Consider the following 57,671-nt stretch of genomic DNA (forward strand, 5'->3'; position numbering starts at 1 on the left):
ACAGTAAATGGTTTTGGCCATGATTCCGAATTAAATGGTCACATAACACGAGAGCCACCATGGCCTCTACCATGGGCACAGCCCGAGGCAACACACAGGGGTCGTGGCGACCTTTTCCCGCCAGTTCCGTTTCACCCCCATCGCGAGTAACCGTTTGTTGGGATTTGCGAATCGTAGCCGTAGGCTTAAAGGCAATTCGTAGCAGAATGTTTTCTCCATTGGAAATGCCACCTTGCACACCGCCGGAACGGTTGGTTACGGTGCGCACATTGCCTTGTGCATCTTTGTAAAAAGCATCATTGTGTTCACTGCCGCTCATGAGCGTACCAGCAAAGCCCGAGCCAATCTCAAAGCCCTTGGTAGCAGGCAGCGACATCACCGCCTTCGCTAAATCTGCTTCCAGCTTATCGAACACTGGCTCGCCCAGGCCCTTCGGCACGTTGCGCGCTACGCACTCCACCACGCCGCCCAAAGAGTCGCCTTGGTCACGATATTGCTCAATTAAGTCCACCATGCGCTCAGCAGCTTCGGCATCGGGGCAACGCACAATGTTGCTTTCGACCTGCTCCAGCGTTACCGTATCGGCCTCCACAACGCTATCCAAGTCTTTAATTCGCTTTACATAGGCAACAATTTCGACCCCGGCGAGCTGCTTGAGAATCTTTTTGGCGATCGCCCCTGCAGCAACACGACCAATGGTTTCCCGCGCCGAGGAGCGTCCACCGCCCTGCCAATTACGAATGCCATATTTGGCATCGTAGGTGGCATCCGCATGAGAGGGACGATATTTCACCGCCATTTCGTCATAGTCTTGCGATCGCGCATCGGTATTGCGTACCAAAATGGCGATCGGGGTGCCCAACGTTTTTCCTTCAAACACACCCGATAAAATTTCGCAGCGATCGGCCTCTTTGCGCGGCGTGGTGATCTTGCTTTGACCGGGACGACGACGATCCAGCTCCACCTGAATTTCTTCAGCCGAAATGTCGAGTTGGGGCGGGCATCCATCGATCACAACCCCAACACCGCCACCATGCGATTCGCCAAATGTTGAAATTCGGAATGCGTGACCAAATGAACTGCCCATAGCCGCCTAAAAACTCACATTATGGAAGCTTAGCTTAAAACTGGCGGCCAAAGTTTTCTCGAGCGGGATGCATTTGAGCGGTATAGCCATCGGCATGGCCCACCAGCTCTGGCAATGGTTCGCTACCACCTGTCAATACTTTCGACTCAGTTGTCGTAATAAAGCCGACATAAAAGGCCCCCGCTTCCATATTTAAGGCACTCGCGGTTACATCTCCTTCCAATCGAGCGGTACGCGTTAGCGTTAGCTGACCAGCGGCATAAATTTTTGCTTTAACCACCCCGTGAATGGTGATGTTGTTGCCCCTTAGGTCTGGCCCTTCAATCAAGCCGCTTTGGGAAATGACAACATTGCCACTTGCCTGAATTCCACCATGTACAATTCCGTCTACCTGCAGGTCACCATCCACATGCATGGTGCCTTGCAATTCGGTCGTGGAGCTAATATATGTGGCGGCAGATTTTGCAGGAGTGGGTTGCTGTGGCATATAAGAAGGCTGATTTTTTTGCTTACGCCTAAAAAAATTAAACATCGGGTGAGATTCCTCCAAGAAAACAGACGATACCCCGTTTAAGCCTATAGCCCTGCCAGTGATGCACAAAGCATCGTTATAAATGGCAGATGAAAGCGCAGGTCGCAAGCGGGTTAACTGTATAAAACTGCATTCAAACCTGAACAATCCTCAGTCGGCTTAATGCCTGAATGAGAGTCTGCGAAATTGCCTATCGGGCGATCGCACTGTCCCCAACACTCGATACCTCAAATAGTGCCATTAATTTGTTTTCTTTTGTAGCGGTAAATTTATTGATTTCACGCTCCCTGTCGGTTTATCACAAAATCTATATCAACCATACTGACTCATTCAGCCTTTGACTGTATCACCAAAACCAACCCCGCCGATCAGGCAAGATTTAGGCATCGAATAGGACTGACGCACTTTATCCGAAAAACCAGGGGTTGAATGATGGTTGGAGCGTTAACGCTTCAACCATCATTCAACTGCGTAAGTTCCTGTCGAATACAAAAAAAGCACCCTCCAAGAGGGTGCTAAAGCCTAGCTAAATTAAGGGATTAACCGTTAATTTCAGGAGCTTGCAGAGCTACCGGAACGGCATCACCAGATGCCAAATCCAAGGGGAAGTTGTGAGCATTACGCTCGTGCATCACTTCCATACCCAGGTTGGCACGGTTGAGCACATCCGCCCAGGTATTGATGACTCGGCCCTGACTATCCAGCACCGACTGGTTGAAGTTGAAACCGTTCAGGTTGAACGCCATGGTGCTGATGCCCAGTGCGGTGAACCAGATACCCACAACAGGCCATGCACCCAAGAAGAAGTGCAGTGCACGAGAGTTGTTGAAGCTGGCATATTGGAAGATCAACCGACCAAAGTAACCGTGAGCAGCCACGATGTTGTAGGTCTCTTCTTCTTGACCAAACTTATAACCGTAGTTCTGAGATTCGGTCTCGGTCGTCTCACGCACCAAGCTCGAGGTCACCAACGAACCGTGCATGGCGGAGAACAGCGAACCACCGAACACACCGGCCACACCCAACATGTGGAAGGGGTGCATCAGAATGTTGTGCTCGGCTTGGAACACGAACATAAAGTTGAACGTACCGGAGATACCCAAGGGCATCCCGTCAGAGAAGGAACCCTGACCGATGGGGTAGATCAAGAACACCGAGGTAGCAGCGGCCAAAGGTGCGCTGTAAGCAACGCAGATCCAAGGACGCATGCCCAGGCGGTAACTCAGCTCCCACTGGCGACCCATGTAAGCAAAGATGCCAATGAGGAAGTGGAAGCAGATCAGCTGGTAGGGACCGCCGTTGTACAACCACTCATCCAGAGAAGCAGCTTCCCAGATGGGGTAGAGGTGCAGACCGATGGCGTTGCTAGAAGGCACAACTGCACCGGAGATGATGTTGTTGCCGTACATCAGAGAACCCGCAACAGGCTCACGGATGCCATCGATGTCCACGGGAGGAGCAGCGACGAAGGCAATGATGAAACAGATGGTTGCAGTGAGCAAGCAAGGGATCATCAACACGCCGAACCAGCCCACATACAGGCGGTTGTCAGTGCTGGTTACCCAGTTGCAAAACTGCTCCCATGCGCTGGCGCGATCGCGCCGTTGAAGGGTAGTTGTCATGGTGATAATTGCTATCTACGAAATGAATGAGAATAATACGAGCCGTCTATAAATAAGCCCGCACTTGCATAGTAGTTACATCACCAGATGTTTCACAATCATCTGTTACTAAAGTTTTGTAACCAACAACAAGCAAAAAGCGCAATCATGTATCTCTGAAAAAAACGACCCTAGTTTCTATCAGGATCACGCGCTTCAATTAAATTTACAATTCGTCCTTACTTCAAGTGCAAGAAGTGACAGAATCGCAAGTGGCTTTATGAAGAAATGTGTTCGCTTATCTGGAATTGCAAACGGCAGCTTATAACTCTCAGATTGGTTGAGTGCTATACGCAACTGGTAATGCTCAGTACGTCAGTTTCAGTTAAAGGCTTTTTGGGGGAGCGCGACGCGCACGCAAAAATGGGCACTTTCGCTTATCCAAAACTCACGTTAAGTATAGCGATAGCCAATTTGATTAGGACATTTTTGGGGGATGGCGAAGCCATCCCCCAAAAATGTCCTTGTCTCAACTAAGCTGGCGACAGCTATAACTCTGGCAACCAGGAGTTGCTTAACGGCTGTGTCAGTTAAGGTTTTTTCTGATAGATGTACGGTACGTAACCCTTAGAAAAGACGATGTTTGTGTGCGAAACGCGCTCGCAAGCATGGGTGATTTACCTTATCCAGAACCGACATTCAAGCAATACTAAAAGTCGAAATAGATGTATGGGGCGCTCTCATTGGGCGCAAGCAGCCACGCTGCAAACAGACAGGTTGGAATGAGCAATAGCTTGAAGGTCAGGCTAAGTTGCAGCTTAAGGCCCCGATGCAAGAGATAAGCAATGCCCATACCCACAAACACGGCCAAAACTTGAAGCGAAACCGTTGAGCGATCGCTCCCCAAGGCTTCCACATAAACAAGCTGAGCAAACTGCACATCCGCCACATGACCCCACAGCCGCTGCATCACCAGCCAGGATTGGTTGAGATCGGGCAAGCGGAAGAACACCCACGCCAAAAATACCGCCAGTTGGGTGACTAGCCACGACATCACCACCCCAGGCACCGTTTGCCACAGACGGGCGATCGCCTCATTGCGTTTTGATGCAGTATCCACCAGGCGATGCACCACCAGAAACCAGCCATGCAGTGCCCCCCACACCACAAAGCCCCACGCCGCTCCATGCCAAATTCCGGCAATCACCATAATGATCATCAAATTCAGGCAGGTGCGATCGAGCCCTTTGCGAGAGCCCCCAAGGGGAAAGTAGAGATAGTTGCGCAGCCAGTCGCCCAGGGTCATGTGCCAGCGTCGCCAAAAGTCGGCAATGTTGGTACATAGATAGGGAAAGTTGAAGTTTTGCGGCAGTTCCAGGCCCATGAGCAAGGCAGAACCCCGCGCCACATCGACATAGCCGCTAAAATCCAGGTAGAGCTGTAACCCGTAGGCGGCGATCGCCAGCCATAGATCACCACTTCCCGCCCGCTCCACATTGCCAAAGGTCAAGTTCACCACCGTTGCCAGGTGGTCGGCCAGCAACAGCTTCTTCACCGCACCGCAGGCAATCAGCCAAACTCCTTCCACAATTTGGCTTTGGGGCGGGAACTTGAGCGTTTGCACCTGGGTTGCCAGGGGATGAAATCGGGTGATGGGGCCAGAAATCAACTTTGGGAAAAACAGCTTGTACGAGCTGAACATCAACAAATCGGACGTGGCAGGCGCACCGCGATACACATCCACCAAGTAGGCAATACACTCGAAACAGAAGAAGCTAATGCCCAATGGCGCAACAATGCTGTCATTAAGCGCAACGGCAGTTGTCTGCAAGGGTGGGAGGTTGAACGCCGTCCCCAACGAGTTCAGCAAGAACGGCACATACTTAAAGCCCAGCAGCAACACTACATTGATGATGATGCCTAACACCAGCGTTCGCAGTCGACGCTGGTTCCAATCCTGCTGAGCAAATAGCCAGCCTTCCTCTTCTTCGGAGGGCACATCGTTGGAGGAATGCAGCGCCATCCCCAGCCAGTAGGTCACAAGCAGCATAGCCACCAACAGCGGCACATACTGAATTTGCAGCGAACTATAGAACACTACGCTGGCAATCAGCAACACGCCCAGCTTGAGCGATCGCCCCTGGACAGACCAGTACAACCCCAACACGCTGAGGAGAAACAACCCGTAGGTGATCGACAAAAAGTTCATAGCGGCTAAGACGGCGCGACACATCTCGTCGAATCACTGTATCGCAGCCTGGGAAAAGTGGGCGAATTTTTTGGGGAAGTTATTCCCCGGCACGAGAGGTTTGATGCTTTTGCCCAATCTTAGGCTCCTGACCTGCGGCGAGGCGCTGAATATTAGCCCGATGGGTGACCAGCACGTAGCCTCCAGCCAGCAGTCCCAACAGCACAAAGGGCAACGGTTGACCCAAGGCCAGCATGGCCAACGGAGCAGAGATGGCCGCCAAAATGGAACCAAGCGACACAATCCTCGAAAGGCCCAGCGTGGTTAAAAAGACCAGCGACACAATTAGCCCGACTTGCCAGTTCAGCGCAAACAACACGCCCAACCCCGTTGCCGCGGACTTGCCACCCGTAAACCCAATCCAGATCGATTTGCTATGGCCAATGACAGCTAGTAGACCCGCGATCGCCATCATCCACGGTTGCCAACTGCCCAGGGAAAAATCAGCCGCAAAGACCGCCGGATCAAATAGCCAACGAGCTAACAACACCGCCGCCACGCCTTTGAATACATCAACCAAGAGAACGGCGATCGCCGGCCCTTTCCCCAACGTTCGCAGTACATTGGTCGCACCCGTAGATTTAGAACCATGCTCGCGAATATCAATCCCTTTCAGCAGTTTGCCAATCCAATAACCCGTGGGAATCGACCCCAACAAATAGCTCCCCATCACCGTAGGAATCAACAACATCCACAGGTTCATACCCATCCCCCAAACCGCATCTGCTCTCAACGATACCGTGAATTGGAGTCCGAAATACTGTCGGGTCCGAGTGCTTAATCTGCCGGGATTTCAGCAGGTTGAGCCGACGACGCGATCGCACCGACTGCTTCACTCCCGACAACAACAGCACCCGAATCAAGGTCGCCTGCGTCTCAAGGCAATGACATAAATTTTGTGACTATGACATGAATGTCCCAGTTTTTTACCCAAACCCCGTGGCGATCGCCACAAAAAATAGCCAAGAGCGATCGCCCTTGACTATTGAGTGAGTTGGACTTTTTAGGATTGCAGTTTGCAACAAAAAGTCGTTTGGAGTTTTAGTACACCATGGGTGGGTTCATGGGATCGGCAGCAAAGGCGAGCCACAGCGGAAACTGCAGCAGCGACAGGTTAATCACGTCTTCGGATTCATCGATGATGATGAGGGGCATTTGCTTTTGCTTCAGCAGGCGATCGGCCCGTTGAACCAGAGGCTCTGGCGCATCGAATAAGATCACGCCTTGATCAGAGCCAAAGTCCAACCGAGCCAGCCCCAGGCAATCCTGCAAACCGCGCCGCCACTCGCCCAAGCGCTCCGGCGAATTGGACAATACCAAGGTTCGCACGCGATCGCCATACATCCGGTGCAGCACCGAAATCGCCGCCGATGCAATCAAGATGTTCTGCAAGCGGGAGCCCATGGTGCGAATGGCCCCTCGCCCACCCTGGGTAAAGAACCAGTTAGAGACCCGCTCCGCATGAATGGGTTCAAACGTGCGGCGCAGTTGCCACGGTGGGCCGTAGTAGTCTGGAGAATTTCGGTACTGATCCAGCAATTTGCGAATGGCACGAGCCTGTTGCTCAAAGCCTTGTTCGGCAAACTGTGGCCTGGGAGCCGTATCTTCGGGACTGCGGGCAGGCGATCGCCGCTGAGTCGGTTCGGGTGGGGGCGGCTCAGGCACCGACAGCTTCAGGTCTTCGGCAGCCGTCACCAAGTCTTGCAGGCTCCCTACCAAGTAATCTTTGAAACCCTGAACCCGAATCGCTAAATCTTGCGAAGCTCCTGCAAAGGTTGTGCGCATTTCGTTGCGAATTCGCTCTTGCCGCCGTTCTAGCTGTTCCACGGCAATTTCTAGCACTTGTTTACGCTTTTCGAGTTCGCTCAAACCTTCCTGCATGAACTGCTCTAGGAGCCCTTTTGCATCGGTCAGTTGGGCCTGTACCTGCTGGTTGTAGCTGGCTTGCAGGTCAGCAATACGGCGCTGGAGCCGCTGTTCTTCTTGCTGCAGGGCTGCAACGCGCTGAGCCAGATCCGCATCCGTAGCCGACGCACCCACCAAGGGCTCTGCGAGGCTGCTGCTCGACAGATCAGGTGCCCCATCTGCGGAGCTATCTAGGGTAATGGGCTGGCGATCGCCCTCCGACGTCACAGGTGCGATCGCATCTAGGGCTTCAGCATCCGTCTCATCCACCTCAAAGGGTTCCAGAGTGTTAGGCACTGGTCCCTCAGGCTTAGAAACCGCTGCTTCATCCAAGTACAGATCGAGCGCATCGGTACCGCTCTCTGCGGCAATAAAGGGAGCATCCGAGAAGGGCGTGTTGCTGCCGCCAGAGCCAATGGTTTCTAGATCCGGCAAAGGTTCGCCTTCGGCCTGGGTATCAGGGGCGATCGCCTCTTCCTCGCCCCAGCCATTGGTGTCTTCTACCGTTGGCGCAGCAGGGGATGAGTAAGCCGATGGCCCATCCAGCACAGCATTGCCGGGCTCAACATCCCTATCAATGTCTATCGACGTATCAACCGTATCGACATCTAAATCAGATGTGACATCGGTGCCGTTCGCCCGAGAAGTCATACCCGGTGACACATCCATCTCGGCATCGTCGTCATCAATGCTGTCAATAAACAGCTCCACCTCATCGGTGCGGCGAGTAGTCCGGTTGCGATCATAGGCTGGAGGCTCTACCGGCGTTGGCTCCAGATCGACATCGTCATATTCGTCGTAGGTGTCGGGATTCGCCTCCAGAGACAGCTCAATCAAAGGCTCTGATTCTAAATCTTGTTCATCAGCCCGGTTGGACGCAGCAGGCGTGCTGCTATACACGTCAATTTCTTGGTAATCCACACTTTCGACAAAGAGCGGACGATCGTCGTCAAACAGGGCGTCATTATCTTCTTCGTCGCTATCGTCGAATAACGCCGCGTTATCCACTTCGTCGTCATCACCCCATAGGTTTTCCATCATGCTGCTCATTACCTCATCAGAAAGCTCAGGTTCACGCGCAGAACCAGACCAGGCGTCTTTGTTTCGATCTTGGGGTGTAGGGTTCACGGGTTCGTCGGAATACATGAATAGTGGACAGCTTAGCGGGAAATTGGGCACCGTTGCTCAAGGCATGCCCTCAGCATTTTAGGATCAAACAAAATTGGGACGAAGTGAATACTCTTGACTTCTTTGAAATAAAACAAAATTGGCACCGTAGACCAAAAGATTTCCCAATGGAGCCAATCTACATAGGGAAACTGACGAATTAATGTGGTCCCTCGGTAAATGTCGAGGGCAGTGTCGGTAAACCACAGCCGCAGTGTGGCCGCTTGCACCACCAAAAAAAGACCGAAGAGGGCGATCGCTCCACCCACCCATGGCACCACCTGAATGGGCAGCAGCACAAGCACAAGCCCCAAAACAACAATGGCGATCGGCAGCCGATAGCTTGGAGACAGAATGATGGTTTCAGTAGCGGCAGGAACTGGAGTCGTGGTCATACGCGGGCTTCACCTCAACACAAAGTAGAAGAACCAAAAGCAAAATCGCCCAGAGCCAAAATCTTTCCCTATTTTAACGTCAGTGTCGGTTAAGTCTTTTCTGAGTATTGCGCGGCGGGCAACACCCAAATAGGGGAACTTTGGCCTATTCAAAACAGCTTTGGCCTCTCCCAAATGGACGCTATTTTAGACTGCGGTGGCGATTAGGCAAGTAGACAGGCCGTCAAGCCAACCCAGTCCCCCTGCAAAAGCCAGATTGGACAGCCCTATGGCCTAAAACACGCCGCTGGCCGTGCCTTGCCCCTGAAACATAATCCACGATAAGAAAAAGTTGGATACAAAAATTGTCAGCAGCGCCGTAACAACCGCCGTGGTCGTGGATTGTCCAACGCCTTTGGCTCCGCCTGTTGTGGTCAGTCCCCAACTCGAACCAATCACCGCAATCAGCGCACCAAACACCATCGCCTTAATGGCCGCGCTAGCCAAATCCCACACATCCAAAAAGTTTTGCGCCGAGTCCAAAAACACGTGGGGCGAGATGTCGTACATCGTTCGGGCAACCAGAATTCCTCCGGTCATGCCAGTTGCAAACGAGAGAATAGTGAGGACAGGCAGCATAAGGCAACAGGCAATCACCCGAGGCACAACGAGGTAATCAATCGGATCGGTTCGCAGCATATACAGCGCGTCGATTTGCTCAGTCACCTGCATGGTGCCAATTTCGGCGGCAAAGGCAGACCCCACCCGCCCGGTAACAATTACTGCAGTGAGCACAGGAGCCAACTCGCGCGCCAAGGCCACGCCCAGCACGCCCCCAACCGCCGAGCCAGCCCCTAGGCCAATAAACTCGCGTGCTACCTGAATTGTAAAGACCATGCCTACCGTGGCTGCTGTGAGCAGAGCAATGAGCAGTGAGCCAGGCCCCACCAGGGCCATTTGTTCCAAAACATTGCGGCGGTTAATTTTTTTTGTTGCGAGATGAACCAGTACTTGACCACCCAAGAGTGATGCGGCAAGCAGCCGCTGGCTCCATCGCTTTAAGCTGGATTGTTCTGTAAAGTCCGTCAAAGTGGTTACCTACATTGCCATAAGGAAGGAGAGAAGGAAGCCGATCGCACCGATTTAGCCACAATTTCATCACACCCGAATCGGGTTCAATTTATCGCAGAAATGAGAGTTGTTTACGCTTGTTCACCAAGCTTTCTGACTGGGATTTAAGATTTCTGTCATCCAGTTTTGCGAGGGCGATCCGCCCCTATTGTAGGAGATGTAATTTTCTGATTTGCCTGTTTTTTATGGATGACAGGGTCGGTAGTGCTTCGATGAGTTTATTAGTCAGTCTTGTGCGATCGCTCATACTCACCAGTTTGTTGGCATTTCTGGCTCCAGTTTTGTTAATTGGGGTGGTGCTGTTGGGGTTTCAGGGGTTGGCCTTGGTACCACCATTGCAAGCCCTGGGGCAGTTGGGTAGCCAACAAATTGTGAGCTTTCTCATGGTGTTTGGCAATGGAGACCCCTATGAGGGTTTGTTACTGATTGGGGCCGTGTGTGGTTTGGTGGGGCTGTTGTTCGACACCTACAATATTTACCGTCATCAGCACTTTCGTCATACGCGCGATCGCCACTAGCACTATCAATTCACCCCTTCCATTTCGTCCGCCGACCTGAAGATAGTAGGTCGGCTTGTTTATGAGATGGAGTTAGGCGAGACAAATTCTTCTGGCTACGTTTCCCCTGGCGACGGTTCACATGGCTGCGTTTCGCAGGGCTGCGGTTCCCATTTATTGGATGGGTAGAACATCGCCGTAGATTCTGGCCCGCAGGCTACATCAGGGCTTATGAATTTGAATGATGTTTGGAGTGCTAGGTACTCCAAACACCATTCAACCCCCTGGTTTTTCGGATGAAGTGCGTCAGTCCTATTCCATGAGAGCGCTAAGAACAGCCCAGGGCCATGAGCCGTCACATCAGCGCAAAGCCAACCCGCTATAGTGGACGATGGAATTGTTTGTGTTTCAACTCCATGCCCCATCATCTATTGGCGTTGGTTCGCTGGCGTAGCCCACAGCCTGGCTGCCCACCCATCAACTCACCTATTTCCCACCCGGTTCGACCTCGCATTGTTCATCCCATCTCTCGGTTTGTAGCGATCGCGCTCTCCATTCTGCTGTTGTGGAGTAGCAGCACAGCCACAGCCATGGCCCGCACTGCCGCGCCACCTGAGGCCACCGCTCCCAACTCCATTCAGCCCTATATTGATCGAGCGATCGAGCGCATTCAGGAATTCACCCTCGACAACGGCATAAAATTTATCGTCATGGAGCGACACCAGGCTCCCGTCGTATCTTTTATGACCTATGTCAATGTGGGTGCTGCCGAAGAAGCCCCTGGTAAAACGGGAGCCGCCCACTTTTTGGAACATCTCGCGTTCAAAGGCACCAGCCGCATTGGCACCCGCGATTACGAGCAAGAGCAGCAAGTCCTCAACGAGCTAGATCGCGTGTTTGACCAACTGCAAGCCGCCAAAGCCGCCAATCAGACCGATGAGATCACCCGTCTCCAGCAAACCTTTGACACCCTCAAAGCTCAAAGCGCCACCTTTGTTGAGCAAAACCAGTACAGCCGAATTGTGGAACGGGCTGGCGGCGTTGGGCTCAATGCCACCACCTCTGCCGACGAGACGCGATACTTTTACAGCTTCCCCTCCAACAAGCTAGAGCTTTGGATGTCGTTGGAATCGGAGCGATTTCTTGACCCAGTCTTTCGTGAGTTTCACGAAGAGAAGGACGTGATCTTGGAGGAGCGTCGCCTGCGCACCGACAACTCACCCATCGGCAAAATGATCGAGGCGTTTCTAGAAACGGCTTATCCCAACCATCCCTATGGCCGTCCGGTAATTGGGTACGAAGAAGATATTCGCAACCTGACCCGCAAAGATATTCAAGACTTTTTTGATGCCTACTACACGCCCAACCGCATGGTAATGGCCGTGGTAGGGGATGTGGATACCCAAGAGGTTCAACGGCTGGCAGAGCTGTACTTTGGACGATATCAGGCGCGATCGCGCACTCCCGATATTGAAGCCACCGCCCCAGCCCAAACCGAACCCCGAGAAGTCACCGTCAATTTGCAATCTCAGCCCTGGTACATCGAAGGCTACCAGCGGCCAGCCATTAGCGATCCCGACAGTCCCGTGTACTTTGTCCTGAGCTCCATTCTGTCGGGTGGGCGCACCTCGCGGCTCTACCAGGCCCTTGTCGAACAGCAGATTGCGCTCAATGTAGAAGTGGGCAATGGCTTTCCGGGCAACCGCTTTCCCACCATTTTTATGGTGTATGCACTAACAGCCCCTGGCCGTACCGTGGATGAAGTGGCTGCTGCCTTCAACCGCGAACTCACCCGGCTTAAAACCGAACCCGTCTCCGCCGAAGAACTAGATCGCGTCAAAACCCAGGTACGCGTTAGTTTGTTGCAGCTCGTTTCTTCGAATGAAGGCATGGCCAGCTTGCTCACCGACTACGACGCCAAAACTGGCAGCTGGCGCAATCTATTTGACGAACTGCAAGCGGTCGAAACCGTAACCGCTGAAGACATTCAACGTGTGGCACAGGCAACCTTTGTGCCCGAAAAACTAACTATTGGTCGTTTGCTGCCCGTTGAGGGCCAATCGTGAGGAGACAGAACTCGATGCAATTTATCCATCGTTTGGCGCAGCGCCGCCCCCGAAACGTGAGCCCTTCACGATTCCGCTCAGTTCGGATCTATCCTGCACTGTTGGCCGTGCTCACCTGCGGACTGATGATGGCGCTGTCGCTGCTGCATCCTGCCCCCGTGCGTGCCGCCGAGCCGTTACATTATAACCAGTTGGAATTTCCGTCGCTGCGCGAAGTGCAACTGCCAGACTACACTCGGTTTCGTCTGCGCAATGGCATGGTGGTGTATTTAATTGAAGATCACGAGTTTCCCCTCATTGGTGGCACCGCCATTTTTCGGACTGGCAGCCGCATAGAGCCTGCCGAGAAAACGGGCTTGGCCAGCGTTGTGGGCGAGGTGATGCGCAGTGGCGGCACAACGAATCATCCCGCAGACGAGCTGAATTTGCTCCTAGAGCAAATGGCCGCCCAGGTTGAGACTGGAATTGACACCTCAAGTGGCTTCGCCAGCTTTAACTGCCTGACGGAAGATTTGGAGTCGGTGTTAGGGCTATTTGCCGAGGTGGTGCGATCGCCCGCCTTTCCACAAGAGCGACTAGACCTGAGCAAAAATCAGCGCCGAGGTGGCATTGCCCGCCGTAATGATCAGCCCGAAAACATTGTGGGGCGCGAATTTAGCAAGCTGCTGTATGGGGAGAATAGCCCCTATGCCCGCACGATTGAGTACCGGACTTTGGAGGCCATTACCCGCGAAGACGTGGTGGCCTTTCATCAGCAGTACTTCCGCCCAGACAACATGCTGTTGGGCATTGTGGGCGATTTTGATACGGCTGCGATGCGATCGCTCCTACAACGGACCTTTGGGGAGTGGCGAGCAGACCCATCTGCTCCACAGCCCGAGCGCGCCCTCCCCGACGTAACCCAAGCCACCCAGGGGGGCGTGTTTTTGATTGACCAACCGCAGCTCACGCAAAGCTACATCCAGATAGGGCACTTAGGCGGACAGCTCAAAGATCCCGATTACACCGCTCTCTCGGTGCTGAATGACGTGCTAAATGGCTTTGGCGGACGGTTGACCAACGAAGTGCGATCGCGCCAGGGGTTAGCCTATGTGGTGTATGCCTATTGGAATCCTCGGTTTGACTATCCGGGGACCTTTGTGGGCGGCGGGCAAACTCGCTCCGATGCTACGGTGGCCTTTATTGAGGCGATGAAAAGCGAGCTCGAGAAGGTGCGCAATACGCCCATTAGCGAGGCAGAACTGCAACAGGCCAAAGACTCTGTGTTGAATGCGTTTGTGTTCAACTTTCAAACACCAGGGCAACTGCTATCGCGGTTGATGCGGTACGAGTACTACGGCTATCCCAAAGACTTTATCTTCCAGTACCAGCGGCAGGTGCAGGCCACCACGCCCGAAGATATTTTGCAAGCTGCCCAAACCCATCTCAAACCGGATCAACTGGTGACGGTCGTGGTGGGCAATGCCAGCGCTATTCAACCCCCGCTGAGCGCGATCGCCCCCAACGGTCAAGTCTCAACCATCGACATCACCATCCCTGACCCATAAGTCAGCGTTTCATCACATCAAGTTCGCATCGACTTCCGTATTTGTGCTGTGAGTCGGGCTTCACACCCTACCCACAACACCAACACAGCAGATTCAGTAGGCTTGCGTAAGTCCTGTTTCCGTTAAGGGATGTTTTGAGGTTTGCACATTGCGAAAACCTCAAAACATCCCATTTTTGTGTGCACGAGGCGCACGCAAAAATCGGCACTTTGGCTCATCCATCACTCAGGTGATTGAGCATCAACATCCAACAGACATCCAACAGACATCCAACGCATAGGGATTTGACAAAGATCCAGCTTGGGCGTTATTACCCACGTCGAATCGGGAAGCTTAGGTTTTAATCGTTTAAGAAATTTAATGTCCCGCAGGAGCCAACCATTCTATGAAGCTGCTGAAGAGAACCACAGGGTTTGGATCAATCCTGCTTATGGCAGCATTCATTGCCATCTACTATAGCGTTGCCAAAGCGGGGATGTCGCTGGCGCTGCCGATTCCTCCTAGCAATGTAACTCCGGTATGGCTCCCCTCACCGATTGCCTGGACTGCTTTATTGTGGTTTGGTTATCGCTTTGTACCGGCGGTTTGGCTCGCAGATTTTATTGTTTCTTCTCCAGGCTATTACGAGGCTAGCCAGAGTTGGCCAACGGCGATCGCCGTTGGCAGCATTATTGCCGTGGGTGCCACTCTAGAGGCCACAGTCGGCAACCTATTGCTGCGTCGCCTGATTGGGAAAGGCTACCCCTTCGGACGGGCAAACGACACCTTTAAATTCGTGCTAATTGCACTCCTGAGTGCTGCGTGTAATTCGCTCATTGGGGTGACAACCCTGTGTCTTTTTAGAATCTCTAACTGGGCCGATTTTGACTCAGTTTGGCTAACCTGGTGGATTGGCAATGCCATCACCCTGGTGATTCTCATGCCCATGCTATTGGCATGGAGACGTATTGTTCAGTTTCGTCCCCGCCCTCAACAATTTACTGAAATCGGATTATTCTTTTTAACCTTGTTCGGGATTGGTAAACTTGCCTTTGGTTTTGGGTTTCCAGTTGAGTATCTTTTAATTCCCTGTTTAATTTGGGCAGCGTTTCGATTTGGACAAATTGGTGCAACGACTGGAATCGTGCTCGTGACCGGGGTGGCGATTTGGGGAACCGTGCAGGGGCGAGGTTCCTTCATTCGCGACGACTTGAATGAATCGCTCCTGCTGCTGCAAACGTTTATGGGGGCGATCGCAGTCACCACCCTCATGATGATGGCAGTTCTGGAAGAACGCCGCCAGTCCAAACGAGAGTTAGAACTGGCAAATGAACAGTTGGCCCTACAAGTTCAAGAACGAACCCATGTCTTGAACGCCCTACAGCTGGCCAATGAGCAGCTGCAAGTTGAAGTCACCGAGCGCAAACAAACTGAAGAAACCTTGCGACAATCAGAAGCCCAACTGCGCGACCAGACCCAACGGTTAGAAGAAACGCTGCTGGATTTAACGCAAACGCAAACGCAACTCATCCAAACCGAAAAGCTGTCTAGCCTTGGGCAACTGTTGGCTGGAGTCGCTCACGAAATCAATAACCCCATCAACTTTATTGCTGGCAATCTCATGCATGTGCAGGACTACACGGCCAACCTACTCCAGTTTGCAGAGCTTTGCCTACAGCAAGAGACCCAGGCCAGCAACATGATTCAAGCTGAAGCAGAGGCCATTGAGTTAGACTTTCTCGCCGAAGACATGCCCAAAATGCTGGACTCCATGAAAATGGGAACTGAGCGCATTCAGCAAATTGTGCTGTCATTGCGCAACTTTTCCCGGGTTGACGGAGGTGCCATGCAAGTCGTGGATATTCATGAAGGCATCGACAGTACGCTCTTGATTTTGCAGCATCGCCTCAAGGCCAATTCTGAGCGTCCGGCCATTCGGGTAGTCAAGCAATACAGCAATCTACCAACAGTGGAATGTTTTATAGGACAGTTGAACCAGGTGTTTATGAACATTCTGGCGAATTCAATTGACGCGTTAGACCACAACCCTGGCGAGCAAACCAATCAACCCACCATTACCATTACGACCGAACGTTTGCAAAATGGACATGTTCTGATTCGGCTGGCAGACAATGGCCCTGGCATGAGTGAGGAATGTCTTACGAAGTTGTTCGATGCCTTTTACACCACCAAGCCAATGGGCAAAGGAACGGGATTGGGTCTATCCATTAGCCACCAAATCGTTACAGAGAAACATGGTGGTTCCATTACCTGTGTGTCCGAACTGGGCAACGGGGCAGAGTTTAGAATTGAATTGCCTGTGCTCCATGCATCAAGGCAATCCATCAAAGCTGCCTAAGCTGTAGACTTTGGCTAAAGACACCAGCAGTGTGGATGCGGGGCAGTTGATTGCCTTCATTGAAAAAAGAAACCCGCCAACAACAAAGGCAGCAGCAGTGCGATCGCCACAACGACCACAACCGTGGTGGCATCCACTTTGACCAGATTCTTTTCAACTTGCTTATCCAGCTTCGACGGGTCGGGTTTTTCCATGGGACCTTTCTCCAAGACAGCGAGTGGGGCGATCGCAGCAAGTTTCTGCATCGCAGAATGGGCAGATTCTACCCCAATTATCCCCCCTTGCCCTCCGCATTGTTCTGAAGCCCTGATCTTGAAGCCATGACCACAGCCCACCTGTTGACTCAAACGCTGCATCGCCTGGATGGACGCAGCTATAGCGCCTACAAAAGCCTCCAGGGCCGTTACGCCTTTGATGATTTTGATCTCCACATTGATTACGTGCAGGGCGATCCGTTTGCGGCTCCTAGCCAGCTACGGGTGCAGGTGCCCATGGCGATCGCCAACTTTCCCCCCGATCTGTACCGGACCCCCAGCCGTGCCGTGGCCCTACGCGACTATCTCACTCGGCAGTTTGCGGCAGCCGCCCACGGGTGTTCTGGCAAGCGTGGCAGCGGCAAAAGTGGGCTAATCGCGATCGCCCCACCCAGCCAATCCATTCTCGATCGCACAGCCATTCTTGCTACGCACCAGGGCATCGAAGCACGGTTTGTGGTGGGGTTGCCCGCACGGGGACGCAGCATTTTGGGACGGCAAGCGGCTGCGCTGCTGTGTGAGGATTTGCCCACCATTGTGAGGCGATCGCTCCATTACAGCCACCTCAACGCCACCGAACTCACTCATCATGTCGAAACGGTCGAAGATACCGACTGGTTGCGATCGCAGTTAGAAGCGCACCACCTCGTGGCGTTTATTCCGGATGGCGCAGTATTACCTCGGCAAAGCGGCGTGAATGATGCACCTCTCACGCACCAAGCAGAGCCCTTCCAGTCCCCAGACTCGCTGCGAGTTTCGTTTCACCGACCAAACCATGGCCTTATAACCGGCATGGGCGTTCCTGAGGGCATTTCGCTCATTGTGGGTGGTGGCTACCATGGCAAATCGACCCTGCTCCAGGCGATCGCCGTGGGCATTTACAACCACATTCCAGGCGATGGCCGCGAGCACCTAGTCACCCATGCTCAAGCGGTCAAGGTGCGTGCCGAAGATGGCCGCAGCATTGCCGGGGTCAACCTTTCGCCCTTTATTAACCACCTACCTCAGGGGCGCTCCACAACCCACTTTTCTACCGAAAACGCCAGCGGCAGTACCTCCCAAGCCGCCAGCATCATTGAAGCGGTAGAGGCTGGGGCAAAGGTTTTGTTGGTAGATGAAGATACCTCGGCTACCAACTTTATGATTCGCGATCGCCGGATGCAGGCGCTAATTGCCAAAGATCGCGAACCCATCACTCCGTTTATCGATAAAATTCGCCAGCTTTATTGGGATTATGGCGTTTCTACCGTGCTGGTGATGGGTGGTAGTGGCGATTACTTCGACGTGGCCGATACGGTAATAGCCATGACCAACTATCAACCACAAGATGTGACGCAACAGGCGCGGGCGATCGCGATCCAGTACGCGACCCAGCGCCAATCGGAAAGCGGTAGCCAGTTTGGCACCCTTTCCCCTCGAATCCCTTTACCCATGGGCAACCAACGAGTTGCGTCCAGTCGTCGCTTCCAAGACCACCGCGATGCACATGAACCCGAGATGCGATCGCCCAAACTGAAAGTTCGTGATGTGGATGAACTCTTGCTGGGCCATGAAACTATTGACCTATCGGCACTAGAGCAACTTGTAGAAGTGAATCAGGTGCGCGCCATAGGAGCCGCGATCGCCCAGCTTCAGCCCCAGTTTGATGGGGTGCGATCGCTCATGACGCTGGTTGAGGCACTCATGCAACAGCTCACAGCCAACGGGTTTGAGACGCTAGATGCTCGGCCTAGCGGCCAGTTTGCCCAATTTCGCGTCGTGGATTTGGCGATGGTCATCAACCGATGGCGATCGCTCTCGATTCGCTCCAGCGCAAGCCATCCACCCCAGCAAACGCCCACTTATCCACCAAAGGGCAATTGAACCAACACCCACCGTTTAATAAACCAGCGAAACAATCCCTGCGTATAGCTGGTGAGCAACAGTTTGGGACGCAAATAAATCGCCTTCCGAATGCGGGGAATGGCTTGATTCACCTCGGCTACCGTTTTGCCATGGCGCAGATATTGTTGGGCACAGTATTGATAAAAATCGGCCAAGCTGCTGCTGCGCATCGCTTGAAACTCAGGAGGAACCAACTCGTATACTTTGTTAATCATCGTCAGCCCATCCTTTTCGAGCGCCGCGACCTTGGCTGAACCAGAGCTTGGGGAAAGGCGGTAATAAATTTGATACTCTGGCACCACTACAAACGGCCACCGAATCGCCAGTCGAATGTAGTAATCCCAATCGGCACACAGCACACAGTTGGGATCAAAGCCATCAATCGATTCCACTGCCACCCGCCGCACTAATGGATTGGAGCCACTATTCAAAAAGTTGCGAATCAACAGTTCTGGCAGCGCATTCCCCGTAATGGCAACGGGGTCATACTGCCGAGAAATGGTGCGATCGCCATCCAAAAAATCCTGAGTCCAGCTATAGGCCACACCAGCTTCGGGATGTTGCTCTAGAGCAGCCAGCTGCATTTCTAACTTGTTTGGCGACCACAAATCATCAGAATCCAGGAATGCAATGTATTCCCCAGCGGCATGAGCAATTCCTCGATTACGGGCGATCGCAATTCCTCCATTGGCATAGGAAAACACCTTAATGCGATCGTCATTGAGGCCCTTTACCAAATCCACCGTATTATCGATGGAGCCATCATCAATCACAATCGCTTCAAAATCTGAAACCGTTTGCTTTTGAACCGACTCTAGCGTTTCCAAAATCGTGTTGCCTGCATTGTAGGCTGGAATAACAATAGAAATTTTCGGGAAAATTGTAGACATCACACTCTTCAAACTAAAGGGTAGAAATTGAGTCAACAAACACAAGATTGATGCCGATTTTCGAACGAAAGGTTTGGATACACCTGATTACAAACCAGTTCAAGATGATGACAGGTTGTAGGTTTTGCTGAACACATATCGAGTAGCGGCAATTGAGTAAATTGGCAATACAATCGCATGGGAAATCAGCACAGAAGCAGCAACCCAATAAATGCCAAATTGAATGGCTATCAACAGCACAATGGCAAAGACAACGGTAAAGACCAGATCAAACATCAATGTAATATGCGCTTTGCCAACCGAATCCATCAGTGAGGCGGATGCCATCGCAAACGCACGAGGCAAGGCTGAAAGGCAAATCATAATGAGAATCGGAACTGCCGGGATCCATTTTTCGCCAAAAACAATGGGCACATAAAAGGGTGAAAGGCTGGATTGCAACACAATGACCGGAGTCAGTATCGTAGCAATGACCCTCAAGCTGCGCATGTAGCGATCGCGTAGTTTTTGATAGCTACCTCGTACCTCGCACAAGTGGGGAAACAAGGAGCCAATCAGAGCGCTCAACACATTGAGACTAATCCCCAGGCCAGCATTGAATGCAAAGAAATAAAGACCAAGGGCTTCCACACCTAAGAAGCGGCCTACCAGCAAATAATCCAAGTTCCCTCGTAATTTATTGAGCAGCTCTACCCCCAAAATGCTGCCCCCAAATTTAGCAATATCTTGCCATCCATCTAAGGAAAACTTGCCCGTTGGTCGCCACGAATGGCATCGATATCCTGCAACGATCCACACTGGGTTGACAACCACCATTGGGATCACAACTGCCCAAATTCCGGCCCCTGCGATCGCCAAAGCAGCAGTGAGAATATTACTAATGAATGACTGAGATGCCGTACACATCGCAGTAACTTTTAGCCGATTTTCTCGTTGAATGAGCGATATTTGTACGAGAAAAAATGGATGCATTAAATATGCGATCGCCGCTACACACAACGGCAAAATCAGGTTGCGATCGCCATAAAACATAGCAATAGGAAAAGCTCCGATCAATTGAATGAGGAAAATGGTGATACACAAAATCCAATTCAACCAATAAGCCGTGTTGCAAATCGTGGCCAACTTCTCCTCTTCAGCCTGAATAATCTTGGCCCCAATGCCATATTTCAGGGTGAAAACAGAGGCAAATTCATTAACGGTGTAAATGATGGCAATGAGGCCATAGTCATAGGAGCTAAACACACGAGCCAGCGTGACCGTTGTTACCAACCGAAACACGCGGTTGAGCAATTCTCCGCCTCCGGTCCAGCCAGCATTGCGAATGAACTGATCGGAAAGCAGTTTTTGAATGCGCGGTACAAACGTTTTAATCGGTATCATGAGGGCGACCGTTACCTGAGGTTAATGTCCTGTTACGGTGCGCAGTTGCCGCCGTAGCGATCGCGTCAGTTCCCGCAAAGAGCCATACGTATTTGGCCCAAACCATTGCGTTAGAAACAGAGCAGTGCGAAGACGAATATAGATGGGGGTATACCGAATCGCCGGGTAATGCAACAGCGCTTGCTGATAGTGATAGGTCGCTTCTTTGCAATCCATGTCATGTTCTAAACATCCCCACGCCGCAAACAGGTTCATCCAACCATAGGTGCGGTTGCGCAGGTAAAGTTTTTCCATTGGCACCGCTTGAAATGACTTTTCAATCACTTGCCGCAGCTCGCTTAGCGTTTTCCGCTGATTTTTACTCATGCTGCTAGGGTGACGGCGATAGAGGGTGAGCGGTTCTTTCACAGCAGCAAAGTGATACCGAGACGCAATGCGGGTCCACATATCGCGATCGGCACAGTAGCTAAACGATGGATCAAACACGCCCACCTCATCGAAGCAACTGCGACGCACCATGGCCGAACTGCAGTTGGACATCATGTCCTGCACCAGGAGTTTTTCCCACACATCACCTTCAATATCGAAGGCCACCATCACTTCTGTGGGCTCGCCTTTGTCCGTCACCAATAGTGTCCAGGTGTAGACCAGGCCCACCTCTGGCTGTTCATCCAAGCGCTTGGCTTGTTTTTCCAGTTTGGTTGGCTCCCACAAATCGTCGGCATCCAAAAAGGCAATATAGTCTCCTTGGGCAGCGGCAATGCCTGTGTTTCGCGCAACCGAGACACCCGCATTGGCCTGAGTGATGAGCTTGATGCGAGGATCGGTCAGCGTTGTGGCCCACTCTTCAATGCGATCGCGACTGCCATCATTCACAATCAATATTTCAAAATCCTGAAGCGTTTGGTGGAGCACGCTTTCCACCGTTTCAGGCAAATATGCCATCGCATTATAAGCTGGAATAATGACAGAAACCTTCGGCATTCTAAACCTCCAATCACATGATGTTTCAGCTTAATAATTGAGCGCATTCCTATCAGAATCAACGTCGTTTTTCCAAGTTATCCAAACCGTGAAGCAATCACCTTTTCGGGTGCTGAATTTGCAGAGCCTCGTTGTTGGTTCAGCCAAAGTTTGAGGGAGAGCCGCATCCAATTTTTTGAGAATTTTAATGACGGCTGATGCAACACCGCCTGGGTTTTGAGGTGAGAGGCCATCTCGAAATCCCCTGCCGAGTAGGCTTCCCAAGCTTGCCAATTCAAAAGAGAGCCATAAACTTGATTTCGAATGGGTAGCCATTCATCGGGCACCGTCGCGAATGAGCGATCCACCACAATACGCATATCTCGCAGCACTTTTTGGCGATCGCGCATGGCACTATTTCCATGCTGGCGATAGTGAGTTAAACACTCTTTCACCACCCCAAAGGAATAATGTTCGGCAATGCGAATCCACAAGTCTCGATCTTCAAAAATGGAGAGGGATGGGTCAAAGCCTCCCACCTGTTCAAGACAGCGCCGATGCACCATCGCAGCACTCCCATTCCCCACGGGATCACTCATCAACACGTCCTTCCAAACCTGCCCCTCCAAGTGATTGCAAATCGTTGTGCGGGTTGGTGTTCCTAACTCATCAATCAACTGAGTCCAGGTGTACACCAAACCCAGCGTTGGATTGTGTTGAAAACATTGCAGCTGCTTTTCTAATTTTGTTGACAACCACAAATCATCGGCATCGACAAAGGCAATGTACGTTCCTTGGGATTGAGCAATTCCCAAGTTGCGCGATCGCGACACGCCTCCATTCTCTTGATGCATGAACCTGACCCGAGGATCGGTAACCGTCGTAGCCCATTCCGTGATGCCATCGGTACTGCCGTCATTAATGATCAGCACTTCACAATCCGTCCATGTTTGATTGAGCACGCTGGCCAGGGTTTCTGGCAAGTACGCCATGGCGTTATAGGCTGGAATGACAACAGAAACAGTAGGCGGCATAGGTCTGACTGGGGGAGTAATACGACCGATTGATGACAGGGTTCAACAGAGCTCACCCAAACACAAGCAGCAAACCGAGAATTTGCGCGTGGGCTTAGTGGGACTGCAGCTGCGATGACGATTTAGCTGGCTCACCCAGCAAAAACTGGCGGAGCTGTAGGCCCACTGCATAGGGCGCAAAGGCTTGTTCAATTCGCTGATGGGCACGCTGGCCAAGTTCGTGTCGCCACTCGTCGTTGTCGAGGACGTTGCCCAGCGCTTCAGCCAGAGCATTGACATCTTCGCGAGGCACCACCAGCCCCCCGGAGTGTTCGCCCTGCTCCAGAATGTCGGGAACTCCTGGCGCGTCGGCAGCCACCACCGGCAGCCCTACGGCCATCGCTTCGATGGGAGCAATGGGAAAGCCCTCTTGGCGGGAAGGCAGGGTGTAGACGTCGGCAGCAGCCAAATGCTGTTGAATGATGGCGCGATCGCTTACAAACTGGTTGCGCCACAAAATGCCCTTGAGTTGGCGCGTTTCGATGATCTGCTGTAGCTTTTCGGCATCGGGGCCAGACCCCAACAGCAGCAGGCGGAGGTCTACCTGGGGGCGATCGCGACACAGCATTTCCCACGCCGCCATCAGCACATCCAGTCCCTTGCGATGCAAATCCATGCGCCCGTGGTAGACCACCACCTTGGCCTCATGCGGAATTCCCAACGCATCGCGGGCCTGGACACGACTCGGCGGCACCCATTCCCCCACATCCAGCGGGTTAAAGATCCGAGCAATTTTGGCATCGGGCACGTGGTAGTTATGCTTGACCCGATTGATTTCGGTTTGGGGGCCAATGATTAACCCCGTGCAGGCCCGAAACGCCAGATGCCGCAGAGGATACTCTAGCCAACTGTGGATTTTGTCGCCTCCTTGAAACGTGGCAAATACACGAATGCCTGACCGTTTGCCAACCAGCGTGCAGGTATCAAACCGAGGAAACTCATACTCCTGGCACAGCACAGCCTGACAGCCTTCGCGCTGCAACTCTTGCGCCAATACTTCAGATGGTGTTGCCAAATAAGACCCAACACTCTGCACCACATTTTTGATGCTGGTGAGCACTCTGCGGCGCAGGGGATTGGTATCGGTAATTTCCTTAAAGGAGTGACTCTCGCCACCTCCATACGCCTTGAGCGATCGCCGTTTGAACGATTGGTACAGACGATAAGGTTTAGATGCTGGAATTACACAAATGGTTGAGCCTGTTGGCTTGTGAATAAACCGTGATACCGTATCAACTCGTGCCGAGATACAAAAAATGACGGTTTCAACCCCAACTTGCTGCAAGGCTTGAGTAAAGCCATACATCCAGTTAGCGGTAAACTCATCACAAAATTTTTCCAAAGACCAGCCAATGTGATCTAGAAAGTCATCAATCAAATCCATGCAATGAAACAGCGCAACCTTGGGCTGGGCTAAATGGTACGGTTGTCCTAACCCTGTTGCTACATTGGGTTGATCGCTTGGTGGATGGGAATGGTCAATTGGTTGATAATCCAACATGGTTCACTGTCCTTACACATTGACGAATCCATCATTCAAAGGGTTATCCAAACCGGGGGTATGGGTTGCCGCCACGTAGGGTTAAGTGATAACAATTGCGGCGTTGATTAAGTCGAAGCCGTTTTGGAAACCTTTGACAGATACCGACGAAATCGATAAAACAGGCTCAGGGCTTGGTCATATCGATGATTGCCTAAGCCTTGCATCATGGCGATCGCCACCTTGAGCCGTAGATATTCGCGACTCAGCCGCAGTCGGGGACTCACCTGCACCGCCTTTTGCTGGTATAGGGCAGCCAAGTGGTCATCTCGCTCTTGACTCTGCAATGCCTTCCAGGCCAAGCATAAATTGGCATGTCCTAAGCTCCGGTTTTTAAGCGGCAACAGCTCCGCCGGAGCTTGCGCAAACGTTTTGTCGATCACGATGTAAAACGACTGCTCCATCACTACACAATTTTTCGACATGCTGCCTGGAGTTTGGCGATAGTAAGCCAGCGGTTCGGGAACCACAGCAAACGGAAACTGCGCCGCAATGCGAATCCACATATCCCAATCTTCGAGCGATCGCAATTGGCAATCAAACATACCCACCTGGTCAAAGCAGGATCGACGCACTATCACCGACGGACAGGCAATCACATTTCGTTCCGCCAACACGTTCCAGGTATCGCCCTCAGCAAAGGACTTCATCACCCGCCCGGTCGATTTGCCCGACTCGTCAATAAACTCCATCCAGGTATGCACCAAACCCAGCTCAGGCCGCTCCTGGAATTGGCGAAGCTGCTTTTCAAGCTTGGACGGAGCCCATAGATCATCCGCATCCAAAAACGCAACATAGTCTCCCTGAGCTTGCAAAATTCCAGTATTGCGGGCTCCCGACAATCCCTGGTTGGGCTGTGAAATCAGCCGAATTCGGGGATCTGATAGCTGGCTGGCCCACGATCGAACCTGATCGGAACTGCCATCATCAACAATGAGAATTTCGAAATCCGTAAATGTTTGATTCAAAACGCTATCTACAGCAGCTGGCAGATAGCGCATTGCATTGTAAGCAGGAATGACAACAGTAATTTGGGGCATGGTGGGCTTTGAATAAAGGGAATTGAGTGATCCGTTCTGCATTCCCTTTATGGATTGGTTGTCACAGCTCACAGGGCCAGATGTGCAGTGTTCAAACGAGCAACCAATCGTAGGGGGCGACAAACGGGGAACAGGTAAATCATGATGGACATGGCAAATTCGACTGGAGATTGGCAACAACGTTAGGCCTTCACAGATAACATTCTTCAGGGAACTCAGTGAAAATACCGGAACAAGATCAAGATATTTTCTCCAGTTGGCGTCCACAATTTCGACAAAGCTTTGTGGTGAATGTATCGCTTTTATGACTGATCTGTGATGCGCCCTTAGAGAGAGATCGCGATTCAGCACGTGAAGGTTTTGTGAATCAATTCATGAATGCAGAATGACACAAAAAATACAAATAAATGGAGGAAAACGCGAAATCAATCTAAGACGAAAACAATGTGCATTAAGTTGCTGAAACTTGTTTTTTACTGCGCCAGGTTGAGTACAGTTCAATCGGGATCGAACGAACGGCACGGTTGCACAGTAGCAGCAGGCCATAGCTGATGGCTAGCGCGGCAAATCCCCATCCCTGGGGAAAGAATGCACCCGCAAACAGGGGCGGCAACGTTGCCAAAATCAGCCATACTACGACGTGATAGTTTGGGCTGCCATACAGCTTGGTGAGAGAGGTGTGAATCAACACAAAACTAGGAAGTGCAACCAGCTCGGCGAGGCCATAGCCCCATACGCCAAAGCGGGGCAACAATAAGCTGCACGACAGCCACAGCAGCAGAATGTAGGCAGCATTTTGCTTAGCAACGTCGCGGTTGTGGCCGGCTGCATAGAGTGCAGAGCTGTGCATGTCGAACACGGAGTTGACCAATGTTGCGATCGCCACCAGTGGAAACAGGTAAATACTCGGCAACCACTTCTCACCAAATAGGAGGGGAATAATCCAGGCCGAGAAGCAGGAAAACACCGCACAAACTGGACCAATCAACAGGGCTTGATAGGCCATTCCTTTGGTGATGGTGCTGCGGATAGCATCTAAATTGCCTGAGAGGCGTGCCAGTACGCTGATGGACATGCGCTTAATCACCCAACGCAAAATGGATAGCTGCTCAACAAAGCGAATGGAGAAGCCCGCAATTCCGGCTGCTTCCACCCCTGCTAAGCGGCTAATGACGAGGGGAACAGTGAGGGCTTTAAGGTTGAGCAACCAGGACGATCCAGAATAGCCAATGCCAAATTGCAGTGCGGGTTTCAGGATCTTCCACTCAAGCTGAAGTCGCCAGGGGATGGGGTAGTAGTAGGTGGCGATCGCCGACAGCAGCGAAAACTGGAGAATGATGCCTGCGATCGGGCCCCAGTAGCCCCAACCCAACAGCACCAGCGGAATCGACAGCAGATAGTTAGAAATTTGCGCGACGGTTTCGATCAGGCCCACTTCGGCAAATTTTAGCTCTCGTTCCAACATGGCGATCGACACGCTGGCCACCATATCAAACCACAGCGGTAGCGGTAGCCAATGCACGACATCAGTTACCTCGGCCCGATTGGTCCACCAGCCTAGCAACGGCGCACACAGCCACAGCACCACACAAAACATGACCCCAGCCGTATTAAAAAAGCTCAATACGGCTTTGGGCGCGTCGCCATCCAGGTTGCTTTGGCGCACCAAATAGATCGGCAGTCCAACTTTGGTCGTCCAGCTTAAAAAGTAGAAAATGCCCAGCGCGATCGCAACAATTCCATAATTTTCGGGCCCCAAAACTCGGGCAATCACCAGGACACTCACAATCGACAGAACGTTGCTAACGAGCTGCCGCAGGGTCAGGTAGATCCCTCCCTTTAAGACTTTGCTTTTGAGACCTTGCATGACTCCATTCGCTCAAATAAAGGTGCGCCGATGAACTAGACGTTGTGTGGCATGTGTGGCATGGGCGATCGCTCCTCGGCAGATGGCAGAGGAGCTAGGGGCTCACCCAGCAGCACCGAACGCAGCTGACGGCCAATTGCTAATGGTGAAAAGGATTGTTCAATTCGCTGGCGGGCTTGAGTCCCCAGCTGTATCCCCAATACCGGATCATCCAAAATGCGACCCAGGGCGATCGCCAATTCATCCACCGATTCGCGGGCAACCATCACGCCACCAGACGCTTCGCCCTGTTCTAGAATATCGGGAACTCCGGGGGCATCAGCCGCCACAATGGGCAGTCCACAAGCCATTGCTTCCAATGGAGCAATGGGAAAGCCCTCTTGCCGCGAAGCCATCACGTACACATCGGCAGCCGACAAATATTGACGAATGGTAGGCTGATCATTCACAAACTCATCCCGCCAAATGATGCCGCGCAGTTGGCGATCGCTAATCCATTGGCGCATTTTGGCAGAATCTGGGCCTGTCCCCACCAGCACCAACCGCAGATCTGCATTGGGGCGATCGCGACAAAGTTGCTCCCAAGCCAGCAGCAAAATATCCAACCCTTTACGGTGCATATCAATACGGCCATGGCACACCACCATGCGGGCATCCTGGGGCAGTCCCAGAGCCGTGCGAGCCGCCATCTGCGGCACCGCATGCCAAATTGCCGTATCAATCGGCGTAAAAATGCGCGAAACCTTATCGGGAGCCACATCGTAGCACTGGCGAATCCGATCAATCTCTTTTTGTGGAGAGACGAGCACCCCTGTACAGCGGTCAAAAGCCCACTGCCGCGACCACCGCTCAATCGAGCTTTGCGTTTTGTCTCCCCCTTGAAACGTGGCAAACGAGCGAATGCCCGTCAACTGCCCCAGCAGCACACAGGTATCAAACCGAGGAGACTCATATTCCTGACACATCAACGCCCGACAGCCCTGTTGCTTCAATTCTTTGGCAAACTGAGGCAGCGGAGTCGCCAAATAGGTTCCCAAGCTTTTGATGCCATCTTTTAGCCGCACAATCAGCGAGTCAGGCTGGGAAGGTTGGCCCTTTTCGGCCCACACCTGTTTGAATGACTGCCCCGCTTCGGCTCCATACTGCTTCAGCAGCTTGGCCCGCACAAAGCGATACAGGCGATAGCTGCTCGAAGCCGGCAAAATACACATGGGAATCTGTGTTTTTTGATGAATCAAATAGGTCGGCTCAGACACACGAGTCGAAACATAAAACAACGTGGTGTCCACGCCCACAATGCTCAACGCTTTCGCAAAACCAAACATCCAATTGCCCGTAAAGTCATGGCAAAACGTTTCCAATGAAATGTTGATGTGGTCGAGATAGTCATCAATCAGATCCATGGAATTGAGTAAGGCAATTTTGGGTCTCACGGATTGTTCGGTATCAAGATACAGCTTGGAACGAGACAAATCATGCTGATGAGAGGATGGAATGTATGACATAAGGTAAGGTCGTGATACGCCTGAAACTGTACAGGTAGCCGGAGTCGCACGATCAACATCTAGGGAATATCACACGAAACATGGCGCTAAAAAATCGGTGAGTGAGGAGCGCGCGATCATCACAGAACCAAATGTTTGCAATGAGTTAGATCAGGTTACGGAGTCGATAGTAGGAATGGAGCAATGTGCTGTAGTTTTGGGAGCCTAAACACCGCATCGATGCGATCGCCAAACTGAGCCGCCAATAATCTCTCGATTGAGACAGTTTGGGATGGTATTGCAACGCCTGCCGCTGAAATGCGATCGCCCGTTGCCAGTCGCGATCGTAGCTTTGAATCGACTTCCACGCGAGGTTGAGATAGGCGTAGCCATAGCTGTGATTTTTTAAATGGGCGTAATCGGGAGTTACCGCTCGAAACGTTTTTTCAATAATTTGAGTAAGCGACGCTTCCACAAGCTGACAATTTTTGGATTTGCTAGAGGGCAACAATCGGTAAAGCGCCAGCGGTTTGGGAACCAAGCCGATGGGGTACTGAGCCGCGATGCGCAGCCACATGTCCCAATCTTCGGCAGAGCGCAAACTCGTGTCGAACACACCCGCCGCATCAAAGCACTCTCGTCGTACCATCACCGAGCAGCAGCCAATGGTATTGCGTTCAACCAACTGTGCCCAAGCATGTCCTTCCGTTGTCGGTTGAAACGTTCTGCCCGTTCGCCGGCCATTGGCATCGATTAAGCTCAACCATGTATGTACTAAGCCACATTCGGGCGATCGCTCAAACAAGTGCACCTGATTTTCCAGCTTAGTCGGCAACCACAAATCATCCGCATCTAAAAAGGCAAGATACTCACCCGTCGATTTGGCAATACCAGTATTGCGGGCTGTGGATGCACCTTGATTCATCTGCTTAATGAGCTGAATGCGCGGGTCGTTTAGTGTGCCATACCATTGATAGATGGAGTCAGAACTGCCGTCGTCTACAATCAAAACTTCGTAATCTCGAAAAGTTTGAGCCTGAACACTCGCCACCGTTTCAGGCAAATATTTCATCGAGTTGTAGGCTGGAATAATGACAGAAACCTTAGGCATGCTTTGCTTCCTCGACAGGTTCTTGAATGCGAATCACACGAGCCGGATTGCCAACAACAATCGCATTCGAGGGAACATCTTTAATCACAATCGAACCCGCTCCAATGATGGCGTTGTCTCCAATCAAAACGGCACCAATAATTACGACATGTGCACCAATATCGACGCGATCGCCAATTTTAGGGCATGCGCTATAGGTGCCATCTGCCAGTTTTTTATTTCCTATCGTGGTCGAGTTACGAACAATGCAATCTTTGCCAATGACGGTTTGGTGATTAATCACCAAACCATGGCCATGCTGCAGCTGGAGACCAGGACCGATTTGCGTATCCCAGGGAATTTCAATTCCCAAGATCCATTCCACCAAAATTTGGTAAATGAACCGAGCTGGTAGTGCAATCACCCGAAATATGGTAGGCAGACCTTGTAAAGCTTGGGCAGTTCGAAATAGAAATAACGACAACCTAGACTTGAAACTTGTATCTTGATTGGCAGACCAATCTTGAAAGATATACGAAACAAAGCTCATAGGTTCATCACCAGCGAAACAGCGTGCGAACTGAGAAGAAACCCTCAGACTGAGAATGCGATCGTGCCTGATTTATAGCAAGCTGAACAATAGAAATTTCTTCACGAATCAATCCAACATCTACCGAAAAAAGCTGAACATTTAGCGAGGGATTGTAAGGCTGTTGATGCACCCAAGCCAACCCTTAAAGTGAGGTAGCTGTTGTTAGCAGCGATGTCGAGTTTTTGGGTGGTTCCCAATCCCAACCGACCAGCGAAAACAACGCCCACCAGTAAAAAAAGAAGGTGGTATGGCTCCAAATATTTTCAGTGAGCATACCCACCGGAACAGCAGCCAATAAAGCAATTAATACGAAACACAGCTCTTTACGCAGCCCATTGTGGGCGATCGCACTGCTGCGCAAACATTGAATTAACCAACCAAATTGCGCAATAAACAGGAAAACAAACGTAAAAAAGCCAACAATACCGCCTTCAATTAGGGCACGAATGTAATCGTTATGGGGCAACAAGCCATTACCGCTAACGGCAATACTATTGCCTAAGCCAAACCCCAGCAAAGGATATCGTCGCCATTGAGTTAACAAATCAGTCCACTGAGCCAGTCGCCAGTTAAAGCTATTGCCATCTCCTGCAGATAGCAAAATTGCGCGCCACAAATCAATATCTGGATTCAGCAAAGGAGTTTCGCCAATCGAGCCAAGCCGCTCTCGGCCAAACTCGGTGCTGGCAAACAGCACAATTACCAAGGCAAACAGCACAATTCCGCCAATAAATTTGACCGCATCCATACTAGGGGCCAACAACATGAGTAAAAACACACCCAACATCATGAGACTAAACAGCGATTTCGCACTCACAAAGAAGAAGGCCAAAACGCACAACAGCGCGACCCATCGCCATCGTTGCTTGCTGCACTTGAGCCGCCAACAGGTCAGCGCAATAAACAGCAGCAAAAACGTCGCAAATGTATTGGGATGACCGAGAGTACCGTTGATTCGCGAAATCGATTCACCAGGGGCACTCTCAGATCCACCCAAAAAGATAGGCGGCAGAACGGATGGAATGACCGTTTGAAGAATGGCAATAGAAATGGGAATGATGAGGCTAGCGTACAAGAATGAGATCAGCCTTGTGGGATGGATGCGATCGCGCAATTGGGTCACCAGCAGGTACACCATCAGCCAAGACACCAGCCGAATCCACTCTCGAATGGCAGCAGGCAGCACATCAGCCCCTAACCCCAGTCCTCCAAGGGGTAGCAACACCACCCAAACACTCTGCAACCCAACCCAACCCGCAAAAAACCAAAAGAATCGATCGGTATGAACGGGCTGTCGCGTGAGCAGTTGCAGCGTGACATACATGATGGTGAGGGCATCTAGACCCAGGGCAAATGCAGCCGTGAGCTGGTATCCCGAAAAAGGATCGAGTGCGCTGCGCAACACCAAAAGGCCCAACACGGTGTATTCAAACTGGGTGAAAAAGCAGTAGAGAATGGCACCCGCTGCGATCGCCAAAAAAATGTAGAGCGGTTGGGTACTCACCACCAGTCCAGCCACCAGCCCAAAGGCCACAATCGCCACCGAGGCAACCAGCAGCAAGCGTGTAGATTGTTGGCGATCGCCCTTTAGCACAGCATCAAACCCTTGTGAATGAATAAATTGCGAGTGAACAAAATCAGAACGAATCGATGAACCAATTGACTAATCAATTCGTGAATGAATCAGAGCGAAGTTCTAAAACAGGAACGAGAACGGCAGCAATCGACCCAAGAAATCCAACACGCTATCCGTACCGCGCTTCCGTACCACAATCAAGTCACCGTTCATCACCGTTTCTGCCGTATCCCCAAACTCAAACGTTTGTTGGGTGAGCTGGCCATCCGGCCCCATGCGCAGCAGCTCAATCGATCGACGGTTGGCTTTATCGGTGGGGCCACCTGCCGCCGCCACCGCCTGACTCACACTCGAAGTTGGCGAAATGGTAACCTGACCGGGATTGTTCACCTCGCCCGCCACCTGCACGGTAATTTCGGTTGGAGCCACCGTCGAAGACAACAACATGCGTTGATCCATCGACCCAGCCGCCACCACCGGAATTAAAATCTCGTCACCATCAAACAAGGTGGGATCTGCGGCCAAGTTCCCTTCTTGAATGGCTTGCCACAGGTTCACCTGCACATCTCGGTTAAAGCGCCCCGCCGAGCCCCGCCGCCGAATGGTAATGTTTTGCAGATCGGCACTGGGTTTGATGCCGCCCGCCAGCACCAGGGCATCGCTCAGCCGAATGGCGTTGTAACTGCCGCTGTCGTTGGAGTTATTGAAATTATTTTCGGGGGTGCTAGAGGGATTGATGGAATAGGGGCCAGGTCGCAGTACCTCGCCGCTCACACTGATGCGAATCGGGCTCAGGCTCAGCAGCGATAGCGCTACCTGGGGACGACGCACATAGGGCAGCAGCGACTGAGAAATGGTGGTGGTGGCCTGGGTGGGACTCAGTCCGCCAACACGAATCAATCCCGCCATGGGCAACTGAATCGTGCCATCTTGCAAAATCACCTGTTCGCCCGACAGGTCGGGAAATCCAGCCACCGTAACCCGAATGCGATCGCCAGCCTTGAGCGGCACCGACGACTGATCGAGCGAGGGAGTTGGCTGAGCAGATTGAGAGGGAGCTTGCGCCTGCGCCGGAACTGCCACTACACCCAAGGTCAAAGTCAATGACAGCGTTAGCGAGCGAAACAATAGCATGGGCATCATAAAACCGTTGTGTGAAAGCGTGGATGGGAATTCAGACAAACCAAACGAGGCCATTAGCCAGAATGCGCTCGTTTGTTATGAGACACCCTTGAGACAGATTGGCCGTTGGAAACAGGCCGCACAGGAGTTTGCGATGGGGGACGAAAATCGGTACGCGGTTCCGACATGGCAATCGGCAGATCCGAAGTCTCGTTTAAGATGATGCCTGTAATATCGGAGCCACCATTTTGCAAATCGGTAACGGCACGCTGCACCGCATCACGCGGAGTGTGTTCTGGCCTTACCACCATCAAAAAGCCATCGGTGTATTGGTTGAGGGTGAGCGCATCGGCATTTTGTCCGGCTGGGGCTGTGTCTATCACCACAAGGTCGTAGTAGCCGGCCACTTTTGCCACTAGCTTTTTCATGGAAGGAGCCTCTAGCGCCATGGATGGTCGCGTTAACAGCCGCCCACACGACAGCAGCGATAGATTATCAATTCCTGTAGACTGAATCGCCTTATATAGCGGAATGCTGCCTTCGGTGACTTCGGCAATTCCCGGCTGAGACTCTGCATTGAACATGGCATGCAGCGATGGATGGTGCAGGTCGGCATCCACTAGCAGAGTGCGACGCGAGGCCATTGCCGATACCGCCGCCAACCGCGCCGCCAGGTTCGATTTTCCTTCGCCCCTGAATGTACTGCTGATGAGCAGCACATTCAGGGGGCTGTCATATCGATGCTCTAGGGATTTCAGCAGCCTTCGGTAAGGTTCAACCTGGCGTGAATCATCCAAAAAGCGCTCTAGGTCTGCAAAGTTGCGAATCGACACCACCTTGGGCAAGGTTCCCATGACGGGCACGTTGAACAGCTCTTGGGGGTCATCTGTGGAGTGAATAGTGTTGTCCAGCAGTTCCAGCAACAGCACTGCACCAACCGCCAGAACCGAACCTGCGGCGATCGCCATCACCAACACCACTGGAGCTTTGGGGCTAGCCGGAGTGGATGGAGCCACCGCCGGGTCAACAATGCGCACATTGCTAATCAGCTGAGCTTCTGCAATACGAGCTTGCTCCAGGTTATTTTGCAACAGCTTGAGAGAAGCCTCTTCTTCTTCGGTACGGCGAACGAGGGCAGCCAACCGCTGCTGCTGAGCAGGTAGCTGGGTCAGGCGAGCTTGCAAGCTTTGGCGATTAGTTTGCAGCGCAGCCAGCTTACTTGTAAGAGCATTGCGCTCCACTGTGCCCGTAATGTATTGAGAAATCAGCTCTCGGCTAACCTCGTCGGTAGCAGCCACATCCGAGGGAACAGCCTGTCCGCCCACCGTGTTTGCAAACTGCGCCTCATAGTACTGCTGTAGCTGATCGCGCTGGTCTAGCAGTGCCAACAAATCGGGGTGTTGATCTCCCAATCGGGACTGACTATCAATAATTTGTGATTCCAGCTCTGCCAAGCGAGTACGCAAATCGCGGAGTGACTCATCTTGTCCAGCCCGCACCGCCGCATATCCACTATCGGGCGAGCCAACTCCCGTAATTTGCTGAAGCTGCCCATCGCGGGTGTTGGCCTGTTGAATTTGCGCGATCGTCGCCCGCAATTCATCCTCAACAGCGGCTAAGTTTTGCACCAGCGTACTCGCCTGCACCTCTGCTGCCACCAAACCGTTGGCTTGACGAAACTGCTGTTCTGCTCGCTCTGCTTCGGTCAGCCGAGCTTCTTGCTCAGGAATGGTTTTTTCCAAAAACTCGCGAACAGAAGAGGCCTCTTGTCGAATGGCTTCGGAGTTTTCTTCGACCATGGCCTCAGCGATCGCATTCAATACCTTCGCTGCAAACTCAGGATTTTCATTTTCGTAGCTCAGCTCTAGCAAGTTGGTGGCTGGCACAATTTTTACCTCTACCCGACTCCCCAACTCCCCAGGCGAGGGATACGCCTCGGCGGCTCCGCTGGGATCTTGCAAGCGCACCCGATCCAAAGCCTTTTGTAGAATGCGCTGCGACTTGACCAACTCTGCTTGTGTGGCCACTGGGCTGGCACCGCCGGGAGTTGCGTTGGGCACCTCCGAGAGCGCACGCCCCAACTCCGACACACTGGTTTTTTGTTCATCAATGAGCAGGCGAACTGCTGTTTGATAGCGGGGTGTCGCGGTTAACAAAAACACCGAAGCTGCACCCACCACCGAGGTAAACGTTGCCAACGCAACCCAGAGACGGCGTTTGAATGTTGAGGATAGGGACGAAATTTTATCCACAGTGCACACTCATCGTAAACATCACAACCACTCTAGAATTCACGCGGGAACCACCAAAATCATCGACCTATCTTTGCTGTCACCCATTCACCCATTCAAGTTGAATCGACGTCATGGTGATTGCACAGTGGCCTGTACACTTGACAAAAAACTCATACTCAGCACACAAGCAGAACCTAGATACTCAGCGGTCAAAATTGCGGTCAAAATTACAGTTCGGCTCATGAGGCTACATCAGGATTCAAATTCAAAAAATTAGATTCCGGATGTCTAGATTAATCATGCGATCGCCCATATCCGTCAGCACATTTGAACCGAATTTCGACCTCAATCCAATACAATAGACGCTGTCATTGATGAGTTGTTCCTGATAGTTGAATTAATCGACCTCAACAGTTTGGGTCATCGCCCGACTCTTTTCTCGCCAAGAGTTTTGGCGATTCAAAGCCTTTTCAAACACCTCCAAAGTATCATCAACAATTCTGTCCCAGGTGTAATACAAGCCAACATGCTTTTGTGCTTTCTGAGCCATAACTTTCATATCTTCGGGATGCTGAATTGCCCAATTCAAGCTCTTCGCAAATGACGTTTCATCGCCCGCTTGAAACAGAATTCCTCGACCGTTATTAAGCAGTTCTTGGTGGGGTGGAATGTTACTTGCCACAATAGGAATCCCTTCCTGCATCGCTTCTAACATGGCCAACGGCAGCCCTTCCAAATTGGAGGGTAGCGAAAACAAGCCAGCACCCCGGACAATTTCTGCCAATCGGCTACCGCGTAGCTCGCCTGCAAACACAACATTTGGATCATCCTTTGCCAAGTCATTCAGCGATGATACAAACGCTGAGGTGTCGCTGTTGCCGCCAATGATCACCAGCTTCCAATCTTGCAGCCTCAGGGATTGAAATGCCCGCAGCAACAGATCGGGGCACTTTTCAGGCACCAACCGCCCGACATACACCACGTATTTGCCTGGAGTCAGCCCCAGCGATTTGCTGTAGCTAAAGGTGGGGTCAGAACTGGCATAGGTTGCCGGAGCATTGGGAATGACAACCGTATCGCGACCGTAGGTCTGCAGGAAGTAGGAGCGCAACGCTTCCGTCACCACAATGAACTCGTCGGCAAAGCGAACTGCGGCCTTTTCTCCGAGTTGAATTAAGCGGCTGGAAGTCTTGCCCCACTTGTCGCGCTGCCAGTCCAGTCCGTTGCAGGTCACCACAACCTTAGACGAAGTCGAGATTTTTGGTAACCCTGTAAACAGTGACGGCCCCAGCGCATGGAAGTGAATGATGTCATAGCCACCGCGCCCGGTCAAAGCCGCGCCCATAGCTGAGCTGCTAAAGGCATCGAGCCCCCGCATGCCCAAACATGGCAGCGATATCACTCGCACTCCTTCAAATTCGTAGTTGTGAAAGGCAGAGAAATCGGTATAAGAAGACCGGGCAAACAGGTCTACGGTGTGACCTTTCGCCACCATGCGTGGATAAACTTCTGCACAGATGTGCTCAATACCACCTTGTTTGGGAGGAATGCCTTTGGCGCCAATAACAGCAATTTTCATGGAAAAAAGTCCTTAATGTGACGTAGGTAAGCGTGGCCTAAAGGGATGCGGTGGATAACTCCTTGGGCTGCCATCGATGCAGCATGTCGCTGTAGATGCTGTGGATGACTTCTTGAGCGCTGTAGGGCCGTGCAGCTTGGAGACAACCATCGGTTGAAAAGCGCTCAGGATTGAATACAACAGCCCGAATGGATTCGGCGATCGCGTCGGGGGTTCGGTCTGTGGCGACCAAGCCACTGTGGGGATTGAGCAGTCGTGGTGTTTCGCCACAGTTGGTAGTCACAATGGGCGTTCCGCAGGCAAGCGCCTCCAATACAACCAATGGCAACCCTTCGTAAATGCTGGTCAGCACCAAAGCACTCGACAATCGGTGCAAGTCTGCCAGCTCTTGCTGATTCATGGCACCAAGCAGGGTCATGTGCTGAGAGACTTGAAGGCGCAGCCCTTCTGCACGAATTTCATCCGCCAGTTCGCCTTCACCAGCAATGAGCAAATGCACACGGGGATCGTTCAATGCGGCGAGCGATCGCACCAATAGTAATGGATCCTTTTGGGGGTGTAATCTTCCTGCAAACAGAATAAACCGCGTATCTTCAGGTAGATTCATCGACTTTGCTAGCTGCAAACGCCGCTCATTCTTTTGGCGCAAGGTTGTGGGGTAGAAGATATCGTTATCGACCGTATTGCGAATGAGTTTGACCCGATCGGCCACCTGGGGGTAAAGCTGCTGGTAGAGCTGTGCCGACTCAGAATTGCAGGAGAAAATTTGGCTAAACTGCTTCACCAACATACGCTCTAGGGTGAAATAGGCTTGAGGAAAATGTCGCCACAAAATTGCCTGTTTGCCACCCGAAGCAGATACCATTTGCTTGTGAATATCGTTGTGGATAAACAGGGTTTTATCCCCCTGCCAACCAAACGAGGCCAAGGTTGGCTCTAGTCGATGAAAGTGTAAGAAATCTGAAGAAAAGCGCTGACCCGCAAGGGCTGCGGTATATCTAAGAGTAGTCGGGATCACGCCACGCACGTTATCATTTTGCAGCATAAACAACGGCATGAATCGAACGACACAACCTTCATATTCTTGTTCATGCCACTGTCGAAGCGCGATGGATGAATTGGTCGCAGTGCCTACTAATTGAACGTTGAACTCATCTGGCGCATATTTGATGAACGTGCGGATAATCGTCTGAATGCCACCAATGGTCGTATTCCACGGATCAAACTGATAGAAGATAGTGAGCGTCGGCTTACGACCTGTGTACTGGGGTGTGAGAACTTGTAATGTCATATGCTTTGCAGTCAGGATGAATGCTAGGAGGGACGAATCATGTCCTCCCTCCTAGGTTTGATCATGCGAAGGAGTAAGGTTGCGCTAAAGGCAGATGAACATTCAGGTCAATTCGGGAATGATTCCTCTACAAGCGAGTGTGAAATCATAGACACTCACCAAATTTATTTTGCTGTGAATGAAATAGGCGATCGCAGACTCATGTTTTCACACAGCAATCGGACGGTACAGCAACGGTATAGCAACTGATGGCACGACAAACTAGGAACGCACACGTTCGTTCGCAGATGCAATCCCAAAAATGCGATCGCACACAGAGATGAGGACTTAGTACGCTCCAGAGCGAGAGAAAAGTGCCGCAACGGTTTTGAAAATCAGCACCAAATCGTACATCAGGCTCCAGCGCACTTGGTAATGCAAGTCCATGCTGACGATATCTTCAAAATCTTGTACAGTCGAGCGACCGTTGGCTTGCCATTCGCCCGTCAAACCGGGCTTGACATTTAGCCGTTTCCAGTGGCGATCGCTATAGTGAGTCACCTCATCAATGGTGGGTGGGCGAGTTCCAACCAGGCTCATTTCACCCTGCAACACATTCCAAAATTGGGGCAGCTCATCCAGGCTAGTTTTGCGGAGAAACCGACCCACCCGAGTAATGCGGGGATCATTTTGGTTTTTGAAAATGGCACCCTTGGCTTCGTTTTGAACGGCATTCTTGAGCTGTTCAGCATTTTCGACCATGGTGCGAAATTTGTAGATGGTAAAGCAGTCACCATTTAAGCCACAGCGTTTTTGCTTGTAGAAGATGGAACCCGGGCTATCAAGACGGATGGCGATCGCAATCGGCAAAAAAAGGACAGCTAATCCAACCAATCCGACACAACTGCCGAACACATCGACAAACCGTTTTGACCATGAGTAGACCGAAGGATGAAGAATTCTAGAGTCAAGCACTCGCGAATCTGCATCGTAAACGTTAGACCAGTTGGTCCATGTATTGGGGGGTTCAGCAATTTTCATAGAAAACCTCAAGGCTGGGGGTTAGAGGATCTCGTCTGACGATGATTTACAAGAAGTGCTGGCGATGAAGGAGCAATCTTGCATAGCCTCTAGCAATAGGGCCGACATGCCTTGGTAGATGTCGGTGGGCTCTAGCCGCACCACCTATGGACACTGTGTAACTACGACTGCATGCTCCTGAAATTGATGAAAACCGATACAGACACAAGGCGACGATTGATTCAGCTCAAAGGTTCCAATGTGGATCGATTTTCGCTGAGATATCAGGCTTTGGTGGTGATGACCCTTGCACAGTGCCGAGTCTCAAGATTACACGCTCAATGGAGACAATCGGCTCTGACTAAAGATATAGGATTGAAGTTGGCCATTTCTTGAACACACCCATGCTGAGTCAGTAAATACACTCAAGCCAGACACGTTACTTCTCAAGAAGCCAAGCCGAAGATTGGGGGAACACGGGATGAATCTTCAGCAAAGACGCCGACTTAGCCTCCGACATATTAGGGTCGTCCGCTCAAAACTAGGCGGGTATTTTTGTGAGGTTAATGAAGCGCTTATCCGTTTGTAAAGCTTCTGTAAAGGCGGCCAGGTTTACCCGGATGTGGCGCTCAACCGCTTAGATGCTTCAAAACAGCGAAATTGGTTGTTCCATCTAGTATAGAGGCTGTTTTTTGATTCAATATTAAGAAAACTTGAATATTAAATTCTCACCACAAGAAAAGATCGCACAAGCCTTTATATCAAGGCTTTCTGGAATTTCGCCGCAGTAGAATAAGCGCGATTGCTTCTTTACAGAGCCTTTATATTGTAACGAAAGCAACTAAAATTTTGGATCTGATGCCAGCAAGAATACTTGGATCTTTCTAGTCGATTTACGTATAAATACACACACAACAATCTACCTGAAGACTCAGTATTTTCTCAATTCATCGTTTTTTTTCGCGCAAACGGATGATTTTTTCCATCAAACTGCGATCGCAACCATCAATCAAAAGAAGAAGCTCAAGAGAATGGATGAGTTAATCAAAAATGGACTTGCAAGATGAGCAAGAGATACTGTTGAGATCGCAAACGCTATTCAGGATGTATGTTACTGGGTATACTTTTTGCAACAGCAAGACCAACAGTTCGTGACGCAGAAAAAACAATCCCACACTCAATCCAATACTCAACCCACACATTCAGTTTGCAACAACTTGGAGAAAACTTTTGGCTCCTCTAGGGCTGACGCACTTCATCCAAAAAACTAGAGGATTGAATGATGTTTGGAGTGCTTAGCGCTCCAAACATCATTCAACGGCGTAAGTCTTGTCCTTAAAATGGGCCTTGTTTTGAAGCCAACCATGGAGCCAACCAAGCGAGTACAGCAGGTGCGATCGCACGTTCTCGATCCCAGATCGATGCGGTCGGTCAGGAATTCATATGAGCCAAGAGGGCGCTTCCGTAGGCAGCTTCGGTATGCGGAGCAGGCAAAACAGGAGCCGGCAGCATTCGCGATCGCAGCAGAGTCCAGGTGGGGTTGTGGGCTCCACCCCCCGCCGTGTAAATGCGTGTAACAGGCGAGGCACCCAAGCGTTGCAGCAGGTCGTAGCCTTGTGCCTCAATGCGGGCGATTCCTTCTAACAAACCGTGGAGAAACAAGACTGGATCATCCGGTTGAGGGGTGAGCACGGGCAGCAGATGCGGATCGTTGATGGGAAACCGTTCGCCCGGTTTGAGCAGGGGATAGTACTGATAGGGACTGGATGTGTGGGGATCGATGCGATCGCTGTAACGTTGTAGCTCCTCATCTCGAAAGAATTGTCGCAGCACGGCACCTCCCGTGTTAGAGGCACCACCCACCAGCCACAAATCGCCCAGGCGATGACTATACAAACCATAGCGAGAATCATCGACCCGAGTTTTGCTGAGTAACTTGATGACCAAGGTTGAGCCTAATGAGGTGACGGCATCTCCTGGTTGGCTGGCTCCACTGGCCAAAAATGCGGCAATGCTATCCGTCGTTCCGGCGTGAACGGTACAGGTCGGCGGCAAATGAAACTGCGTAGCGATCGCGGCTGTTACGGGAGCGATCGCTTGCCCTGGCGTCACCACCTGCGGTAGTTGAAACGCGGGTGGAACATGCGCCATCCAGTCGGGGTAGCGCAACAGCTCTACGTCGTAGCCCAACTTCAACGCGTTGTGGTAATCGCTAACCCCCAACTGACCATGCAGCAAAAAGCCCAGCCAATCGGCCTGATGCAAAAAATAAGGACGTGCTGATTCCTGTTGCTTCACCCCAGGCGAATCAATAGCCTGTTGGCAAATCCACCACATCAGCTTGGCTAGGCTGGAGGTCGCACTCAGTACGGGATGCTGTGGAGGAGCCAGTTGCTCCAAAATGCCCAGCACTGCTGCACCCCGATCATCGTTGTACAGCAGAGGTTCGCGGATAGGCACCCCTTGGGGATCGCACAGCAGCACCGTGGAAGAGGTACCGTTGATGGCGATCGCCCGCACCTGTTGCCGAATTGTGAGCGGTAGCTGTGCCAGTAAGTCGTAGAGGGCTATACGCCATGCCTCAGCAGTTTGCTCTGTTAGGGCAACACTCGCTTGGGCCTGGGGTTGAGCCGCCTCATCAATGGCGATCGCCCGCGCACCCGACGTACCAAAGTCAATTCCCAACGTGAAGAATGAACCCGCCAAGACACCGTATCCTAAGTAGACGTAGATTTCTCTTATCGTTGCAGTGTATGGCCCATTCATCAAATTCCGCTGAGCCGGATGATGACAAAACCAACCCCCATGATTGGCAGGTTCTCAATCAATTTGTCGAAATGCGATCGCCCTGGTTCACACTCATTGGGGAGCACCTGCAAGATCACCAGGGCCAACCGCTAGATTATTGGCGGGTGGAACGAGCCGACTCATGCATTGTGCTGCCGCTATGGCGCAATCAGCTTGTGCTACCGCCACCCAGCTATCGACCTGGCGTGCAGCAATCAACGTACGACTTTCCCGGTGGTCGCGTTGCCGATGGGCAATCGGCAGCCGCCATCGTTCCCCAAATTCTTCAGCGGGAGTTGGGTATCGACGCTCATACCATACGGTCGGTCACGCCCATTGGTGCCACCAGCACGCCACCTGGTTTCATCGTCAATAGCTCATTTTCAAACCAACGGCTATACGGATTTGTGGCAGAACTGGAACCCACCACTAAAATTCCCGACTGTTATATAGACACAACCTACCGAACAACCAATTGGGGAATTGCTGAACTACTCTCAAAACTGGTGTGTCTGCAGTGCCGAGCGCTCGTCTTGGAATGGTGGCTTAGTAGGCTTTCGGCGTGAATTGTTGCGCGGTGCTACTGCCCAGCAATTCATGCTTCAAATCCTGCCTGAACTTACTCAGTTGAATGATGTTCGGAGCGCTTAGTGCTCCGAACATCATTCAAGCCCCCTAGTTTTTCAGATGAAGTGCGTAAGTCCTAACATGCTTCAAAAAGGATGCGTGTGGTTGGTTGTATTTCACATTTATGGATGTTGGTGGTACAAGGGCGGTGGAGTCGTCCTTGTACCACCAACATCCCCGTGTCTAAACCATCACCCCAAGATTCAACTCATCGCAGTTGCTGCAGGTTTTGCTGCCGAATTAATTGAGCCAGCAGCGATGCAACCAAACGATTGCCCTGCACTGTGAGATGAATGGAGTCATGATAAATTTTCATCATGGATATCGCCTGACGAAACGCTGGCTTACAGTCTAAATATGGAATCCCTGATTGCATCAAAAAATGATGGAGTTCCCGTTTCGCTTCGTATTCGTAATGCCGTTGTTCAGAGTGAACAATTTCTCGTCGCAGCGGCGTCATCGCTACGATGAACTGAGCATGGTGGCGATGGGCAATTTGATGTATCGATCGAATGGCTTCCAGGTTCATCGCTACGCAATTTGACTCTGCTATGGGGGCAGACACAATCGGGCGATTTCGTTTGAAAAGCTGAGCGATCGCCCACCATTTCCACCATTGGCTTGGTTCTCGATCGTTGGCAGCCGCATAAACAGATGTGGCGCTCGGCGGCCCAGCGAACAAATCATCGGTATTCAGCAACAGCACAATTATCTGTGCATCAAACGTGCCAAACGTTTGCACATATCCCAATTCGTTGCGTGGCCCCCAAGCACTGGCCGACGCATTCAGCACTTGCGCAGGATTGCGCTGCCCAGTTGGCCATGCAGCTTGCCCCTCAGCTAACTGCTGCTCTAGCAAGGCAGCAATGGTGTGATGCTGGGCGATCGCCAATCCTCCATTGGCCACCGAGTCGCCCAACATCAAGATCCGCAGCATATTCCATGGGCGCGCTGGAGGAATATCGCCATTGCGCATAGAGTAGTGGTTGACAAACAAGCGCTTGTTCCAGCGACGCAACTGTTGATTGGGAGCCAGACGGTGGCCCATTGCCACATCGGGAATGTAGCGGATAACCGTGGCCAAGCCAGCGAACCGCAGCCCCAGTTCTAGCCCAATCGCCACCGCGATCGCCCCCAAAACCCCTCGTGCGATCGCCCCAATCAATTCCTCCAACACCGTCCTTCATCCGAAATAAAAGTTAAAAAAAGCAAATCCGTAAACTGAAGGACTCCCCAAATGGCTCATAGCTGGCTAGAATTTAAGCGATTTTGCTAAATTTCATCCGCTACGGTTCACTCATTTCCCATATTGGGAGCATGTACACTATGACACACACCAATCGGGGGGTTATGAAAACTCAAAGCTCGGATAGTTTGCTAGTGGTCGCCATTTCAGGAGTTCTGATTCTGGGTTCCATTGCATTTCTGGTCGTTTGGGCGCTCCAGTCTGCCTATTCTATTGGCTAATGGTGTCACCCCATTCAGCTTTCTCTTTGGCGATCGCCAGTTTCTCTGCACCCATTCCAAAGTGTTGCCTTCTGGGTTCATCGCATTCAAACTGACTGCTTCGTCTATCGCATCCACATCGCTATGAGCGCTTTTGCCAAAAGTGTTCATAGCGTTTTTTCTTGCAATTTATCGGCCTGACCCAATTCATCAGCCTCACCCAATCGCACTCACCCAATCGCATGAGCTTGCCCTTCGCGTAACACAATATACTACACTCGTGCTACAGTAAAAACCTAGCCCCCACAACACACAGAACCAGGACTGGCATATTCTACTCAACCTAGATGATGGGTGGTGTGTGCTGGGTTGGTGGCACCCTCCAGATGCCACCAACCCGTCGGTTCTAAGCCTGTTGGGTTGGCAACGCAGAGGAGAATCATGGGAAAGTTTACCGAAATTCTTCGATTTTTTCGCGGGTATCAACGTGCAGCCGTTCTCAGCATTTTGGCTACTAGCTTTTTTCAAGTAGCCGATTTGGCAGTCCCGTATGCGACTGGGCAAATTCTCAACGTTCTGTCGCAGCAGCCTGTCGATCCCTTAGTGCAAGGAATCGTTAACCGCATTGCCCAAGGGCTCAACCTTACGGGCGATCGCAATCTTGCTTTGATGTTTTTGCTCGGGGTCATCTTTATCACAACGGTTGTGCGTGGCCCGATTCAGCCCTGGCTAACCGACTGGTACCACTGGGATATTGCCCTAAGTGCCCGCCGCGATAACACAGGTAGCGCGGTGGCAAAAATCCTGTCACTGCCGCTCGAGTTCTACGACGAAAATAATCCCGGACGGGTGATTGGTCGGGTCGCCAAGGGTCTATCCAACCACACCTGGACCTATCCCGAAATTGCCGGACAGCTCATTCCTAAGCTGTTTCGCATTGTGGGGATTTTTGTCGTGATTTGGCTGATCGAGTGGCGCATTGCGGTGCTGTTTTTGGTGTCATTTGTGGTGATTTTGCAATTCACCGTACGCAACCTCACCAAGCTCACCCAGCAAGAAAAGCGGCTGGATCGCCACATGGAGAATACCGAGAGCCGTACCTCCGAAATTATTACCAACATTAAAACGGTCAAGGCTTTTGGCACCGAGGCGCATGAGCTAAAGCGACAGCGCCAACGGCTTGATCGCGAGCTGAAGTATGTGCTGTATCGCATTCATGTTGGCTACGTGGCGCTCTTTACCCAAACTGAGTTCATTGTTCAGTCTTGCGTGTTTGGCATTTTGGCACTGACGCTATGGGCAACGGTGCGGGGACAAATTTCGCTAGGCCATTTCATTACCACGCTAACGGTATCGAGCATGGCCTACTCGGAACTAGAGCCCATTAGCAATTTGGCCGAGGTGTTTGCTCGACGGTTTGCTTCAATGGTGCGATTTCATGAGTTTATGCATATCCCCAATGGTGAGGACGCTGCCATACTCGATCATGTTGAGGGAACGCCTCGCTATGAATTTACGGGTAAGGTGCATCTAGAGCATGTCAGTTTTGGCTACGAGCGCGATCGCCCTGTCCTTCAAGACATTAACTTGCTGATCGAGCCACGCCAAACCGTGGCGCTGGTAGGTCGTTCTGGCTCTGGCAAATCAACCTTGGTAAAGCTGCTGTTTCGCTACTTTGAACCGAGTTCGGGTCGCATCTTGATCGATGGGCACGATGTGCGATCGCTCGACATTACGGGATACCGCAAACGATTGGCCATTGTGCACCAAGAAGTGGACGTGTTTAATGGCACGCTACTCGACAACCTGACCTATGGCAACCCCACCGCCACGGTGGCTGATGTGGAACAAGCCTGTGCGATCGCCCGAGTCGATGAGTTTATTCATCTTTTGCCCAACGGGCTAAAAACCATTGTGGGTGAGCGCGGTGTTCGTTTGTCGGGCGGGCAGCGGCAGCGGTTGGGCATTGCACGGGCGCTGCTAGTCAACCCGGATGTGCTGGTGTTTGACGAGGCAACCTCCAGTCTCGACTACGAATCGGAGCGATCGATTCAACTCGCCATGCGCAATATTTTGGGCACCCGTACCACCATCATCATTGCCCATCGCCTAAGCACAGTGCGCGAAGCCGACAAAATTGTGGTGCTCGACAAAGGCCGAATTGCCGAAGTGGGCAGCCACGATGAGCTACTACGGCACGGTGGCATTTACCATCACTTGCATGCCCTGCAAGAAACAGGCGAACTGTTGGTGTAGTAATGCTTCCGACGGAGTTAAGCAGCAATTGCATGAGGGCTGCTTACTTACTAACCCCCAACTGATCAAGTTTTGCTCGGCTGGCTGGACAGCACATAGCAAGACAGAACACAGCAAGACAGAACATAGAAAGACAAAATCGCCCAGGATTCCCAACCGATGGGAAAACACTGGGCGATTAACTTAGATATAGAACCAAATATGGGGCTGCGCGTCCAAGGTTGCGTTGCGATCGCATCTACCTACTCTTGGGCAAACTTAGCCAACCAGCTGCGATCGCCATGAAATACCAGGAGCATAAGCTTCTACAACCCGTCCTGTTTGGGCACAGGTCACCATCAAGTAGTCGCAAACAGCACATTGGGTTTTTAGATGATTGTGAGCTGTTTGAAAGCGTTCTGCTTTGCTACCACAATTTGGACAATGAACGACCTGTACCACCTGCATACGGGATCCTCGCTAAGTTCTAAAAATATGGACGATTCAGTGCTGCCGCCACCGATCTATAAACTGTCACAAACAAAAGCTTGATATCAACTAACTGAAGGAAGAGATGCTTCACTTCGGTTCGCAATATTCGGCAAACCTGGCGAAGAGTTATGCCGTCAAAAAAGCCAAGCCAAAGATTTTATTCGCTTGCTTGATTATGGCATTGCTATCTTGGGGATCAAGGGAAAAAGTTGTGAAAATTGAGTAAAGCGTGGCCGAAGTTGTGATCCCTAATTTATCTCCTGATACAGAACGCATCATTTCGTTCAAAGCATGAATAACCTTGAGGATGGCGATCGCGCCACACTTTTACTCTTTAAGGATTATTTAATCTTTAGAAATACATTTTGTAATGCTCGCAACAAAAAAATTATCTACCACTCTAGAGAAAAGCAAAGTTTTTATTGATCAACGCTTTCAACTTTTACAGCAACCTGGTCAGGTAACTGCAACGATAGTCAATGCTGACTTTATTAATGAACTGTAATACCCTTTCCAATTTGCGATCGTATTCCCTTTAGTTATCAGCTTTAGCAATTATTTTTTGCAAATATCATTTTTCTTGAATATCAGTTTTATGAAATTGGCAAGCTCATCAGCAATAGATGGTGCCAAGCAAAACAATCATTGCTTAGTCAGGTTTCGCAAAATGTAACAACAACCTTAAGATTGATAGCTCAAAGAAATCTGGCCGAAGTAAAAAACTTTTGCTGATGACGACCTTATTTAGCATGCCCAATCAGGCCAAATTAACTACATTCAGGGAATAAAAGTACATTTGGCATCGTAGGGGTCATCATTCATGGCATCCGCGCCATGGTGCTGATAAGCCAATTTCTGCCGTGTGACAGATCCATTGCTACTGCTCAGTTTCTACAATTACAGAAATAGCGAGTACAGGGAGTAGATCTCATGGCTGCATCAGCACCACTTCGCGGAAGCGAATTAATTGACTGCGCCAGAGCGAACAGTAGTATGGGCATTGACGTTGCCGCCGAGCGCTGTGGCTATGGCAGCGACTTGGCCCGCTTTCAGCAAGAGCTTCAGCAAGCAGGGCAATCCCTCGGTATCGATCTGCAAGACTTTGATGACCTAAAAGCAAACTCAACAAATCAGGGACAAGATGCCGGAGTTGTGATTGCGCCTGATACTCAAACGCAGCTCTAGCCACCAACGCCAATATCAAAATCACAAGGCTTTGAACCATCAGTTAATAGAGGTTCAAAGCCTTGATGATTGATGGCGTTCGACAACTGGATGGAGAACACAGGTTGCGCCACTGGCTCAGCGAGGAGGCTCCACACGACTTGTTCAACTACCAACTCCAGTTCACCCTAGCGATCGCAAAAGGGCTGTCGAAAACTTGTCAGTGCAGAGGCAGTTCATGATCAATGAGAATGGCGATCGCACACCCATGCACCCATAGACGCGCACTTACATGGCCTCACCTGTACTAAGGAGCCAACAACGCTTTCTTCGCCCGATTTTTGAGATACCAGTCGCTAATTTCGGGTAATACATTTTGCACGAGGGGAAAAGCCAAGTCACAAAAAGCCTGAATCTCACCCTGGGCATCTTTTTTCCAGCGTAAGTCCATAATGTGAAAGAAAGAGCGAGCGTTGGTTGACACCACAAAGTGCTGGCGAGTATCAAACGGAATTAAACCACGAGCGTGTTCTTCCGATAAGCCATAGATTTCCACATCTTCTTTATATTGCTTAGCCGCTTCTAAGCAGCGCTGCTTGTGGTGTTCTCGGCGCTCTTGAGTGTATTCGTAGGGGTCACCCTGGCGATCGGCATAGCGGCCAACAGGCCGGAGGTAAAACACGTCATCGACCGATCGCTTGCCATCTGCCACATCTATAATGCGATGGCCAGAATAGCGAAAGCTTTGCACATCAAAGGATACGCCTACTCGATGGGTTCGCAACTGCTGCATCATGGAATGGGGGAAATAGCCCGCCGCAAACACAAAGCCAACATGCTCGATACACCCCCAGTGGCCGCGATTTCCTTCAAGCAACCGCTTAACAACAATCCCACCAGCCTTCTCTTCACTAAGCGAGTCAAGCGTTTGTTCCCATGTATCGGCAATATAGTCTTCTGAGTAGTCTGTGTGCAAGGCTGCATACATCACCCGGTTGGGATTGGGCGTGTAGCTAAGTAAATCGACTTTGAACAGAGGATCGTGAATCATGAGCTGAGGAGGCGCAAAAACAAATCAAGCATCTAACAAATCGGGCATCTAATACTATAGATGCCCGGATCATATCCTCGCATGAGTGAGCGCTCAACCCGATGTGCTTAAGTTGGATTTAGGAATGTACTGAATAAAGGCTCTGAGCCGACTAAGGCGCGATCGCCATTGCAGCCCGCATTGAGGATTGCAGTTGCGATCGCACCCAATCCAGCCATCCTTCCAGCCCTTCGCCAGTCTTGGCAGACACCATAAAAATGGTGACTTTGGAATTCATTTGCCGAACATTGGCTACGAGCTGCTCCAAATCGATATCAACATGGGGTGCCAGGTCGATTTTTGTAATTAGCAAACAATCGGCTTCCCGAAACATGACGGGATACTTAAGCGGCTTGTCCTCTCCTTCCGTCACGCTCAGCAGCGCCACCTTGGCATGTTCTCCCACTTCAAACTCTGCCGGACACACCAAATTCCCCACATTTTCCACCAGCACCAAATCCAGCTGAGACGGATCTCCCTGAAGCTCTAGCTGATGAATGCCACCCGAAACCATACGAGAATCTAAGTGGCACGATCGCCCTGTGTTAATCGCAACCACAGGCACACCCCACTTACGCAACCGATCGGCATCGAGTTCAGTCGTCATATCGCCTTCAATGACGGCAATCTTCATCTCATTGGTCAGGGCTTCTAGCGTGCGCTCCAGCAAAGCGGTTTTGCCAGCCCCCGGACTGCTCATCACATTCAAACAGGTAATTCCCCAGTCGTTAAAGTGAGCCCGATTGTGATCAGCCCCCGCCTGATTGGCATGAAGCAGATTCATTTCCATTACAGCATCGTGAGTTAGGTGCATGGTCAGAAATGGATAAGGGTTAAATGATGAGATACAAAAGATAGTGCGATCGCTACTGGTGTGCTGCAAACGTCGCTTCACCAGCAGATGCATTGTCACACTCCAACTGGCGATACTCAATGCGGTCAATTTTGAGTTCTCGCCCTGAGCGAATATCATCCATGGGTGCGTTGCAAGTCGGGCAAGCATACTGCAAGCCCATGTCGGGTTGATAGTCCTGCTGGCAAGCATGACAAAAGGCAATCAGCGGCGTTTCGCAAATATGGAGTTGGGCTCCATGCAAAAACGTATTCTGCGTTTGCACTTCAAATGCGAACTGAAGACTAGCTGGCTCAACACATGTAAACGCACCAACAATTAAATGTATACGCTGAATTTGGGGACGTTGTGGTTGCGATTCCCACCAATCTCGCACTGTCATGATCAATGCTTTGGTCATATCTGTTTCATGCATTGCTGAATCGCTCAAGAAATGAACATAAAAATGCTATGCCAATGAAGTTAGTTACAGAGTGATGATCAAACGTAATCAAACAAGTAATCACGAATTCTGGCATAGCAGCTCACACAGCCAACCATTCAAACAACAGATTTAGATGATGGATCTGATGACAGATCTTGGAACAGTGTTCAGCAAAACTAAGACCAAGCTTGGTCCACATTCATATTGGCTGCAGCATGAATATAGGCTGGCTTTTCGCGACGGGGCAATTGGCCCGACAATACCATGTGCGCCATCGTGTCACAAATCACACGGGTCGCGAGTAGTGCAGTCATATCGCTGACATCGTACGGTGGCGATACTTCCACAAGCTCTAGGCCACAAATTGGAGCCCGTTGCACAATTTTGCCAAGCAGGGCCAACGCCTCGCGCGGCAACAGGCCACCCGGCTCTGGCCAGCCCGTACCTGGCACAAATCCAGCATCAATGCAGTCGATATCAAAGCTAATCCACACGCAGTCAGTACCATCCAAGGCTCGCTCTAGCGCAAACTCGGCTGCCGCATCAATTCCCATTTCTGTGATGTCGGTTACGGTGAGAATGTTGGTGGCGCGATCGCGGCACACCTTCACCCCCTGACGCGGCACCTGCCATCCACCAATTCCCAACTGCACCAAGTTCTTAGCCGGAGCGTTGGCCATATTCGTTGCATGAAACCAAGGGCACGTGTGCATCCGTTCATCCAGGTCGGTTTCTTGCGTATCCACATGGCGATCAAAGTGGATAATCCCAAGCTTCTTGTCGCCCAAGTGCCGACACACTCCCCGCACAGTTGGAAAACCAATGGAGTGGTCGCCCCCTAGCAAAATCGGAAAGGCTCCCGAACTGAACACATGGGCAACACCCTTTGAAATTTGATCAAAGGATTTTTCATTGTTTGCCGGAATGGTAAAAATGTCGCCCACATCGCACAACGTAATTTGCTCACGCAGATCTACCCCCAACTCAAAGTTATAAGGGGTATATAATGCCGAGATGCGCCGGATTCCCTGCGGGCCAAACCGAGTTCCGGGGCGATAGGTCGTACCACTATCGTGGGGCACACCAACGATCGCCACATCATATTCCCCAACTTTTCGCACATCTTCTAAATAGGGTGCTTTTAGAAAGGTGTTGATGCCTGCGTAGTGAGGCAGTTCGCCTCGGGAAAAAGTTGGAATGGTGCGATCGCGAATACTCTCTGCCGCTTCCAACCCATATTCCAAGCCTTTCGATACTTCCTGCTGCCAACCTGTCAGCGGCAGCTGTTGCTCACGCTCTAGCGCTCGTTGCGCCTCAGGGCCAATGGAGCCTGGAGGCAAAAAGGAAGAAGGATCAACCATAAACCACACACAATAAAGAGCCGTGATATCTCAACTCGCAATACCACTAGCGAGAAAGCCCGAGAGATTGGGTTACACCTGTAACGCCATCTCCCGGGCTTTTATCCCGCCGTGAAACCACAAACCACTCATAACTGAGTTGACATTTGCAGTGAGCTTCTCTCGGACCAGACATTTAGACCAAAAACACGTGTGCGTCAATCGCCCAAACCGGAACCCTAGAAGCAAATTGATTGCTTTTGTTGGCATAACAGTAGCAAGAGGTTCAGAAGCAAAACGTATTGAAAGCTACAGTTTTACAGCAGCTCTTTTGAAGCAACCAGCAAAATTTATCAGGATTTTCAGCCAGCACCTCACAACAGCGATCGCCTCAATCTTGAGCATCAATTCCGATAGCAAAAATCTTTTCATTCTTGAATTTAGGTTTTCATGCAATCAGGTCTATTATTCACCCAAATTCACAACAACTAAATTCGTTCATAGTGGCGAAGCAATCTTTTTCAACTATCAAAATAAAAATCAAAAACCTTCTCTCATCAACTCGAATTTTCCAGTTTTTCGCTCAGCATTTGCCCATTTGGCAAATCATTAAGCAGGAATTTTTCTAAGCCGCAAAGTAAACGTTAGCCACCCAAAAAATATCGCTTGCTTCTATGAATCAGCTAGAAGCAGCGATCGCAATATCGCCCTGCCAGAGCAGCAAGACCTTGAAATACCAAGGTTGAAATTCTTTTAAGAGCCAGCAATAATTTGCCAAGCGTGACTCAAGCAATCTATAAACATCTAGAAGCAGCTATCGATATCCAATCCTTCATAAAATTCATCAACCCTACGAACCCAAACATGGTTCAGCAAGCAGAATCTTATATTAAAAACTCGATCACCTTAGGCCCAAGCGCCACGAAGCTCTAACGCAAAAAACTTTAGCTCATAATGCGATCAACATCGTATCGATACCATTTCTTGATCAAACCAACCCATCAATTTCTCAAAAATTAAAGTAGGGTCATTTTGTCTGCATTAATCCACTCAGTGCCCAACCCAGATTTCTCTTTACAAGTCAAGAAAACATTAAAAAGCTTCATATTCAGCTTTCAAAAGATTTAACATTGTCCCTCACTCTCAGACTTCCACACGATGATTTCGTTTCATTTGATACAAACAGAAAAGCCAAGACGGTAGACTGTTATGAATGTTGAAAGTCATACCTAAGACTAGCCTTGTCTTAGTTTTAGGCTTTTTGTAGTGCTGCGGCACACAGCCTTTCATCTGACTGGCTTGTCGCATAACTTTGTGCAGCTCTAAGAAGACATGCAATAGATTGCCGTATTTTGTATGTATTTATCTACAGCTCAGTTCTTGCTTTAAAGCTGAACTGTCCTATTGAGAAGACTGTCCAATTGGTCAGCTTTTCATGTACCCTTCTGAAACATCTAAGTCCTTCGATTTTGTGTTCACGTCTTCAAGAATGAGTAATCCAGCTATGCGCAAATTGAGTTCACTCCTGCTAGCGGCCACAATGTCCGTAGCTACTTTGACCGCCTGCTCGCCAGGTACAGACACAGCAGGTACAGGGGAGTCGGCAACGACAACCAGTAGCCGCCTCGATACGATCAAGTCGCGTGGCCGCTTGCTTTGTGGCGTAGAAGGCTCGATTCCTGGCTTCAGCTTTGTTGACTCCAGCGGTGTTTACTCTGGGCTCGATGTTGATGTGTGCCGCGCAGTTGCAGCAGCCGTCTTTGGGGAATCTGAAAATATTGACGACAAGATTGAGTACCGCAACCTAGACTCGACCGAGCGCTTTACGGCTTTGGCGGGTGGCGAGGTAGATATGCTGTCGCGCAACACAACGTGGACCAGCAGTCGAGATTCGGCAGGCGGCAATGCTCTTGAGTTTGCCCCCACCACTTTTTATGATGGCCAAGGCATGATGGTGACTGCGGCAAGCGGGGCGCAAGAGCTCACTGATTTAGCTGGTGTATCCATTTGTGTTGAAACGGGCACCACAACAGAACTCAACTTGGCTGACCGCATGCGAGAGCTCAATGTGCAATATACAGAGCTGAAGTTTCAAGATTCTGATGCAACCTATGCTGCTTATGCAGAAGGTCGTTGCGAGGCGGTGACCTCTGACCTATCGCAGCTTGCAGCTCGTCGTACAACGCTACCCAACCCCAGCGACCACGTGTTGCTAGACACTGTGATGTCTAAGGAGCCTCTAGGTCCTGCTACAGTCAACGGGGATTCTGCTTGGTTTGATGTTGTGAAATGGGTAACCTACGGGCTGATTCAAGCCGAAGAGTTTGCCATTACTCAAGAAGGGGTAGATGCCGCCCTGACGAGCGAAAACCCTGAAATTCGTCGCTTCCTAGGTGTGGAAGGCGATTTGGGAACTCAGTTGGGCTTGTCGAACGACTTTATGGTGCATGCGATCAAGGCTGTCGGAAATTACGGCGAAGTGTTTGAGCGCAATGTCGGAACTGAAACGCCTCTTGAGTTGGAGCGTGGCTTGAACTCGCTGTGGACGGAAGGCGGATTGATGTACTCGCCACCGTTCCGTTAATTCAAACAGGCAGGGATGCAGCATGAGTTGTATCCCTGCCTATTTTCTGGGGCTCTATTTTCAATTGATTTTTACAAAGATTTTGGTGGTTTTTCCCATCCGATACAGCCGCTCAACCAGTTGGTTGTGATTTATTTTTTGATGTTTGGCGTCTCTTGGTGTAGGTATGGCTAGACTTGGCGATCGCAACGAAGAGAAAATTCCGCTTTGGCGAGACGAACGCTTTATTAAAATTGCCTTTCAGCTGGCTGTTTTGGCGATCGTTTTGGTCATCGCCTTTGTGTTGTTTAACAACGCACTCACCGCTCTCAGGATACAAGGCAGACAGTTTAACTTCAATTTTTTGCGGAATGAGGCAGGCTTCAACATTGGCGAGAGCATTTTGCCCTACCAACCGCAAGATCGCTACTACTGGGCTTTGATCATTGGCTTGGTCAATACCTTTCGTGTTATTTTAGCGGGCTTTGTTCTGACCACAGTGGTTGGGGTCATTGCTGGAGTTGCAAGTTTTTCAAACAACTGGCTGCTTCGCAAAATCAGCTTGGTTTATGTGGAGCTGATCCGCAACACCCCGCTCCTCCTACAGCTATTTGTTTGGTACTTCGGGGTAATTTTGGCTTTGTCTGGTACTGGCGAAACCGCAACCCAACTGTTGAATGCGATTTACATTAGCAAACGGCAGGGTGGGGGCATTTTCATTCCATGGCCAGCCAGCACGCCCTTAACCTGGATCTCCTTTGGGCTCTTGATTGCATCAGCGATCGCAGCCTTTGTCATCTGGAAATGGCGAATCCGCATCATGGAGGAGCAGGGTGCATCTGGAAAACCTCAGGCGATCGCCCTGGCCATCATTGGCATCGTATCGCTGCTGCTGTTGTTGTTTGGGTTGAACTGGCAAGTTCCACAAGCTTCTGAAGTAGCCGGAGCAGTGACGGGTGGGCTGCGCATGTCGCTAGAGTATGCCGCTGTCCTGTTAGGGCTGGTCTTCTATACCGGAGCCTTCATTGCTGAAATCGTTCGGGCAGGGATTCAATCCGTGTCTAAAGGGCAATGGGAAGCCGGAAAAGCCCTGGGACTTCAGCAAGGTCTGCTAATGCGGCTCGTTGTATTTCCCCAGGCTTTGCGGGTGATTATTCCTTCGCTCAACAGCCAATATATGAACTTAGCCAAAAACTCTAGCTTGGCGCTGGCGATTGGTTACCCCGATGTTTACTCCACAGCCCAAACCACCTTCAACCAAACCGGCCGACCCCTCGAAGTCTTTATCATCATTGCGCTAACTTACTTAATCATTAACCTGATCATTTCAACGGTCATGAATACCCTCAACCAAGCAGTTCAGCTCAAAGAACGGTAGAAGGCTTCTCTCCAAGCGTTCCCTGCAATCTTCTCAATCTCCTGTAATTCACCGTTGCATGTGTCACCACCATGACTACAACGTTTCCTCCAGCCTCCACTCGCCCACCCGCCGCAACCGTTGGCCCTGTTGCGTGGATTCGCAAAAACCTATTCAACAGCTGGTTTAACACGATTCTGACCCTCATCTTGGTGTGGGTTTTGGGGACGGCTGCGGCACGAATGGTCAATTGGGCTACGACTGTCGCTCAATGGGAAGTCATTCCAGCCAATTTTCAGCTCTTTTTTGTCGGGCGCTACCCCGTCAACCAGTTTTGGCGATTGTGGCTTGTTCTAGGGCTTATCGTTGCGTTAGCAGGGCTCACCTGGGGCTTATTGGTTCGGACAGCATCAACTCTGTATGGCCGCAGGGTCCTGATTGGCATTGGTATCGCCGCTTTAATTGCCGTCCTCACTCCAACTCCTGTTGTTCCCTACCGCCTGCTGCTCATTAGCATGGTTGGCATTTTGGTTGCTACCGCATGGTTGGCTTGGAGCTTTGGAACTCGCATTCCGGCTGTGGGGAGTTGGCTAGCGTTGGCTTGGGCGATCGCCTTTCTCGTTGGGCTATGGCTCGTGGCAGGAGGCTTTGGTCTGCGTCCTATTTCAACCAGCAACTGGGGCGGCCTCTTGCTAACCGTATTTGTGGCAGTGTGCAGTATTGCGCTGTGTTTTCCCCTAGGGGTATTGCTGGCGCTGGGACGACAAAGCAGTCTGCCCATTCTGCGATGGCTTTCTATCATTTACATCGAGGTAATTCGAGGCATTCCGCTCATTGCCATCCTGTTTATCGGCCAAAACATGATTCCCTTGTTTTTGCCTCAGGGTTGGCGTCCGGATAACGTGATTCGAGCCATTATGGGACTCACGTTATTCAGTGCAGCGTATTTGGCCGAGAACGTGAGAGGAGGGCTTCAGTCCATTCCCCGTGGTCAAGGCGAAGCAGCTAGCGCCCTCGGCCTCAACCCGCTGCTCACTACCGGGTTAATCGTTCTGCCCCAAGCGCTCAAGGTTTCCATTCCAGCGATCGTTGGACAGTTCATTAGCTTATTTCAAGACACTACGCTGCTCTCGGTTGTAGGCATTGTCGAGCTGTTGGGTATTAGCCGCTCTATTTTGGCCAACCCCAACTTTATTGGTCGCTATTGGGAGGTGTACATCTTTATTGGAGCGATTTACTGGGTCTTTTGCTATGCCATGTCAGTTGCCAGCCGACGCATCGAACGGCAACTCCACACTGGAAATTAACGTTGATTTCTATGGTCTTGATAAGAACGCTGATGGCATGTTTAGAGCGGTCGGACTGGCAGATGGGGTGAAGGAATGCTGGTGATGTTTTTAACAAACCCAACCGCTGAAGTGATGTATTGTAATTTCAGTTTGAAGTTCAACCTTTTCGTGAGTGCCTTGGAGTCTTGATGCTTGAGAGCAGGCTTGCTACCGCTCAAGTGCCCAAATCGTAAAGCAGCAAGCGAAACGCTACATCGTCATGACATAGACATTCATGACATAGATACTTTCAAAAAGGAGTGTCCTTCAAACACGAGAGTGGCAAGACTTTGACTCGCCACATACATGGATATCGAGAACGGGATGCGGTCGTTGGGTTTAATGATTGGGTCAATCAGCGCTTAGTGGTTTTGTTTGCGGAGAAATTTTGGAAATGACACAGTTTCAAACCGACACGGCTCAGGCCAATCATAATGGGGTAGAACCCATGATTATTGCCGAGAATGTAGAAAAATGGTATGACAACAACTTTCACGTGTTGCGGGGGGTTAGCCTTACCGTCAATAAGGGTGAAGTGTTGGTTGTTATGGGGCCGTCTGGTTCTGGAAAGTCAACCTTCATCCGCACGTTCAATGCGCTGGAGTCTTATC

General features: G+C 51.0%; 46 protein-coding genes and 1 riboswitch (2 of these 47 running past the window's edge). Of the genes, 14 read left to right on the top strand and 32 right to left on the bottom strand.

Going from position 1 to position 57,671, the window contains the following annotated elements; all coding sequences use genetic code 11:
* The 5 genes from aroC to plsY all read right to left on the bottom strand — a co-directional run.
* A protein-coding gene (gene aroC, locus ACQ4M4_RS02270) for a chorismate synthase (RefSeq protein ID WP_430682828.1) crosses the window boundary here: on the bottom strand, positions 1 to 1,087 show its 5' portion. Its footprint begins 2 nt before the window's first position; the window shows 1,087 of its 1,089 coding nt (coding positions 1–1,087); the start codon lies at positions 1,085 to 1,087; the stop codon is cut by the window's left edge — 1 of its three bases falls inside, at position 1.
* 34 nt (positions 1,088 to 1,121) lie between these two features.
* A complete protein-coding gene (locus ACQ4M4_RS02275; RefSeq protein WP_430682829.1) occupies positions 1,122 to 1,574 on the bottom strand; it encodes a bactofilin family protein in 453 nt (150 codons plus the stop codon).
* 584 nt (positions 1,575 to 2,158) lie between these two features.
* Positions 2,159 to 3,241 (bottom strand): photosystem II q(b) protein, encoded by a 1,083-nt coding sequence (psbA, locus tag ACQ4M4_RS02280; RefSeq protein WP_430682830.1) that lies wholly within the window; start codon positions 3,239 to 3,241, stop codon positions 2,159 to 2,161.
* 688 nt (positions 3,242 to 3,929) lie between these two features.
* Positions 3,930 to 5,429, bottom strand: coding sequence for an MBOAT family O-acyltransferase (locus tag ACQ4M4_RS02285; protein ID WP_430682831.1), 1,500 nt, complete (start codon positions 5,427 to 5,429; stop codon positions 3,930 to 3,932).
* 79 nt (positions 5,430 to 5,508) lie between these two features.
* On the bottom strand, positions 5,509 to 6,171 hold the full coding sequence (gene plsY, locus ACQ4M4_RS02290; RefSeq protein WP_430682832.1) for a glycerol-3-phosphate 1-O-acyltransferase PlsY: 663 nt from the start codon (positions 6,169 to 6,171) through the stop codon (positions 5,509 to 5,511).
* 37 nt (positions 6,172 to 6,208) lie between these two features.
* On the opposite strand from plsY, the gene ACQ4M4_RS02295 reads away from it, so the two are divergent.
* A complete protein-coding gene (locus ACQ4M4_RS02295; RefSeq protein WP_430682833.1) occupies positions 6,209 to 6,361 on the top strand; it encodes a hypothetical protein in 153 nt (50 codons plus the stop codon).
* A gap of 148 nt (positions 6,362 to 6,509) precedes the next feature.
* On the opposite strand, the gene ACQ4M4_RS02300 is transcribed toward ACQ4M4_RS02295, so the two are convergent.
* The 3 genes from ACQ4M4_RS02300 to ACQ4M4_RS02310 form a co-directional block, all read right to left on the bottom strand.
* Positions 6,510 to 8,414, bottom strand: a complete 1,905-nt coding sequence (locus ACQ4M4_RS02300; RefSeq protein ID WP_430682834.1) for a DUF3086 domain-containing protein — start codon at positions 8,412 to 8,414, stop codon at positions 6,510 to 6,512.
* A gap of 119 nt (positions 8,415 to 8,533) precedes the next feature.
* The gene (locus tag ACQ4M4_RS02305) at positions 8,534 to 8,935 is read right to left on the bottom strand and encodes a DUF3119 family protein (protein ID WP_430682835.1); all 402 of its coding nucleotides are present in this window, start codon (positions 8,933 to 8,935) and stop codon (positions 8,534 to 8,536) included.
* A 273-nt stretch (positions 8,936 to 9,208) separates the two neighbouring features.
* Positions 9,209 to 10,003 carry an MlaE family lipid ABC transporter permease subunit gene (locus tag ACQ4M4_RS02310; RefSeq protein ID WP_430682836.1) on the bottom strand — a complete coding sequence of 265 codons (795 nt, stop codon included), beginning with the start codon at positions 10,001 to 10,003 and terminating at the stop codon, positions 9,209 to 9,211.
* 254 nt (positions 10,004 to 10,257) lie between these two features.
* Between ACQ4M4_RS02310 and ACQ4M4_RS02315 the strand changes: the two genes are divergently transcribed.
* The 4 genes from ACQ4M4_RS02315 (at position 10,258) to ACQ4M4_RS02330 (ending at position 16,493) form a co-directional block, all read left to right on the top strand.
* Positions 10,258 to 10,563 carry a hypothetical protein gene (locus ACQ4M4_RS02315; protein ID WP_430682837.1) on the top strand — a complete coding sequence of 102 codons (306 nt, stop codon included), beginning with the start codon at positions 10,258 to 10,260 and terminating at the stop codon, positions 10,561 to 10,563.
* 395 nt (positions 10,564 to 10,958) lie between these two features.
* Positions 10,959 to 12,608 carry a M16 family metallopeptidase gene (locus tag ACQ4M4_RS02320; protein WP_430682838.1) on the top strand — a complete coding sequence of 550 codons (1,650 nt, stop codon included), beginning with the start codon at positions 10,959 to 10,961 and terminating at the stop codon, positions 12,606 to 12,608.
* 14 nt (positions 12,609 to 12,622) lie between these two features.
* Positions 12,623 to 14,155, top strand: a complete 1,533-nt coding sequence (locus ACQ4M4_RS02325) for a M16 family metallopeptidase (RefSeq protein WP_430682839.1) — start codon at positions 12,623 to 12,625, stop codon at positions 14,153 to 14,155.
* Positions 14,156 to 14,585: 430 nt separating this feature from the next.
* Positions 14,586 to 16,493 carry an MASE1 domain-containing protein gene (locus tag ACQ4M4_RS02330; protein WP_430682840.1) on the top strand — a complete coding sequence of 636 codons (1,908 nt, stop codon included), beginning with the start codon at positions 14,586 to 14,588 and terminating at the stop codon, positions 16,491 to 16,493.
* A 56-nt stretch (positions 16,494 to 16,549) separates the two neighbouring features.
* Here ACQ4M4_RS02330 and ACQ4M4_RS02335 read toward each other — a convergent pair whose 3' ends face one another.
* Complete coding sequence (locus tag ACQ4M4_RS02335; RefSeq protein ID WP_430682841.1) at positions 16,550 to 16,738, bottom strand: hypothetical protein; 189 nt, start codon at positions 16,736 to 16,738, stop codon at positions 16,550 to 16,552.
* 75 nt (positions 16,739 to 16,813) lie between these two features.
* Here ACQ4M4_RS02335 and ACQ4M4_RS02340 point away from each other — a divergent pair, with 75 nt between their 5' ends.
* On the top strand, positions 16,814 to 18,610 hold the full coding sequence (locus ACQ4M4_RS02340) for an ABC-ATPase domain-containing protein (RefSeq protein WP_430682842.1): 1,797 nt from the start codon (positions 16,814 to 16,816) through the stop codon (positions 18,608 to 18,610).
* Here the strand turns inward: ACQ4M4_RS02340 and ACQ4M4_RS02345 are convergent.
* From ACQ4M4_RS02345 to ACQ4M4_RS02425, 17 genes are all read right to left on the bottom strand, one after another.
* Entirely contained in the window at positions 18,589 to 19,521 is a 933-nt protein-coding gene (locus tag ACQ4M4_RS02345; RefSeq protein WP_430682843.1) for a glycosyltransferase family 2 protein, read from the bottom strand. The two genes, ACQ4M4_RS02340 and ACQ4M4_RS02345, sit on opposite strands and share 22 nt — an antisense overlap.
* A 99-nt stretch (positions 19,522 to 19,620) precedes the next feature.
* Positions 19,621 to 20,904, bottom strand: a complete 1,284-nt coding sequence (locus ACQ4M4_RS02350; RefSeq protein WP_430682844.1) for a lipopolysaccharide biosynthesis protein — start codon at positions 20,902 to 20,904, stop codon at positions 19,621 to 19,623.
* A 21-nt stretch (positions 20,905 to 20,925) separates the two neighbouring features.
* Positions 20,926 to 21,888, bottom strand: a complete 963-nt coding sequence (locus tag ACQ4M4_RS02355) for a glycosyltransferase family 2 protein (protein WP_430682845.1) — start codon at positions 21,886 to 21,888, stop codon at positions 20,926 to 20,928.
* Between the two features lie 77 nt (positions 21,889 to 21,965).
* Positions 21,966 to 22,901: a glycosyltransferase family 2 protein gene (locus tag ACQ4M4_RS02360; protein WP_430682846.1), complete on the bottom strand. Its 936-nt coding sequence runs from the start codon at positions 22,899 to 22,901 to the stop codon at positions 21,966 to 21,968.
* 94 nt (positions 22,902 to 22,995) lie between these two features.
* Positions 22,996 to 24,441, bottom strand: coding sequence for a glycosyltransferase family 4 protein (locus ACQ4M4_RS02365; RefSeq protein ID WP_430682847.1), 1,446 nt, complete (start codon positions 24,439 to 24,441; stop codon positions 22,996 to 22,998).
* A gap of 107 nt (positions 24,442 to 24,548) precedes the next feature.
* Complete coding sequence (locus tag ACQ4M4_RS02370; RefSeq protein WP_430682848.1) at positions 24,549 to 25,520, bottom strand: glycosyltransferase family 2 protein; 972 nt, start codon at positions 25,518 to 25,520, stop codon at positions 24,549 to 24,551.
* A gap of 451 nt (positions 25,521 to 25,971) precedes the next feature.
* Positions 25,972 to 27,387, bottom strand: coding sequence for an oligosaccharide flippase family protein (locus ACQ4M4_RS02375; protein WP_430682849.1), 1,416 nt, complete (start codon positions 27,385 to 27,387; stop codon positions 25,972 to 25,974).
* A gap of 35 nt (positions 27,388 to 27,422) precedes the next feature.
* Positions 27,423 to 28,892, bottom strand: coding sequence for a glycosyltransferase family 4 protein (locus ACQ4M4_RS02380; protein WP_430682850.1), 1,470 nt, complete (start codon positions 28,890 to 28,892; stop codon positions 27,423 to 27,425).
* A gap of 145 nt (positions 28,893 to 29,037) precedes the next feature.
* A complete protein-coding gene (locus ACQ4M4_RS02385) occupies positions 29,038 to 29,982 on the bottom strand; it encodes a glycosyltransferase (RefSeq protein WP_430682851.1) in 945 nt (314 codons plus the stop codon).
* Complete coding sequence (locus tag ACQ4M4_RS02390; protein WP_430682852.1) at positions 29,975 to 30,511, bottom strand: serine acetyltransferase; 537 nt, start codon at positions 30,509 to 30,511, stop codon at positions 29,975 to 29,977. Before ACQ4M4_RS02390 ends, ACQ4M4_RS02385 begins: the two co-directional genes overlap by 8 nt.
* 184 nt (positions 30,512 to 30,695) lie before the next feature.
* Positions 30,696 to 32,147 carry an O-antigen ligase family protein gene (locus tag ACQ4M4_RS02395; RefSeq protein WP_430682853.1) on the bottom strand — a complete coding sequence of 484 codons (1,452 nt, stop codon included), beginning with the start codon at positions 32,145 to 32,147 and terminating at the stop codon, positions 30,696 to 30,698.
* Between the two features lie 102 nt (positions 32,148 to 32,249).
* The gene (locus tag ACQ4M4_RS02400; RefSeq protein ID WP_430682854.1) at positions 32,250 to 33,272 is read right to left on the bottom strand and encodes an SLBB domain-containing protein; all 1,023 of its coding nucleotides are present in this window, start codon (positions 33,270 to 33,272) and stop codon (positions 32,250 to 32,252) included.
* Positions 33,273 to 33,325: 53 nt separating this feature from the next.
* On the bottom strand, positions 33,326 to 35,503 hold the full coding sequence (locus ACQ4M4_RS02405; protein ID WP_430682855.1) for a GumC family protein: 2,178 nt from the start codon (positions 35,501 to 35,503) through the stop codon (positions 33,326 to 33,328).
* 379 nt (positions 35,504 to 35,882) lie between these two features.
* Positions 35,883 to 37,064, bottom strand: a complete 1,182-nt coding sequence (locus ACQ4M4_RS02410) for a glycosyltransferase family 4 protein (RefSeq protein WP_430682856.1) — start codon at positions 37,062 to 37,064, stop codon at positions 35,883 to 35,885.
* A 37-nt stretch (positions 37,065 to 37,101) separates the two neighbouring features.
* On the bottom strand, positions 37,102 to 38,355 hold the full coding sequence (locus tag ACQ4M4_RS02415; RefSeq protein ID WP_430682857.1) for a glycosyltransferase: 1,254 nt from the start codon (positions 38,353 to 38,355) through the stop codon (positions 37,102 to 37,104).
* A gap of 327 nt (positions 38,356 to 38,682) precedes the next feature.
* Complete coding sequence (locus ACQ4M4_RS02420; RefSeq protein ID WP_430682858.1) at positions 38,683 to 39,375, bottom strand: sugar transferase; 693 nt, start codon at positions 39,373 to 39,375, stop codon at positions 38,683 to 38,685.
* Positions 39,376 to 40,785: 1,410 nt separating this feature from the next.
* On the bottom strand, positions 40,786 to 42,120 hold the full coding sequence (locus ACQ4M4_RS02425) for an FGGY-family carbohydrate kinase (protein WP_430682859.1): 1,335 nt from the start codon (positions 42,118 to 42,120) through the stop codon (positions 40,786 to 40,788).
* Between ACQ4M4_RS02425 and ACQ4M4_RS02430 the strand changes: the two genes are divergently transcribed.
* Positions 42,108 to 42,707 carry an NUDIX hydrolase gene (locus tag ACQ4M4_RS02430; RefSeq protein WP_430682860.1) on the top strand — a complete coding sequence of 200 codons (600 nt, stop codon included), beginning with the start codon at positions 42,108 to 42,110 and terminating at the stop codon, positions 42,705 to 42,707. The two genes, ACQ4M4_RS02425 and ACQ4M4_RS02430, sit on opposite strands and share 13 nt — an antisense overlap.
* A 269-nt stretch (positions 42,708 to 42,976) precedes the next feature.
* Here the strand turns inward: ACQ4M4_RS02430 and ACQ4M4_RS02435 are convergent, their stop codons facing one another.
* Positions 42,977 to 43,945, bottom strand: coding sequence for a GDSL-type esterase/lipase family protein (locus tag ACQ4M4_RS02435; protein WP_430682861.1), 969 nt, complete (start codon positions 43,943 to 43,945; stop codon positions 42,977 to 42,979).
* 710 nt (positions 43,946 to 44,655) lie between these two features.
* Between ACQ4M4_RS02435 and ACQ4M4_RS02440 the strand changes: the two genes are divergently transcribed.
* Positions 44,656 to 46,470 (top strand): ABC transporter ATP-binding protein, encoded by a 1,815-nt coding sequence (locus ACQ4M4_RS02440; protein WP_430682862.1) that lies wholly within the window; start codon positions 44,656 to 44,658, stop codon positions 46,468 to 46,470.
* 258 nt (positions 46,471 to 46,728) lie between these two features.
* On the opposite strand, the gene ACQ4M4_RS02445 is transcribed toward ACQ4M4_RS02440, so the two are convergent.
* Positions 46,729 to 46,917, bottom strand: a complete 189-nt coding sequence (locus tag ACQ4M4_RS02445; RefSeq protein WP_430682863.1) for a replication restart DNA helicase PriA — start codon at positions 46,915 to 46,917, stop codon at positions 46,729 to 46,731.
* A gap of 954 nt (positions 46,918 to 47,871) precedes the next feature.
* Here ACQ4M4_RS02445 and ACQ4M4_RS02450 point away from each other — a divergent pair.
* Positions 47,872 to 48,126 carry a hypothetical protein gene (locus tag ACQ4M4_RS02450; RefSeq protein ID WP_430682864.1) on the top strand — a complete coding sequence of 85 codons (255 nt, stop codon included), beginning with the start codon at positions 47,872 to 47,874 and terminating at the stop codon, positions 48,124 to 48,126.
* A gap of 286 nt (positions 48,127 to 48,412) precedes the next feature.
* Here the strand turns inward: ACQ4M4_RS02450 and thyX are convergent, their stop codons facing one another.
* The 4 genes from thyX to ACQ4M4_RS02470 all read right to left on the bottom strand — a co-directional run bounded on the left by thyX (position 48,413) and on the right by ACQ4M4_RS02470 (position 51,833).
* Positions 48,413 to 49,156: an FAD-dependent thymidylate synthase gene (thyX, locus tag ACQ4M4_RS02455; RefSeq protein WP_430682865.1), complete on the bottom strand. Its 744-nt coding sequence runs from the start codon at positions 49,154 to 49,156 to the stop codon at positions 48,413 to 48,415.
* A 151-nt stretch (positions 49,157 to 49,307) separates the two neighbouring features.
* Positions 49,308 to 50,102 carry a hydrogenase nickel incorporation protein HypB gene (hypB, locus tag ACQ4M4_RS02460; RefSeq protein WP_430682866.1) on the bottom strand — a complete coding sequence of 265 codons (795 nt, stop codon included), beginning with the start codon at positions 50,100 to 50,102 and terminating at the stop codon, positions 49,308 to 49,310.
* Positions 50,062 to 50,463: a hydrogenase maturation nickel metallochaperone HypA gene (gene hypA / locus ACQ4M4_RS02465; RefSeq protein WP_430682867.1), complete on the bottom strand. Its 402-nt coding sequence runs from the start codon at positions 50,461 to 50,463 to the stop codon at positions 50,062 to 50,064. Before hypA ends, hypB begins: the two co-directional genes overlap by 41 nt.
* A 185-nt stretch (positions 50,464 to 50,648) precedes the next feature.
* Positions 50,649 to 51,833: an agmatinase family protein gene (locus ACQ4M4_RS02470; RefSeq protein WP_430682868.1), complete on the bottom strand. Its 1,185-nt coding sequence runs from the start codon at positions 51,831 to 51,833 to the stop codon at positions 50,649 to 50,651.
* Positions 51,834 to 51,921: 88 nt separating this feature from the next.
* Positions 51,922 to 52,066: riboswitch (guanidine-I (ykkC/yxkD leader) on the bottom strand.
* Here ACQ4M4_RS02470 and ACQ4M4_RS02475 point away from each other — a divergent pair.
* The 5 genes from ACQ4M4_RS02475 to ACQ4M4_RS02495 form a co-directional block, all read left to right on the top strand.
* Positions 52,063 to 52,425 carry a hypothetical protein gene (locus ACQ4M4_RS02475; RefSeq protein WP_430682869.1) on the top strand — a complete coding sequence of 121 codons (363 nt, stop codon included), beginning with the start codon at positions 52,063 to 52,065 and terminating at the stop codon, positions 52,423 to 52,425. Its footprint overlaps the riboswitch before it by 4 nt.
* A 927-nt stretch (positions 52,426 to 53,352) precedes the next feature.
* On the top strand, positions 53,353 to 54,396 hold the full coding sequence (locus ACQ4M4_RS02480; RefSeq protein WP_430682870.1) for an amino acid ABC transporter substrate-binding protein: 1,044 nt from the start codon (positions 53,353 to 53,355) through the stop codon (positions 54,394 to 54,396).
* Between the two features lie 166 nt (positions 54,397 to 54,562).
* Positions 54,563 to 55,753 (top strand): amino acid ABC transporter permease, encoded by a 1,191-nt coding sequence (locus tag ACQ4M4_RS02485; protein ID WP_430682871.1) that lies wholly within the window; start codon positions 54,563 to 54,565, stop codon positions 55,751 to 55,753.
* 71 nt (positions 55,754 to 55,824) lie between these two features.
* Positions 55,825 to 57,039, top strand: a complete 1,215-nt coding sequence (locus ACQ4M4_RS02490) for an amino acid ABC transporter permease (RefSeq protein ID WP_430682872.1) — start codon at positions 55,825 to 55,827, stop codon at positions 57,037 to 57,039.
* A gap of 415 nt (positions 57,040 to 57,454) precedes the next feature.
* A protein-coding gene (locus ACQ4M4_RS02495) for an amino acid ABC transporter ATP-binding protein (protein ID WP_430682873.1) crosses the window boundary here: on the top strand, positions 57,455 to 57,671 show its 5' end (the start). Its footprint extends 563 nt past the window's final position; only the first 217 of its 780 coding nucleotides appear in the window; it begins with the start codon at positions 57,455 to 57,457; the stop codon falls past the right edge of the window.

Source organism: Leptolyngbya sp. AN02str (assembly GCF_050565595.1).
Lineage (GTDB): Bacteria > Cyanobacteriota > Cyanobacteriia > Elainellales > Elainellaceae > Kaiparowitsia.

Coding starts and splice junctions, on each gene's coding strand:
- ACQ4M4_RS02275 (WP_430682829.1), bottom strand. CDS start 1,574: ATGCCACAGCAACCCACTCCTGCAAAATCTGCCGCCACATATATTAGC.
- psbA (WP_430682830.1), bottom strand. CDS start 3,241: ATGACAACTACCCTTCAACGGCGCGATCGCGCCAGCGCATGGGAGCAG.
- ACQ4M4_RS02285 (WP_430682831.1), bottom strand. CDS start 5,429: ATGAACTTTTTGTCGATCACCTACGGGTTGTTTCTCCTCAGCGTGTTG.
- plsY (WP_430682832.1), bottom strand. CDS start 6,171: ATGAACCTGTGGATGTTGTTGATTCCTACGGTGATGGGGAGCTATTTG.
- ACQ4M4_RS02300 (WP_430682834.1), bottom strand. CDS start 8,414: ATGATGGAAAACCTATGGGGTGATGACGACGAAGTGGATAACGCGGCG.
- ACQ4M4_RS02305 (WP_430682835.1), bottom strand. CDS start 8,935: ATGACCACGACTCCAGTTCCTGCCGCTACTGAAACCATCATTCTGTCT.
- ACQ4M4_RS02315 (WP_430682837.1), top strand. CDS start 10,258: ATGAGTTTATTAGTCAGTCTTGTGCGATCGCTCATACTCACCAGTTTG.
- ACQ4M4_RS02320 (WP_430682838.1), top strand. CDS start 10,959: ATGCCCCATCATCTATTGGCGTTGGTTCGCTGGCGTAGCCCACAGCCT.
- ACQ4M4_RS02325 (WP_430682839.1), top strand. CDS start 12,623: ATGCAATTTATCCATCGTTTGGCGCAGCGCCGCCCCCGAAACGTGAGC.
- ACQ4M4_RS02330 (WP_430682840.1), top strand. CDS start 14,586: ATGGCAGCATTCATTGCCATCTACTATAGCGTTGCCAAAGCGGGGATG.
- ACQ4M4_RS02335 (WP_430682841.1), bottom strand. CDS start 16,738: ATGCAGAAACTTGCTGCGATCGCCCCACTCGCTGTCTTGGAGAAAGGT.
- ACQ4M4_RS02340 (WP_430682842.1), top strand. CDS start 16,814: ATGACCACAGCCCACCTGTTGACTCAAACGCTGCATCGCCTGGATGGA.
- ACQ4M4_RS02345 (WP_430682843.1), bottom strand. CDS start 19,521: ATGTCTACAATTTTCCCGAAAATTTCTATTGTTATTCCAGCCTACAAT.
- ACQ4M4_RS02350 (WP_430682844.1), bottom strand. CDS start 20,904: ATGATACCGATTAAAACGTTTGTACCGCGCATTCAAAAACTGCTTTCC.
- ACQ4M4_RS02355 (WP_430682845.1), bottom strand. CDS start 21,888: ATGCCGAAGGTTTCTGTCATTATTCCAGCTTATAATGCGATGGCATAT.
- ACQ4M4_RS02360 (WP_430682846.1), bottom strand. CDS start 22,901: ATGCCGCCTACTGTTTCTGTTGTCATTCCAGCCTATAACGCCATGGCG.
- ACQ4M4_RS02365 (WP_430682847.1), bottom strand. CDS start 24,441: ATGTTGGATTATCAACCAATTGACCATTCCCATCCACCAAGCGATCAA.
- ACQ4M4_RS02370 (WP_430682848.1), bottom strand. CDS start 25,520: ATGCCCCAAATTACTGTTGTCATTCCTGCTTACAATGCAATGCGCTAT.
- ACQ4M4_RS02375 (WP_430682849.1), bottom strand. CDS start 27,387: ATGCAAGGTCTCAAAAGCAAAGTCTTAAAGGGAGGGATCTACCTGACC.
- ACQ4M4_RS02380 (WP_430682850.1), bottom strand. CDS start 28,892: ATGTCATACATTCCATCCTCTCATCAGCATGATTTGTCTCGTTCCAAG.
- ACQ4M4_RS02385 (WP_430682851.1), bottom strand. CDS start 29,982: ATGCCTAAGGTTTCTGTCATTATTCCAGCCTACAACTCGATGAAATAT.
- ACQ4M4_RS02390 (WP_430682852.1), bottom strand. CDS start 30,511: ATGAGCTTTGTTTCGTATATCTTTCAAGATTGGTCTGCCAATCAAGAT.
- ACQ4M4_RS02400 (WP_430682854.1), bottom strand. CDS start 33,272: ATGATGCCCATGCTATTGTTTCGCTCGCTAACGCTGTCATTGACTTTG.
- ACQ4M4_RS02410 (WP_430682856.1), bottom strand. CDS start 37,064: ATGAAAATTGCTGTTATTGGCGCCAAAGGCATTCCTCCCAAACAAGGT.
- ACQ4M4_RS02415 (WP_430682857.1), bottom strand. CDS start 38,355: ATGACATTACAAGTTCTCACACCCCAGTACACAGGTCGTAAGCCGACG.
- ACQ4M4_RS02420 (WP_430682858.1), bottom strand. CDS start 39,375: ATGAAAATTGCTGAACCCCCCAATACATGGACCAACTGGTCTAACGTT.
- ACQ4M4_RS02430 (WP_430682860.1), top strand. CDS start 42,108: ATGGCCCATTCATCAAATTCCGCTGAGCCGGATGATGACAAAACCAAC.
- ACQ4M4_RS02425 (WP_430682859.1), bottom strand. CDS start 42,120: ATGAATGGGCCATACACTGCAACGATAAGAGAAATCTACGTCTACTTA.
- ACQ4M4_RS02440 (WP_430682862.1), top strand. CDS start 44,656: ATGGGAAAGTTTACCGAAATTCTTCGATTTTTTCGCGGGTATCAACGT.
- ACQ4M4_RS02445 (WP_430682863.1), bottom strand. CDS start 46,917: ATGCAGGTGGTACAGGTCGTTCATTGTCCAAATTGTGGTAGCAAAGCA.
- ACQ4M4_RS02450 (WP_430682864.1), top strand. CDS start 47,872: ATGGCTGCATCAGCACCACTTCGCGGAAGCGAATTAATTGACTGCGCC.
- thyX (WP_430682865.1), bottom strand. CDS start 49,156: ATGATTCACGATCCTCTGTTCAAAGTCGATTTACTTAGCTACACGCCC.
- hypB (WP_430682866.1), bottom strand. CDS start 50,102: ATGCATCTGCTGGTGAAGCGACGTTTGCAGCACACCAGTAGCGATCGC.
- hypA (WP_430682867.1), bottom strand. CDS start 50,463: ATGCATGAAACAGATATGACCAAAGCATTGATCATGACAGTGCGAGAT.
- ACQ4M4_RS02470 (WP_430682868.1), bottom strand. CDS start 51,833: ATGGTTGATCCTTCTTCCTTTTTGCCTCCAGGCTCCATTGGCCCTGAG.
- ACQ4M4_RS02480 (WP_430682870.1), top strand. CDS start 53,353: ATGTCCGTAGCTACTTTGACCGCCTGCTCGCCAGGTACAGACACAGCA.
- ACQ4M4_RS02485 (WP_430682871.1), top strand. CDS start 54,563: ATGGCTAGACTTGGCGATCGCAACGAAGAGAAAATTCCGCTTTGGCGA.
- ACQ4M4_RS02490 (WP_430682872.1), top strand. CDS start 55,825: ATGACTACAACGTTTCCTCCAGCCTCCACTCGCCCACCCGCCGCAACC.